This is a genomic window from Metabacillus indicus LMG 22858, from assembly GCF_000708755.2.
Classification (GTDB): domain Bacteria; phylum Bacillota; class Bacilli; order Bacillales; family Bacillaceae; genus Bacillus_P; species Bacillus_P indicus.
In genome coordinates, this window is the sequence record NZ_JGVU02000002.1 from 1538503 (window position 1) to 1596173 (window position 57671).

Consider the following 57671-nt stretch of genomic DNA (forward strand, 5'->3'; position numbering starts at 1 on the left):
TTTTAAATAGGCAAGCTGAAAAGAAATCATGCTGTAGGCAACAGCATGGCTCCGGTTGAACCCGTAATTTGCAAATTTGACGATTAAGTCGTAAATATGGTTTGCAGACGCCCGGTCATAGCCGTTATTCAGACAGCCCGAGACAAAGTGCTCTCTCTCCCGGTCAAGGATTTCTTTTTGTTTCTTTCCGACAGCGCGCCTTAGAAGATCCGCTTCACCTAAAGAAAATCCGGCCATTTTAGACGCAATCTCCATAATCTGCTCCTGATAGACGATGACGCCGTTCGTCGTTTGAAGGATTGGTTTTAAATCCGGATGCGGGTACTTGATTTGCTCTTCATGATGTTTCCGTCTGATATACAGCGGAATGTTTTCCATCGGACCCGGACGGTACAGGGCGTTTACAGCTACGATATCTTCAAGATCTGTCGGCTTGAGCCGTTTCAGAACGCTGCGCATCCCGTCTGATTCAAGCTGAAAAACTCCTGTTGTATCCCCTTTTCCAAGAAGCTCGAACGTTTGATCATCAGCGTAGGAAATGCGGGCAAAATCAATCCGTTTCTTTTCATGGCGTTCGATTAAACCTGTGATCTGCTCAATCAGCGTTAAATTTCTCAGGCCAAGAAAATCCATTTTCAAAAGCCCAAGATCCTCAAGATAATCCATTGAAAACTGAGTTAAATAAATGCCGTTATGCCCCTCCTGGATCGGAACGATATCTGTAAGCGGCTGGCTGCTCAGCACCATGCCCGCTGCATGTGTGGAGGTGTGCCTAGGGAGGCCTTCAAGCTTTACGGCTGTTTCAAAAATTCTCCTGTACAAATCCGAATCATCCAGAAGCTGCTGAAGGTCTTTGGATTCTGAGAGAACCTGCTCCAATGTGGACCCGGGCTTTGAAGGAATGAGCCTTGCAAGAACATCAGCTTCTTTGGCAGATGCCCCCATGACTCTCCCGACATCCCTGAGGGAAGCTTTGGCAGCGAGTGTTCCGAACGTCACGATTTGAGCTGCGTGCATCGCCCCGTACTTTTCTGCCACATACGAGATGATCTCATCCCTTTTAGAATCAGGAAAATCTATATCTATATCAGGCATATTTATGCGCTCAGGATTTAAGAAGCGCTCAAATAAAAGGCGGTGCTCTATTGGATCCACATCTGTGATTCTGAGGACATAGGCAACAAGCGAGCCTGCTGCAGATCCCCTTCCCGGACCGGTGAGAATTCGATGATCATGGGCATATTTCATGAAATCCCAGACAATCAGGAAATAGTCGCTGAATTTCATCTCCCTGATTACATTCAGCTCGTAGTCAAGCCTTTTGTAATAGCTGTCCGGCGGATCGCCGAACCTCTCTTTGAGACCGGACAGGCACAGGCGCTCCAAATATTCGTCAGCCGGCTGGCCGTCAGGTGCAGGATACTTCGGAAGACGGGTTTGTCCAAGTTCCATTGTGACCTGGCACCTATCTGCTATTTTCAGAGTGTTTTCAAGAGCTTCGGGACAGTCCCTGAAAAGCTCTGCCATTTCAGCAGGGGATTTTAAATAATACTGATTGGAAGGAAGGGCGAAGTCACTGTCGTCTTCAAGCTTTGCACCGTTTTTGATGGCAAGAAGGCAATTGTGGGCAAACGCATCCTCTTTTTCGATATAGTGAACGTTGTTGGCAGCGGCAGCAGGCACCCCTGTTTTTTTGCTTACTTCTAAAATCCCTTTCTCCAGCTCTTTATCTGTATGCAGGCTGTGATTTTGGAGCGAAAGATAGAAATCGCCTTCATGAAACAGTGATTTATAAAGCAAGAGCGTTTTTTCCGCTTCCTCTTTATCCCCGCTCAAGAGCGCCTGTTCCACCAAGCCCTTGTCACCGGGTGTTAACCCGATAATTCCGGAGCTGTAGGATTTCATCCACCGGGATTTTATTCCCCCTGGAGATCTTGTTTGAAGAACACTGCTGATTTTGATCAGATTTCTGTATCCTTCATTGTTTTTGGCAAGCAGAACAAGCGGGTATCCCTCGCTTGCGCCCTGTTCTTCGAGCGTAACAGACGCTATTAGCCCGATAATGGGTTTGATGCCGTGTTTCATGCATGTTTTATAAAAAGCTACCGCCCCATACATCGTATGGAAGTCAGTAATCGCTAGTGATTTTGCTCCGTGGGCTGCTGTTTTTTCAACAAGCCGGTCGATTCGCGCTGAACTGTTCAGCAGACTGTAGGCACTTTGAACTTGAAGGTGAACAAATGGCAATCGCATGTCCCGTCCTTTCTCTAAATCTCATCTTTTTATTATATTCTCTATTGAAAAGTGACACAAATTGAAGCTGTCCCATCTCATACTTCCATTGTTTGTCCATATACATAGAAGAAAGGGGTGAATCGCATGGAGGTTAAAGAGGCGTTTATTCCGGCCTTTATCAACAGTTATTTCATAGCACTCGGCGTAATTCTCGGCGGATCAATTGTTGGCGGCATCGGTGCTTACTTAGCAGGTGAGCCTCCGCTGTCGACGATTTACAGTCTCGCAAACAGACTGAAAATATGGGCCCTTGTCGCTGCAATCGGCGGTACCTTTGACGCTTTTTCAAGCTTTGAAAGAGGATTTTTTGAAGGAGAAACACGTGATGTAATTAAACAGGTCCTGCTGATCATTTCAGCCATGGGCGGCGCGCAGACTGGCTGGCTCCTGATCTTATGGCTCACGCAGGAGTCACCGGAATGAGAATCCCTCCATTATACAGGCGTCCATCCTGGCAGCGGCTTTTTGGAGGCATGGTGCTCGGCGCCATCATCAGCTGGTGCATCTTCCTTTATATATATGGCGAGTGGCAGGAGAAGCTGGTGACAAAAATTGAAGAACAGACGTACACAATTGAAGATTTGAAGCAGACAAATAAAAGCTACTATGAGGAGATTCAGAATCTGAATAAAATCACTCAGGAAAAACTCCGGGTGCAGAAGATCAGCGTGACCTTAATGAACGGAGAACGCTATCAGTTTACGTCCCTGATGACATTTATGATTGAGGATCAGGTGAAAGAAGATGTGTCTGATGTTTTGGCAAAGGATCTGGAAAGTGTTTATAAAACGAGAAAGCTGATGAAAAAAGCGGTCGAAAACAAAGTATATAAAATCGATGACAAGCAGTACCGGGTGGAAATTGAGGAAATGTTCATATACACCACCCTCTCAATCGAGCTTAAAGTCTCATTCGCAAAATAAAAAACGGGACCAATGAACCTTGCGGCGGGAACCGAATGGTTTATTTTTAGAAATTTCAATCAATTAAACCGCACTCCTTCCTGCCTTTCGGGTAGAATGGTAATAGCAGCAAACCCAAAATCAGGAGGAATGAGGATGTATGTTTTAAACCACAAACAGATGGCCCGGGAAAAAGCGGCACGCCTGAAAGAAGGCTATTCAGCTTATGCGGAGTCAAACGAGCTTGCTTCACTGATTAAAAAAGAACTTCTTGCACAGGGACTGACCTTTCACGAAGATTCAACTGAATTCGGGTACTGGTTTATCCCTGTGAAATAAGTTCATCTGGCTTTTCTTATTGAAAGCTCCGGCAAATGCTTTCAAGATCTGAAAGAACCTGATCCGCTTCTTCCCAGCTTGTGACAGATGCGCCTGAAGCAAGCGGATGGCCGCCGCCGCGGTATTTTTTTGCCAGTTCATTAATAACCGGACCTTTGGATCTAAGCCTTACTCTGATCTGATCTGCTTCTTCTACAAAAAAGACCCATGCCCGAAGACCTTCAATATTGCCAAGCATGCCTACCAGCTGTGAAGCCTCAGAAGCACTCACTTCAAATTGCTCCAGGATCTCTTTCGTCAGGATCATGGAAGCAGCACCCGATGACGACAGCTTGAAATTCTGCAGAACATAGCCGCTGAGCTTAGCCGCATTATATTTCGTCTTATACATCTCATCATAAATGTCTGTAAATGAAAAATCATACTCAACAAGCTCACTGGCATATCTTAATGTTTTTTTCGTCGTGCTCGGAAAAAGGAATCTGCCCGTATCGCCGACAATTCCCGCGTAAATCAGCTCTGCTGCTTTGTCAGGCAAAACAAGCCCGTCTTCTTTGCCCGCAAGATAAAATTCATAAATCATTTCACTGACTGAACTTGCGGACGTATCCACCCACAGAAGGTCTCCGTATGGATCTTCATTTGGATGGTGGTCAATTTTTATAAGCTTTGCACCTGTATGATAGCGCTGATCACACACACGCTCCTGATTGGCGGTGTCGCAGACAATCACAAGTGCTCCCTCGTAGTCACGGTCTTTCACGTTGTCCATTTTATATAAAAACTCGAGTGAGGGTTCACCAAGTCCCGCTGCAAGGACGTTCTTTTCCGGGAAAGAGGCCTTGATAATCTCGGCCAGTCCGCATTGTGATCCGTATGCATCCGGGTCAGGACGTACGTGCCGGTGAATGATGATCGTTTCATACTGCTTAATCTCTGACAGAATTTCCTGTTTCATGTGTAGTCTCCTTTTCGAACCTGATTATAGACTAATTAAAGCATAAAACCGTCCGGGCAGAAAGCGAATCTTGTCTTTGGTTATAGCAATCCTGCGCAAGAATGATTAAAATAGAGGATGTAAGTTTACTATGGAGGTTATTCTTAATGCCTGTACTTGTCATTCTGATCGTATTTGCCTTCTCTTTTTATCTTTTCTATAAAGTGAAGTTTTACAGAACCAGAAAGCCGATGGAAAAACAGTGGCTCTCTGCAAAATCGAGCATAGCACTGGGTGTATTTGTGTTTTTGTTCGGCCTGAACCAGCTGTTTTTATTTCATTCAACGGTTTCATTGGTCGTTGGGATTATTTTTATGGTTGTCGGACTTGCCAGCAGCTTGGCCGGCTACAAAGCCTATAAGCACTACCTTCCTCACGCTGCAAAAGAAGCAAGGGAAGGCTGAAATCGCTTGGTTTAAAAAAGCAGGCAGGGAAACTCTCGTTTTCCCTGCCTGCTTTTTTACCTATTTTCAGCTTCTCTCAATCAGCTGCACCATCAGCATGGCTTTGCCTACTGCCACTCCGCTGCTGAATACCTCAACATCAATCTTTCCGAACTTGCGCCCGACTTCAAGGATTTTTGGATGCACTTCAAGCATGCTGTCCATCTGAACAGGCTTCATAAAGTAAATCGTGATGTTTTCAACGACAATTTCGCCTTTTTTCTGTGTGCGAAGATACCGGTTTGTCGCTTCTGTCACGACGGTTGTAAATACACCATATGAAATCGTGCCGAGATGATTTGTCATTTGCGGGGATACTTGAAAACGGTAGACATTCGCTTTTTTTGCATCCTCAGCCGTGACAATAAACTGATTGGTCACGATGTCATCAAGCTTCTCGCCGATCTGAGGCTGCCTTTGAATCATTTGCAGCGCCTGAAGAACGTCCTGACGGCTGATCATTCCTTCCAGCCGGTTATTCTGATCTACTACAGGCAAAACCTCAATGCCTTCCCAGACCATCATTTGCGCCGCTGAGGCAACGGATGTTTTCCCAATGACCGTGATTGGATTTTTCGTCATGACTTTCTCAACAATCACACTGCGGTCATACCCCATCACGTCTTTTGAGGTGACCATCCCCTGTACTCTCAGCTGGTTATCAATGACCGGAAAACGGCCGTGGCCTGTATTCACATTATGCTGATACCACTCATCTACTGTATCAGTCGTTTTCAGGCATATCGTTTTATCAAGCGTTGTGAGAATATCTTCAACCAGAACAATTTCCTTTTTGATCAGCTGATCGTAAATCGCTCTGTTAATCATGGTTGCCACAGTAAACGTATCATAGCTTGTTGAAATAATCGGAAGCTCGGCTTCATCAGCAATTCTCTTTACATGCTCGTCAGTGTCAAAACCCCCGGTAATCAGCACAGCTGCACCCGCTTCAATGGCGAGCTGATGAGCATTTGTCCGGTTCCCTACGATAAGCAGATTCCCGGCACCCGTATAGCGCATCATCGCCTCAAGCTTCATGGCGCCGATGACAAACTTGTTAAGCGTTTTATGAAGTCCCGCACGTCCGCCCAGGACTTGTCCATCTACGATATTTACAACTTCAGCGTATGTGAGTTTTTCAATATTTTCTTTCTTTTTCTTTTCAATCCTAATGGTTCCAACACGCTCAATCGTGCTTACATAGCCTTTGTTTTCGGCTTCTTTAATCGCACGGTATGCAGTGCCTTCACTTACGTTCATATCTTTCGCGACCTGCCTGACCGAAATCTTTTCCCCGATCGGGAGGCCGTCAATATGCTGCAGTATTTGCTCATGCTTTGTCGCCAAGCTTCTTCACCCTTTTTTATCAGCCATTCTTTCTTTTTCTATTATAAGGGTGAGACCGCTTTATATCAACGCGCCGCTGCACGCTGTCTTACTTTCATCCTGCGCACTTGCGCCTGTTTTGCTTTGTGTTTTTTCGGTGCATACATCAGACCCGTTAAATTTCCGCCTGCAGCAAAGAGAGCAAACAGAATCCAGATGAGAGAAAACAGGCTCTCAAGAGGGTTTGCACTTGAGATATCCAGTCTTGGCAGTGCATAAAACAGCATGGCTCCCGCCAGCAGCAAATAGAGAATACGCATATTAACCAGCTCCTTTTAAAACAGCTTGGTTCATTTTATGCGCATCCATGAAAAAAATGCAGGCATCCGCCCGCATTTTCGTTTTCACTTATAGTTTAATAGAGTCTCCGGCTTTCATGACTTTTCCCATTTTACCTGGAAGGCTGTCCGCAAAATCCTGCGGATTCTGCTCAATCACTGGAAATGTATTGTAATGCATTGGGACGACGGTTTTTGCCTTGATCCATTTTGCTGCTATGGCCGCATCCTCCGGCCCCATTGTAAAATTATCGCCGATCGGCAGAAACGCAAGATCAATCTCTTCGAGTTCCCCAAGAAGCTTCATATCTGAGAAAAGGCCTGTGTCTCCTGCGTGATAGACTGTTTTTCCGCCATGTTTGAAAAGAATTCCGGCAGGCATCCCGGTATAAACGATTTTTTCTCCTTCTTCCTCATAGCTCGAGCCGTGGAAAGCCTGAGTCAGCTTGACCGTGCCAAAATCAAATGTGTGAGATCCGCCGATGTGCATCTCATGAACGTTGAGTCCCTTCCATCCCAGGTATGTAGCAAGTTCAAACGGCGCCACAACAAGCGCATTATTTTTCTTTGCAAGCTCGATCGTATCGCCGACGTGATCATTGTGCCCGTGTGTAAGCAGTATCACATCCACTTTTAAATCATCCGTCTTCAGGTCTGTCTGACCGTTCCCGTTAATGAATGGGTCAATGATAATCGTGTGCTGATCCGTTTTAATCTGTACAACAGAATGTCCATGGTATGAAACGTTCATTTCTCTCACTCCCATTTAATTGATAGTTTTATCGTACTAAAAATAGAGGGGGCTGTCGAATGTGAGGGTGCGTGAGAATGCAATAGAGAGATTTCTATTTTGGAAGGCGTAGGTTGAGGGATTTGGCGTTTGGTGCTATCAAATCGATTGCAGACTGCTCTTGAGAGTTCTATTCCTGTTGTTCATTCAGTGCCAACAAAACCGATTCCGGCTGCTCTTGAGGGTTCTTATCCTGTTGTTCAGTGCCATCAAGTCGATTCCGGACGCTTCTTGAGGGTTCTTATCCTGACGTTCAGTGCCATCAAACCGATTCCGGACGCTTTTTGAGGGTTCTTATCCTGCTGTTCAGTGCCATCAAACTGATTCCGGACGCTTTTTGAGGGTTCTTATCCTGACGTTCAGTGCCATCAAATCGATTCCGGACGCTTTTTGAGGGTTCTATTCCTGTTGTTCAGTGCCAACAAAACCGATTCCGGCTGCTCTTGAGGGCTCTTATCCTGTTGTTCAGTGCCATCAAAATCGATTCCCGCTGCTCTTGAGGGTTCTATTCCGGCTGTTCAGTGCCAACAAAACCGATTCCGGCTGCTCTTGAGGGTTCTATTCCGACTGTTCAGTGCCATCAAATCGTTTGCACACGACTCTTGAAGGCTCCATTCCCGCCGGCCGGAAAAACCTTACTTCTCCACACAAAAAAAGACACGGGCTTCTTCATGCCCGTATCCCTATTCACCAAGAAGAGCTCTTGCATCTGCATAAGTTAATGAATGCGCTTCTGCGACTGCTTCGTATGTGACAAATCCCTTCAGCGTGTTAACGCCTTTTAAAAGCGGCTCATTTTCAAGGCATGCTTTTTTGTACCCTTTGTTAGCAATCTGCACCGCATATGGGACGGTCACGTTTGTCAGCGCGATTGTCGAGGTCCGCGGCACCGCTCCCGGCATATTTGCCACCGCATAATGGAGGACCCCGTGCTTTTCATACGTAGGATGATCGTGAGTCGTGATTCTGTCGGTTGTTGCAAAGATGCCTCCCTGATCGATGGCGATATCAACAATCACAGAACCGGGCGTCATGCTCTGGACCATCTCTTCTGTCACGAGCTTCGGGGCCCGTGCCCCAGGGATGAGGACCGCACCGATCACTAGATCTGACTGGGCCGCAGCGTACGCGATATTGAAAGGATTCGACATCAGCGTGGAGATTTCTTTTCCGAAAATATCATCAAGCTGGCGGAGCCGTTCCGGATTCACATCAAGCATCGTTACATCTGCCCCGAGTCCGACCGCAATTTTCGCAGCATTTGTGCCTGCTACTCCTCCGCCGATGATGGCAACTTTTCCGCGCTTGACTCCAGGAACTCCTGAAAGCAGGATTCCCTTTCCGCCTTTCGTTTTTTCTAAAAACTGTGCACCGATTTGTGAAGCCATTCTGCCGGCCACTTCACTCATTGGCGTCAGCAGCGGCAGGGACCGGTTTGGGAGCTGGACCGTTTCATACGCAATACCTGTGACCTTCCGATCGATCAAAGCGCGCGTCAGCTCAGGTTCTGCTGCAAGATGCAAATAGGTAAACAGGATGAGGTCTTCGCGGAAATACTGATATTCAGAAGGCAGCGGCTCTTTTACCTTCATCACCATTTCCATAGACCAGGCTTCTTCAGGGGAAGAAACAATTTTCGCCCCTGCTTCTGTATACTGGTGATCGGGAAAACCTGATCCTTCGCCTGCATTTTGTTCAATATAGACTTCATGTCCTGCCTGAACGAGGTGAACAACGCCGGCCGGGGTCATAGCAACACGGTTTTCATTATTTTTAACTTCCTTGGGGATGCCGATTTTCATACATCTTCCTCCTGTGCCATTACATTCCGTTTCTGCTATAAGTATTTCCTTTCTTTAGTATATGGAAACACACGAAATTTGGAAATCCATTCCTGCTAAATGTGCGCATCTGAACGTGCTCTTCTTCAGGCATGTGGAGTCTTCAGTGTCACTCCCGTTCCCTCAGCCCCCCAATAAAAAACACATACAAAAAACCCCGGAATCTCCGGGGTTTCTCTTATTGTCTTCGGCTCAGCACGTTGACTGCCCCTGAAGCTTCAACGATGGCTCCAGTGATCATGTCAGAATCTTCCTCGCACAAAAAGGAGATGAGCCTGCCGATATCTTCTCCGGTGCCGGATCTGCCTACAGGCGTTTCTGAATCAGGTGTTTTTCTCGACTCATGGATGGAAGCTTCCTTCATCTCTCCCACAATATTGCCCGGGCAAATCATGTTCGCAGTAATGCCATTCTCCGCTTCTTCAATGGCAATTGTCTTTGTCAGAGAGGCAAGTCCTGTTTTCGCTGCGCTGAAAGCAGAACGGTGTAGCCAGCCGGATGATGATTCAGCTCCCTGAAATCCGTAGGTGATGATCCGTCCGTACTGCTGCTGTCTCATGACCGGTATCACTTTTTTGAAAAGGTGAAAGACCGCGCTAAGATTGCCTTCAATCATTTCATACCATTCATCATCTTCATAATCTGCAAGCTTCTTGCGCTCAAATATGTATGGCCCTGCATTATTGATTAAGCAGTCAATCCGGCCGAATGTGCTGAGAGTTTCATCCGCAAGCTTTATGAGATCATCTTTTTTTGTGACATCGCCTTTCAAAAAAAGCATGCGTTCGCTTATGTGCGCATATTTTTCTTTTAGCTGCAGCACAGCATCTTCATCGCTGCGGTAATTGACCGTAACGGAGTAGCCTTTCTCAAGGAAGATTTCCGTCACTTTTCGTCCCAGTCCTTTGGAACCGGCTGTAATAATTGCGTGTCTCAATGGCAAAATCCTCCTCGGTGGTCCGGGAAATGTAATGCTGCTTCTTTTCCATTGTATTGAACAGAAAGGAATCTTACAATAATCTTATCTGCGCTGAATGTTTTTCACGGTGCGTTCACTTTTAAAAAAGGCGGAATACATATGTCTCAACCTGCAGTACGGTCAAAAATGGAACGTTTCGGTCTGGAAGCTGTTCCAAAGGAGCTCCGCAGCACATCATGGTTTGATTACTTTTTGATTCAATTATCTTTTTCGGTGAATGCAGGGAATTTCCTTCTTCCTGCTCTGGCCGTCATGGAAGGAGGCCTGTCTGTTATGCAGGCAGCCGTCTCCACAGTCATTGGAGCTGCATTGGCCTTTTTATTTGTGTCTCTGCTTTCGCTGCCCGGCTCAGTTCACGGAATTCCTGCCCAATATGCAATGAGATCGTATATCGGCGTCAGCGGAGCGCGTTTTTTCTCATCGCCGGTCAGAACACTGACCTCTCTTTACTGGTTTTGCGTACAAACGATTGGCGGAACGTTCATGATCATAGAAATCTGCAGGCGCTATTTTTCTTTTTCCCCTCATTTTGCTCTGACTGCCGTGCTTCTTGGGATTTTCATGGCTGCCGTCGCTGCAGCCGGGTTTGATGCCGTCAAACGCATGACAAAGTACTTCCTGCCATTCCTTCTTGCGGGGCAGGCCGTTATGGTTTATTTATATTTTACTGCAGATCCTGCTCTCTTATCATCGCCGAGTGTGCCGGAATATTCTTCCTCATCCCTGCCTGCAATGGCTTTTTATGCGAGCCTCGTGTTTGTCCAGTATATTTCAGGTGTCAGTGCTTCTGCTGATATGGCAAGATACGCAAAGTCTCCAAAGCAGGGATTCTTCGGACTCTATGCCGGCAATCTATTCGGATTTATCCTGACCGCACTTTTCGGCGCTTACAGTGCGGCACATTTCGGGGAGCTGAATCCTTTCATTTCAGCGAGCGCGCTGACAGACTCGGTGACGCTTGTATCTGTCATTCTGATCTGTTCCATATTGTCCATGTTTTCCATCAACTTAAACAATGCGTATACAGGGGCTTTCAGTCTGCTGAATATTTTCCCTTCCCTTGGAAGACTGAAGAGTGCAGTCGTGTTCGGCACAGCCGCTGTCGCATGCAGCACGATGCCCTCTTTAGTGACAGAAGCTTCCTCCTTTATTTCATGGATGGGCTCTGCCATCGTCCCGCTGTCTGCTGTTATTATTGCTGAATTTACACACTTGCAGCTAAAGGGCAGGGAATTGCATGTACGAAAGCTTAACAGGAAAGGTGCAGCGTCCATCCTCTGCGGCATTGCGTTTTATTGGATCATCCCGGAATCTCTGTCCCCCGGGTTTGTTTCTTTCATTTTTACATTGGTGCTTTACACCGCTTTGCTGAAAGGACAAAAAAAGTCATCCTGAGATGACTTTTTTTGTTTACTCTGATTCTTCTCTCGGCTGCAGATTTTCCTGCAGGAAGTTTTGCTCATATTGCTGCTCAACGACTCCGCTTGAATACGCTTCAGTGATTAATTGAGACGTTTCATTTTCACCTTCGTAATCGAAGTAGGCAGAATGGTTTTTAGGATCCTTTTCTTTTCCCATCTTCTTTCAGCCCCCTGTCACCTGATTGTGTTCCCTGTTATCGTTTGTGAAATGGGGAGGAAATACGATGGTAATATCTTCTTTATGACAGAGCGTCTTCAGCTTTCAGCAGCGCTTCCTTTACTTTTGAAAAACCGGTGCCGCCATCACTGATTCTCTTTGCAACGGCGGTGTAAGGATCAATTGCTTCAAACAGATCTTCTGAAAATAAATCAGATGCTTCTTTGTATTCGGCAAGCGGGAGATCTTTTAAGTAGATTCCTTTTTGGATGCACGTATACACAAGCTTTCCGACCACTTCGTGCGCTTCACGGAAAGGCATGCCTTTTTTAGCAAGATAATCGGCAAGCTCGGTCGCATTTGAAAAATCCTCAGTGGTCGCTTTCTTCATTTTTTCCTCTTTGACCTTGAGTGTGCCGATCATTCCTGTGAAGATCTGCAGACTGCCTTCAACCGTGCGGACCGCATCAAACATGCCCTCTTTGTCTTCCTGCATATCTTTGTTGTATGCAAGCGGAAGACCCTTTAACGTTGTGAGCAAAGCAAACAGATTGCCGTAGACCCGTCCCGTTTTTCCGCGGATCAGTTCGGCCATATCCGGATTTTTCTTCTGAGGCATCATGGAGCTGCCGGTTGCATAGGTGTCATCAAGCTCGACAAACTGAAATTCCTGGCTGCACCAGAGAATCAATTCTTCGCAAAGACGGGACAGATGCATCATCATGATTGAGCTGTTGCTTAAAAACTCAACAATGAAATCCCGGTCGCTTACGCCGTCAAGACTGTTTTCATAAATGCCGTCGAACTCCAGAAGCTCAGCAGTCAGCTTGCGGTCGATCGGAAAAGTGGTGCCTGCGAGAGCACCGCATCCAAGCGGGGAAAGGCTGATCCGCTTCAAGGATTCCGAGAAACGCTGTTTGTCCCGCTCAAGCATCCAAAAATAGGCAAGAAGGTGATGAGCAAAGGAAATAGGCTGTGCTCTTTGAAGATGTGTATACCCCGGAAGAATGGTCTCAACATTTTCTTTTGCCTGCTTGAGAAGCGTTTCCTGAAACGCAGAGATCAGTCCGACAATTTCGTTCACATGGTTTTTCAGATACAAGTGCATGTCCGTTGCCACTTGGTCATTTCTGCTTCTCCCTGTGTGAAGCTTGCCTCCGACTGGACCAATCTCATCGATCAGCAGTTTCTCAAGATTCAGATGGATATCTTCATAATCCACTGAAAAAGAAAGCTCTCCTTTTTCAGCTTTTTCTTTCAGAAGAAGCAGACCGGTTTTAATCTGCTCTGCTTCTTCAAGTGAAAGAATCCCGCATTCGCCAAGCATATGAACATGTGCGAGGCTGCCCTGAATGTCTTCAAAGACAAGCTCTTGATCAAATGAAATAGATGCGCCAAACTCATCTACCCATTTCTCGGGTGTTTTTTGAAAACGGCCTCCCCACAGCTTTTTCATACATTCACCTTCTTTTTCCCCTGCACCATGCTGCTTACTTTTGTCGGAAGTCCATACAGCGAGATAAATCCGACTGCAGCCGCGTGGTCAAAGGAATCTTCGGTTGTGTAAGTTGCAAGCTTTTCATCGTAAAGGGAATACTCCGACTTTCTTCCTTCTACAATGCTATGCCCTTTAAACAGTTTGACACGGACTGTTCCTGTCACATATTCCTGCGTTTCTTTCAGGAATCCCATCAGCGCATCTTTAAGCGGCGAGAACCAAAGACCGTTGTAAATCAGTTCTGTCAGCTTCATTTCAATGACCGGTTTAAAGTGTGCCACTTCTTTCACAAGCGTCAGATCCTCAAGCTCTTTATGAGCTTTGATCAGCGTCATGGCTGCAGGGCATTCATACACTTCACGGGATTTGATTCCCACAAGGCGGTTTTCAACATGGTCAATCCGTCCGACTCCATGATTGCCTGCTACTGTGTTTAAATGAAGAATCAATTCTGAAAGCGGATAGGAAACGCCATTCAACGTAACAGGAACCCCTTTTTCAAATCCAATTTCAATGATTTCAGGCGTGTCAGGTGTATGTTCCAGCGCGTTCGTCAGATCATAGGCTCCTTCCGGCGGAGCTGCCCACGGATCCTCTAAAACGCCGCATTCATTGCTTCTTCCCCATAAGTTCTGGTCAATTGAGTACGGGCTGTCAAGATTGACCGGGATCGGAATGTTGTTGTCCATGGCATATTGGATTTCCTCTTCCCGCGACCAGCTCCACTCACGAACCGGCGCAAGCACTTCAAGGTCAGGATTCAGTGCTTTGATGGATACTTCAAACCGCACCTGGTCGTTTCCTTTTCCCGTGCAGCCGTGGGCTACAGCTACAGCCCCTTCCTGTTCAGCAACTTCTACAAGTTTTTTGGCAATGAGCGGACGGGACAGCGCGGATACAAGCGGATACTTCCCTTCGTACAGAGCATGTGCCTGCAAGGCAGCTAGTGCATATTCATCTGCAAATTCTTTTTTTGCATCGATCACATATGATTTTGAAGCGCCGACCTGAAGGGCTTTGCTTTGAACAAACGCCAGGTCTTTTCCTTCTCCAACGTCCAGGCAGCAGGCCACAACTTCATATCCTTGATCCTGAAGCCATTTAACTGCAACTGACGTATCTAATCCGCCTGAATAGGCAAGAACTACTTTTTTATTTTCAACCATCTTTAATTTCCCCTCTCGGATGTATAAATATTAATTTAGATTTATATTAATTCATTTTAATAACTATCACTTTAACAAGTTATCAGCTGTTTTTCAATACATTTCTTAAAAGTTTTTACGATATTTTCGTGAATTGTATACAGCCCTCATGTAAAATGGAAGAAAATCATGCGTACGGGGGAATCAAGATGAAGCACTTTGAATTCAGCAGCCGTCTGGGAATCTATATCCCAAGGATTGAAGTGGAGTGGGAGAAGCTTACGAAGCAGGAACAGGAATCCATTCTTATGCAGTGGGAAAATATCCGCGGCCATATACCCGATCAGATTGCAGCAATTGAAACGGTCATAAACAAGAAGCAGGCAGCACTCGATTCAGAGGATGACTTTACTGTTTCCTGCAGGCTGAATTCTGAAATCTCAGAACACGCATCTGTCATCAATGACCTCTGGCTGTGGTTCAGGCAGAATCAGCACGTGTCTGAGAGGATGCATACTTGAGAAACAGTTTTAAATAAACATACAAAAAAACCATCTGCCTAAAAGGCGATGGTTTTTTATCAAAGATCTTTCTTTAATTCTTTCACAATATGCCCAAGCTCCGGCAAAATGAGCTTCTCCATCGCAAGTTTGACTGCGCCGGTTGAGCCGGGCATGGAGAAAATAATTGTATTGTCGGCGGTTCCTGCGGCCGCCCTGCTCAAGATGGCGGCTGAACCGATGTCTTCCTGATAGCTGAGCATGCGGAAGATCTCGCCGAATCCCGGAAGTTCTTTTTGAATGATGCTTAAAACAGCTTCGATTGTGACATCTCTCTTTGCAATGCCTGTTCCGCCGCTGATTAAGACAGCATCTATGCCGGGAGCTTTACAGCCGCTGACCGCTGCACTCTTTATGAGCATTTCTTCATCAGGCACAATTTCGTACTCCGTTATGTGATGGCCCGCTTCCTGTAAAAGAGAATGCATAAGCTGTCCGCTCTTGTCGGTATCAGTTGTTCTCGTATCGCTGACCGTGATCACTTTACAGGAGATTGGAGCGAAATCCTTCTTTTTATGTTCAATCAAACTCATGATCTGAATCCTTCTTTTCAAGCAGGAGCCTGTATCTGTAATACTGATGGGCAAACTCCGTGATCTGGCGTGTCATCTGGTAGTTCACTCCGGCCCCGATCGCCATTCCGATCAATGGGATGCCGCCAATCATTTTTTTTCTCAGCATTGATATCGCTGATACTTTGACAAGCTGCTTCACAAGATGATCAAGTGTCGCCTGATTGGCAAACACGTCTTCCCCTTCATAAAAGAACGGATGGCTCTCGCTGTCCTGCAATTCTTCCTTAAGGGAAGTCCATTGCTCATACCTCAGGTGCTTCGGCAAAATGGCAGCATGATAAACTTTTAAGGAAGTCATCATTTCATAAGGGGTGTTCACTTCATATCCATAGCTGAGTGCCGTCATTTGAACGGCCCGCAGGTTAAGCAGCATTTGGGCGGGGAGATCAATGCCCATCAGCAAAAGTCCGCCAGTACCAGCGAGGCCTCCCTGAACGAACGAATAAAGCCTGTGCTTTGACAGCTGCAGTTCGGATAAATAATGCAGCTGATCTACAGACAGTTTCTTTAAATCCTCTATCTGATCGATTTCTTCATGAAACGTCTTTGCCGTCATTAGTAGCTGCTGGCGGGCATCCTGCTGCACATGAGAATTTTGGATAAACGCATGCAGATGAAACAAAATATCATCCAGTTTGCCGAAAAATTTCTCTTTCAGCGGCCCCGGCAGCTGATTCAGTTTCCGGTTCAGCCACTTGTCGTATGTCCGTCCAAAATCTGAGCGAAGATCCTCCCGCATGGAATCTTCCCATCTTTTGATTTCTAAAAGCAAGGCGGTTTCACGTTTAGTTAGCGCCATGTTCAGCCTCCTGTAAATCTCCATTGTTTTCCTTATTATATCACAGGGAACGCTCCGTGCATGAGGATCTGTTATTTAAGAAAGAAACCCGCACATGCATACATGACCGCAGCTGCAGCGCATCCGACTGCGGTAAATTTCAATTTATACCTTGCGTAGGATACAACCGGCATTTCCAAAATGGATGCCGTAGTAATCGTGGTATCACCAAGCGGAGATGTCATCGCCCCAAACGCCCCGCTTGCAAAAACCGCCCCGACTGTCAAAGGCAGTGATGCTCCTGAAGCAGCTGCGAGAGTCATTCCAAGAGGCATAAACAACCCCCACGTCCCCCAGGATGATCCGATGAAATATCCTACTGCTGAACCAAGCAAAAAAATGATGGCCGGGACGAATGCAGCCGGCAGGACATCTCCAAGCGTTGAACTGATAAAATCTGAAAACCCGATATCTTCTGCAGAAAGAGACAATGCCCACACAAGGATCAAAAGAATGATTGCCTGCATCAGCTGGTTGCCTCCGTCGTAAAAGTGATAGAGCGTTTCTTTCAGCGGCACGCGTCTTATGCTGTAAAACACAAATGTCAGAACGAGTGTTAAAAACACAGCAAGCAGCATGACAAATGTGGCATCCGCTTTTGCAAATGCCTGAAAAAGGGACTTTGCCCCTTTTTCCGTCCCGTCCTGCCACAGCAGAAACATCGACAGACCCAGCAGGAAGAATAAAGGCACAATCAAGTGCCAAGGCTGAGCCTCTACTTGTTCAAGCTCTTTCTTAAGCCCGACGCCATGATAGGGATGTTCCTCCGCTGCTTCTTTCTTTTCATCCTGCTTCTTTTTCGGCTTTTTAAACGTGCCGACAAGACCAAGGACCAGCATCGCGATGGCAAAAAAGTTAAACGGAATACTCTGGAGATAGATTTGATACGGCGGAAGATCGAGCTGATTCCGCTCAATTCCCCCTTCTACGAGTGACAGCATGAATCCCGTAAAGGCTGTTCCCGCCGGCAGGAGAACAATGGTTGATGCTGTTGAAACGTCCATTGTAAATCCTACTTTTTGTCTTGAAAGCTCGCTTTTTTCCATCAGCGATTTAATGACCGGACCGATCATCATGATCCTGAACATCGGCATCATAAACGTAAAAGGCAAAGACAGCCAGATCATGCTTAAAAGACCTCTTTCTGATTTGACTCTTTTGCCTACCCATTCTGAAAAACCTTTGATGCCTCCGGAGATTTTCATCATGCCGACAAGTCCCCCGAACAAATAGAGAAATCCGATAATCTGAATGTTTGAATCATCTTCAAGTGTTTTCAATACATACTTCAAGACCTGTTCAAGCCCTCCAAGCAGTTCAGGCTTTACAAGATAAGAGCCGACAATAAGACCCGCTACAAGTCCGGGCAGGATTTCCTTCAGCCAAATGGAAAAGGCAATAACGATGAGAAACGGTACAAGTGAAAGCCAGGCATACTCCATGATTGGCGCTCTCCTTTTGCATGACATTTCTGCTTAGTATTGCCTATAATGGCCATTAATTGCGCAAAAAAAGACAGCCGTTTATGCCGGCTGCCTTTTGCGTTTCATTATTTTGCAATGCGCTCTACGTCGCGTGCAATCATCACTTCTTCATTTGTAGGAATGATCATGACTTTAACCGGCGAGTGAGGGTAGCTGATAAACGCCTCTTCACCGCGCACCTGGTTCAGCGAAGGATCCCAGTAAACACCCATGAATTCAAGGCCGCGAAGAACGCGCTCACGAATATCAATGCTGTTTTCCCCGATTCCTGCCGTAAAGATGATCGCATCTACACCGGACATGCGCGCTGCATAAGAACCGATGTATTTATGAATTCTGCTTGCAAACACTTCAAGGGACGTTCTTGCACGGTCGTTTCCTTCTTCAGCAGCCTTTGTAATGTCGCGAAGGTCTGAAGAAAGTCCGGAAATACCTAGCAGTCCGCTCTTTTTGTTCAAGATATCAAGCACTTCGATAGCTGAGTGTCCTGTTTTTTCCATGATGAACGGGATAAGGGCAGGGTCAATGTTCCCTGAACGCGTACCCATCGCAACACCTGCAAGAGGTGTGAAGCCCATAGAAGTATCAATAGACTTTCCGCCCTCAATAGCAGCGATGCTTGCGCCGTTTCCTAAGTGGCATGAAATCAGGCGAAGCTGCTCAATCGGACGGCCAAGAAGCTCAGCCGCTCTTTCTGATACATATTTATGCGACGTGCCATGGAATCCGTATTTGCGGATGCCGAACTTTTCATAGTACTCGTATGGAAGACTGTAAAGGAAAGACTGGTCAGGCATTGTCTGATGAAAAGCAGTGTCAAAAACGGCTACAGCCGGCACATTTGGAAGCACTTCTTTAAATGCTTTGATTCCGACAACGTTTGCCGGATTGTGAAGAGGAGCAAGCTCTGAAAGCTCTTCAATTTGTGCAAGTGTTTCCGGTGTAATCAGGACAGAATCATCAAACTTTTCGCCTCCGTGCACAACACGGTGTCCGATTCCTTCAATTTCATCTAGCGATTGAATGATGCCAAGGTCTGTCAGCTTAGAGAGAAGAATTTTAACAGCCACCGCGTGATCTGGAATCTCCGTTGTTTCTGTTTGCTTTTCTCCATTCACAGAAATGGTGAATACAGCATTATCTAGCCCGATGCGTTCTACAAGACCTGCTGTCAGCACTGTCTCTGCAGGCATTTCAAACAACTGGAACTTCAATGAAGAGCTCCCTGCATTAATTGCAATTACTTTTGCCATAATGATTACCGCTCCTTTTTATATAAAAACACGATTGTGTATTAAAAAAATAAAGAAAATCAACTCTTCTTTATTCTTTACAAATGAACCCGAATATTATCTGCCTTTCTCATTTAAACATTGCATGTCAGACATTTCAAGTGCAATTCACACCTGCAATCGTTTACAGTTCATATTCATTTAATTCTGACTTTTCGTGTTGTCAGACATAAAAAAGAACCGCGCTGGAGCGGTTCCTGAATGTTATTTATTTTCTTTAAACCAGCCGTCAAGCTGCTTCATAATGGACTGCATTCCTGCTTTATCGGAGAAGCTTGGCAGCTCGGCAAGCATGGCGTGCTTCGGTGCAGAAACACCTTCGCCTTTCTTTTGAAGAATAAACAGGCTTTTCTCATGCTGCTTGTCTTTAAAGAGGGTTTGCGGCAGTTTCAAAAGCCCCTGAACAATAGCGTGATCCTTTAAGTATGCTTTCAGTTTCGGCGCTTCTGCAGACTCAAAAAGATGATTCGGCACAATAAAGAAAAGATAGCCGCCCGGTTTTGTATAGTTCAGACTCTGCTCAATAAACAGGTGATGGGAATAGGAATGCCCGCTGTCTGCTTTTAATTTGAATTTGTCTGCGCCGACATCATTTGGATAATACCCTACAGGCAAATCGCAGATGACGTAATTTACCGGATCTACATAGAGCGGCTCAAGTGAATCCTGGTTATAAAACTGAACAGTATGCTCTCCAAGATTGGCATTCAAATAGGCAAGCTTAATCAGGAGATCATCCACTTCCACTCCGTAGCTCAGCACATCCTCCCCGCCAATATGGTTAAGAACGGCTGTGAGAAGGTTGCCTGTCCCTACAGCAGGATCAAGAATCGAAATGTTCTTTTCCCCGGCTGCAAACTTGTTTACCAAATAGCCTGTAAACAGCCCGACTGTATCCGGAGTCATCTGGTGATTGGCATGGGCGCCATCTTTAAGGCCCTTTAAAATAACAAGCTGAAAGGCTTTGCGGATCTCTTCCTTTTGGAAGGAAGAGATGTTTGCCTGTTCATATTTTTTTGCAAGGTTCTTTTTCGTGACCTCGCTCATCTCATCTTGCAGGACTTCATTCTGGAAAAGATTTTCGCCGGTTTCCGCTACGGCTTCAATATATGTAAGGTTGCATTCTTTTGAAATAATCTCGGCTGATTCATTCATCATCGTGAACAGCTTTTCAACATTCGAAACGGCTTGCATGGTCGTTTCCTCCTTCATGGTTCGTATCCCTCATTCTACTCATCAGGAGGTGATAATTCAAGCAGGATTGCCTGGGCTTCATAAAAAAGAACCTCGCTGCCGAAAGGGCAAGAGGTTCTCAAGAACACTAATCAGTTAGCAGCTTTAGCCGCTTCGATTGCAGCATCATAGTCAGGGTGGTTCGTTGCTTCGCTCACGTATTCTACATACGTTACTTTGTCATTGCTGTCGACAACGAATACTGCTCTCGCAAGAAGTCTTAGCTCTTGGATGTGTACGCCGTATGCTTCGCCAAATGAAAGGTCGCGGTGGTCTGATACGGTTTGGACATTTTCAATGCCGTTAGCTGCGCACCAGCGCTTTTGCGCAAATGGAAGGTCGACGCTGACAGTCAGCACTTTCAGGTTGTCAATTTTTGAAGCTTCTTCATTAAAACGGCGTGTCTGTGCATCACAAACACCTGTGTCGATAGAAGGAACGACAGAAAGAATGCGTACTTGTCCTTTTGAATCGGACAGTGAAACTTCTGATAGATCATTGGCAAGCACTGTGAAATTTGGAGCTGTATCTCCGGCTTTTACCTCGTTTCCGATAAGTGTTACCGGATTTTGCTTGAATGTAATAGACGCCATTTACTATTCCTCCTCCGAAAATATGTACAGTGTAAATATAGCCTGAATCAGGCGCTATTTGCAACGGAAAAGGGCATCTTTTCCCAAATTACAGCAAAAAAAACGCCTGTCATCCTATGACGGGCGTCCGGGCTTAAATATCAAAATCATCTTTTTGCTGCTGATGGCCAGTGTGGCTGTGATCATTTTTGTTCTTTTTGAAGATTCCCTGAATTTTTTCCACTGCCTGTGGAGCCGTATCAAGAATGCGTTCGTACAGGTGTGTGCTTTCATCTAAATGAAGCATTTTGATTCCATTGTGGCCGACAATGAGAAAGGCAATCGGCGTGATGGAAACTCCGCCACCGCTTCCGCCGCCAAATGGATGTTTATGGTGGTCGTGCTGACCGCCTGCTGTTCCGCCGGTATTCTTTTCTTCAATACCCGTTCCATTAAACTCACTGCCCCCTGCTGCAAAACCGAAACCAACCTTCGAGACGGTCAAAATGACGCTTCCGTCAGGTGTTTCGACAGGGTCGCCTATGATTGTATTTACATCAATCATCTGCTTAAGATTTTCCATAGCCGTCTTCATCAGGCCCTGAATTGGATGATCACTCATAAAAAGGTTCCTCCTTTAAGCTGGTGTGTTCTTTTTCTTGGACAAAAAAGAAAACTGCTGATCCCGTAAAGTTGGACGTCCGCCTCTCCAGTATTTGAGCAGGCGCAGTCCCGCCAACATAGCATGCCCTGTTCGAAAGTGGAGCATACATGAAAGCATCGTTTTTGAGCTCTTTTGATAAAAATTCGGCTCAATTGAAAGAATGGGCCGATTCTTCAGTTTCATATAGTGGCTGATGATGCCGAGAGCCGCTCCTTTTAACGTCCACCCGGGCCCAATAAGGAAACCTGTTTCAGCGGCGTCACCTGTACCTATCTCAGACCGCCACTCAAACTTCGTGATGGAAATATTGGCGAGAAACCGTTTCACGATCGCATGCAGATGCACAATATGCTCGGTCAGTTCCTTCAGATCCTTTATGCTCGTCAGCATATCATCAGGAGAAACTTTTTCGTCACTGTTCTTAGGCTTCTTGTTTTCGCCAACTGCTTTTTCTTTTTTCAGCAGCAGGTTCGGCCCATCAGGATCTACTTTAATTAAAGGAATTTTATAGGTGTATTTCAGCAGTCCGAAAAAAGCCCTGAATTTCAGGCTTATCTCATCATCATGCCCTACGTGCCTGATATCAGCGATAATCGTTATTTTCATAAATAAGATAAGCGTAAATAAAAGAATAAGTGCAATAGCGCAAATCCAGATCCAGGCCACCCCTGTCACATCCTTTCAATCCTCCAGTATCGTCCTCGGCAAAAAAAAATAAACCTGCGGCGGATGCAGGTTTATCTCGGTCAAAACTTATTCTGTCCCTGCCGGAGCAAGGATTCTTTCGCTTTTTCTCAAATATTCAGTTACAACGGCTGTATCTGCAAACAAATCGTGCACTCCCTGTTTCTTTGGAGTGAATGCTGCGACAGCGTAGCCGATCCACGTAAACTTTGAAATAAATCGCCCGATAAACTCTCTAAACAGAACAGTGCTCCATGTCAGTTCTTCCTGTTTGACGGAAATCACTTTCAGCCCAAGCACCATTTTACCGAGAGTTTGCCCGAGAAATTTCGTCATCAGGACAAAATACGCGTAAAAGACAGCGGCGGAACAAATCGCAATCGGAGAAAAAATGAACGTTTTCGATACTGGTATATCCAGCCATGTAAAAAGCGGATGAAAGACAATCCGGTTGATGCTCCAAATGACAATAATATCGATCAAATAAGCCCAGAATCTAAGCCAGAAGCCGGCATAGTGGACGTCCATTTCTTCTTGGCGGTAAAGAGGCTGCTCCCGGGTTTGGCTGTTTTCTTCAAACGTAGCATCCATCTGCAAACCCTCCTTTTATTCTGAGTACAAATACATCATTCTCGGTGAATTCGACTGCGAGAAGAAACGGTATAAGCCCATCAGCTCAAATTCCTCGCTGAACACTTTTGTTGCGCCAAGTGAAAGCAGTGAATCAAGTCCGGCATTCGTTTCATACTCGACTACGTGTGCACCGTCGATCTTCAAATCTTTTTTCATGCCTTTTAACGCATCATCAGAGTATCCGAGTTCATCAATCAAGTTCAGCTCTTTTGCCTGGCGTCCGTCATAAATGCGGCCGTCTGCAATTTTTCTTACTTCTGCATCTGACATCCCGCGCCCGCCGGCAATAACGTCGACAAATCCGCTGTACGCATTATCAACCATTGTCTGAAGGATTTTGCGGTCTTCTGCTGTCATTTCCCGGGAAGGGGACATGATATCTTTGAACTCCCCGCTCTTGATCGTTTCGAACTTCACGCCATATTTCTCAGCAAGGCCGCTGTAATTCACTCCCTGCATGATGACGCCGAGCGAACCGGTTAAAGTATCCGGGGCTGCGTAGATTTTATCTGCCGGGGCAGAGATATAATAGCCTCCAGAGGCAGCTGTTGTTCCCATTGACACATAGATCTTTTTGTCATGCTTTTCTTTTGCATCCATTAAATGTTTATGTATTTCCGCACTCTCCACAACTCCTCCTCCCGGAGAATTCACTTTGAGCATAATGCCGCGGACATTGTTGTCTTCTGCTGCAGCATCGATCATTTTCAGGAACTGCTGATGATTGTAGCCTGCCGTCTCAAAAAAAGACGTCACATTTTCACCTGTGTCCTGAATCACGCCGTTCACTTCAAGGACGACGATTTTGTCTGATTCATTTCCTGCTTCAAGCACCGTTTCTGCAAATTCTTCGTTTGCTGAAAGTGCATCTGTAAAGGCATTGCTGTTGGCCAAAGCCATACTTGTCAAGCTGATCACAACGGATACCCCGAAAAGAACAGCTGCGGTGACAAGTGCCCCCCATCGTTTCCCATTCATGCTGATTCCTCCTAAAACAGTTTCTGCTGGCCGAAAAACATTAGCCCGGCACGTGCAATTATTTTAATATTCAAGCCGAAAATGGTAAACTAAACACCATAAAGTATTGTAACACCATTTTCTAGGATTGTGTAACTTTTCCAACATTAAGGAGGATCACCATGACAGATAATCGGCGCAATGTTTACTTTTTCTACAAAAAACAGGATGATTTAGTACATAAAGTGGAAGGGCTTACTTCCCTCGCTTCCGAAAATGGATTTACAGTCGTGCAGGATGCAAAACAGGCTAACATCATTGTCAGCATCGGCGGGGACGGCACATTCCTTCAGGCTGTCAGAAAAACCGGATTCAGAGAGGACTGCCTGTATGCAGGAATTTCCGTAAAAGGAACTGTAAGCCTTTACTGTGACTTTAAAATCGAAGAAACAGATAAGATGATTGACGCCATGAGGGAAGCTCAAGTGGAGGTAAGACGTTATCCACTCTTAAATGTAACCGTTGACGGACACACATCCTTCCAGTGCCTAAACGAATGCTCCATCCGCTCCGGCATCATTAAAACGTTTGTTATCGACGTCTTTATTGATGACCTTCACTTTGAAACGTTCAGAGGGGACGGCATGATCATCTCTACGCCTACAGGCAGCACAGCCTATAACAAATCCGTTCAGGGAGCAGTGGTTGACCCGCTTCTGCCATGTCTGCAAGTAAGCGAGCTTGCCTCTTTGAACAACAATAAATACAGAACACTCGGTTCCCCGTTTATCTTGAGCGGAGACAGAAAGCTTACGCTGAAAATCGTCCAGGACGGCAATGACCACCCTGTCATCGGCATGGACAACGATGCCCTGAGCATCCGCCACGTCGAGAACGTCGAGCTTTCCTTAAGCCCATCCATGATTAAAACCGTTAAACTCAAAGACAATTCCTTCTGGGAAAAAGTGAAGCGGACGTTTTTATAAAGAAAAGCGGAATCAGCCGTTTAGCTCCGGGAGTCAGATAAGGAAACGGCGGTAAAGGCGCTTTTTGCCTTTGCCGACGGTTCCGTTCTGACAGAGGAGTTGGCTGATGGAGCTGGACACCACGAAAAGCGGAATCGCCTCATGCTGGCCGAGGAGCACTTACAGCTGATACTCTGTATTTTGCTCCTGAAGATTGACAGATTGACCTTATGTTTTTATTACCCTGTATTTCGTGATTGATGAAATACGGGGTATTATTTTGTTTTTTCGCTGCCCTATATTCTGCTCCTGCTCATTTATGTGACAGCATTTTGGCTCTTTGCTGTCCTATAATCTGCTCTTACTAATTTATAGGGCAGCATTTCCGCTTTTTGCTTCCCTATATTCTGATACTGCTGAATTATAAGGCTGCATTTTCGCTTTTTACTGCCCTATATTTTACTCCTGCTAATTTATAGGACGGCACTTCTGCTTTTTGCATCCCTATATTTTGATCCTGTTAATTTATAGGGCACTATTTTGGCTTCCTGCCATTCCAAATAAACCACTACAGGAAGGTGAACGGAATTTTAAAATTCATTTTGCACGCTGTTTCCAATTTCCTCTTCGGTTACGTCTTTCAATACATGTTTGTTTTATTTGTTATACTTTTCCTGTATATCAGTGAAGCTCTGGGCTATCCATTAGATCCAACATTAGAAAAAGGATTATTGGTTCCTTTTCTATTCATTACCGCTGCGGCAGGTTTGGTTTACTTTCCAACAGTCATATTGACAAACATGTATTGCCGGAAGAAGATTGAATGGAAATGGACCCCTTTTTTACTGCTCACTTTTCTCTTTTTTTCATCAGGTGTCTTTTCAAACGGAGAGAGAATAGCAACCTTTTTCAATTAATAAAGCGATTGAACTGCAAAGCATCAATGAAAAAACGCCCGGGAAGCCAGGCGTTTTTCTTGTTATATGATCTTGCAATCGTTCATTGACTTCTTCTCATACACTACCCTATCATCAACAACCGTCATAACAACTTCGGTCTCAAGCAGGGCATCTTCTTCAAAGATATCCCTGCTCAGGACGGTGAAGTCTGCGGTGTATCCTTTTGCGATGCAGCCGTATTCATGTTCATGATGCACGGCATATGCGCTCCCTTTTGTGTATAACTCTACCGCTTCATATACCGACAACCTCTCTTCCGGAAGATAGACCTGCCCGTCGTAAATGCTCTCTCTTTTTACAGCCGAGTAGATGCCAAGGAGGGGAGCAATCGGTTCAATCGGCGCATCTGATCCGCCTGCACAATTCACGCCTTCATTTATTAGTGTTTTCCAGGCGTAGCAGTACTTTATTTTATCCCGTCCGATGCGGTCCATCACCCATGGAAAGTCACTTGATGAAAATCTCGGCTGAATGTCGAGAATAACCGGGAGTTTTTTTACACGTTCAATCAGTTCCGCGTTCAGAATCTGAGCGTGAATCAGCCGGTCGTGCTGATGCTTTTGAAGGGGCGGATTCGCCTCAATGGCATCCAGTGCTTTTTCAAATGCAAGGTCGCCAATCGTGTGAATGGCAACCTCCATGCCATATCCTCTGGCTTTTTGAATCAGGCTGTTAAGCCCTTCTTCTGAATGGATGCTGACGCCATTTGTTCCGGGATCATCTTCATAAGGTTCGCTTAAGAGAGCCGTTCTTCCCCCAAGTGCACCATCGGCGAACAGCTTCATTGCGCCAAATTCGATAAACGGCCCCAAATCCCGCTCTTTTTGCTGAAATTCATCTGTTATATGATGATGAACAAGAAGATGCGCTCTAAACGTTTTCTTTTCTCCATTAATCACGGAGTCAAATGCGCCAAGAACATTTTCTAGGCTGCCGTAATATGACAGATCTTCGGTATGTCCTCCAACAAGACCTTTTTTATGGCAGTCTTCAATCGATTTCAGCAATGCTTTATGTAAATACTCCTTTGAAACCTGCGGTTGTGCCTGAAAAACAAGCTCCTGGGCCCCATCATGCATATAGCCTGTCGGATCGCTATTTTCATCCCGGACAATCAAGCCGCCTTCCGGGTCAGGAGTTTCTGAAGAAATACCTGCCAGCTCCATAGCTTTTGTATTCACAATAACAGCATGATGGCAAATACGTTTAATTAAGATGGGATGAACATTCGAAATGTCATCAAGCTCTCTCCTGTGGAGAATTTTGCGGTCAGGAAATTGGTTTTCATTAAACCCTTCTCCGATAATCCACTCACCGTGCTGGATCGTCTTTGCACGCTCACGCAAGCTTTCGAGCACTTCCTCTGAAGAAGCCATTTCTGAAAAATCAAGGTGCATCAGCTTTTCGCCATGGCCAATCACATGCATATGACTGTCTGTAAATCCCGGCAGCATCGTATGTCCGCCTAAATTCATTTCTTTGGCCCCGGGATACAAAGACCGGAGTTTTTCCAGATCCCCCGTATCTTTAATGTAGCCTTTTTCGGTATAGACCGCTTCAACTGTATCTCTTTCTTCTATTAAAGTATAAATTTTTCCGCCGAACCAAAGCGTGCCCACGTTCTCATTCCTCCAGCTCTTTCATTTGAATCTATGGTATCATTCAGAGCATGGAAAAACCAGACAGAGAGCTCCTGTCTGGTTTTCATAAATTTTAAGCTTCTGCAAGCTCTCGCTGTCTGAGCTCAATCCGTCTGATTTTGCCTGACGTCGTTTTTGGCAGTTCCTCGACAAATTCAATCTTCCTCGGATATTTATAAGGTGCAGTCAGTTCTTTTACGTGATCCTGAAGAGCAGGAATCAGATCCGGTGAGGAAGCATCCACTTCCTCCTGAAGCACGACAAATGCTTTTACGATGCTTCCGCGAAGCTCATCCGGACTTGCGACAACCGCGCATTCCTTGACGAAAGGATGCTTGACGAGCGCATCTTCGACTTCAAACGGTCCGATTGTATAGCCGGAGCTGATGATGATATCGTCTCTTCTGCCTTCAAACCAGAAGTAGCCGTCTTCATCTTTTCTGGCGCGGTCACCTGTAATATAGTAGTCCCCTCTAAACTGCATGGCAGTCCGCTCGGCATCTTTGTAGTATTCTTTGAAAAGAGCGGGAGTATCGACATGCACGGCGATGTCGCCGACTTCTCCGGCCGCACAGATGTCTCCGTCCTCATTGATGATTTCCACTTTGTTGCCTGGCGTCGGCATGCCCATAGAGCCGGGTTTCAGCTGCATTCCCTTCATGACGCCGACAAGAAGTGTGTTTTCTGTCTGGCCATATCCGTCTCTGACTTCTATGCCGAAGTAGTTTCTGAACGTATCAATCACTTCCCGGTTGAGCGGTTCTCCTGCTGAAACGGCGCTGTGGAGCTCAGGAAGTGAATAATCCTTCAGATTGTCCACTTTGGCCATCAGGCGGTACTCTGTAGGTGTACAGCAAAGTACGTTTACTTTATAATCCTGAAGCAGCTGAAGGTACTTCTTAGGTTCAAAGCGTCCGTTGTACACAAGTCCCGTTGCCCCCGATCCAAGAACCGATAAGAACGGGCTCCAGATCCATTTTTGCCAGCCAGGCCCCGCCGTTGCCCAGACAACATCATTCTCTTCAATACTCAGCCAGTTGCTTGCAGCGGTTTTAAGATGGGCAAATGCCCAGCCGTGCGTATGAACGACGCCTTTTGGATTGCCCGTTGTTCCCGATGTGTAGGACAAGAAAGCGTGGCTGTCCCTCTTTGTTTCTGCCACCTTGAGATCGCCTGATTGCCCGGCAGCCTCTTCTTCAAGGCTGTACCAGCCTTCTGCTTTTCCGCCGGCTGCAAACTTGTGCAGGCCGTCATATTCCTTAATCCCGCTGCATTCTGCAGTAAAATCTATGTAGGAAATGATGGCTTTCACATCTCCGTGGGTCACTCGGTATTGAAGATCCTTGGTACGCAGCATTTCTGAGCTTGGTATGACAACAAAGCCTGCTTTAAGGGCTCCCAAGTAAACCGCATATGCTTCCGGAAACCTCGGAATAATGACAAGGATTTTATCTCCCTGTGTAAGACCCTTACTAAGTAAAGCGCTTCCAATTCTGTTCGCTCTATCAAGAAGCTGTCCATATGTAAGTTCCTGTTTTTCTCCCTGCTCATTTTCCCATTTAAGGGCTACCCGGTTTGCATCTTTTGCGTGTTTTTCAACTTCTTCTACCAAATTGTAGATTTCTGGCGCAATTAGTTCATCTCTCAGCATAAGTGACCCCTCCTTGTACTTTCTATTCGATTATACATAATAATTTAACATTTTTGAATATTATTACAAAATAACTTTGTCTTCTTAATAAAATGAAAAAAGACACGGATGGAATCCGTGTCCTGTCTTAGCTCTGTTCATTCGATTCTACTGCATTTTTTGGTTCGTTTCTTCGTTTTCTGCCTTGCTTTCTTGACTTTTGAAGCTTTTGATCCTGTTCCGGTCCCTCAGAAAACTCAGTGCGGTTGTTTTTTGTCATGATTAGCAGCCTCCTCTATATGAATTGCTCATTGAGCAAAAAAGGGCAAAGAAAAGAGCGGGGTATGATCCCCACCCTTCGTAGCCATATCTATTTAGTTCAGGTTATTTTGAAAATCCACCCATGTTTTGTTGAGCGTAAGATACTAGACGTTTAGTGATCTCACCGCCAACAGAACCGTTAGCACGAGCAGTTGTTTCAGGTCCTAAGTTCACTCCGAACTCAGAAGCGATTTCGTATTTCATTTGGTCGATCGCTTGTTGTGCGCCTGGTACTACTAGTTGGTTTGAGCTGTTGTTTGCCATGTGTTTTCACCTCCTTGTGAGTATAGATTGTGTAAAAACACATGGCTTCATACAAACTTAATTTGGTAATTGTTCACAGTTTTTAAAAGAGATCATCGAATTCCTCTTCAGAAGCAGCAGACAATTCCACTAACTCAGTTCGTTCAACAGCTTTTAAAATCATCGGCTCAAAATCAAGAAAGCTTTCAAAACGCTGCGCTTTCTCAAGCTTTGGCTGCGTTGCCGGTGATGGAGGCGTAAAAATGGTGCAGCAGTCCTCATACGGCAAAATGGATGTATCATGCGTGCCGATCTGCTTTGCAAGAGAGATGATATCTTTTTTGTCAGAGGCAATCAGCGGTCTGATGATAGGCGTGCTCGTCACGTCGTTAATGGCAAACATGCTTTCAAGCGTCTGGCTTGCGACCTGCCCGAGACTCTCTCCTGTCACAATCGCAAGCGCGTCATGCTTCTCACGTATCTTATCGGCTATTTGAAGCATCATCCTGCGCGTGGATGTCATGACATAGCTTTCAGGAACCTGCTTTTGAATCGCTTCCTGTATCTCGGTAAATGGAACGATATGCAGTCTGATCCTGCCCCCGAAAACAGTCAGTCTGCGGGCAAGTTCAATCACCTTTTGCTTTGCCCGCTCACTTGTGTACGGCGGGCTGAAAAAGTGGACAGCTTCAAGCTCTATTCCTCTTTTCATCGCAAAATAGCCGGCTACAGGACTGTCAATTCCTCCTGAAAGCATCAAAACGGCTTTACCGCTCGCACCTGCCGGCAATCCCCCGACGCCTTCGTAATCTCTTGAAGACAGATATGCCGCTTCTTCGCGAACCTCAACCCTTACATCAATATCCGGACTGTGCACATCTACAGTCAGTCCGTCAGTATTCTTCAAAATATGGCTGCCCACTTCATAATTTATTTCATTTGTCAGCAAAGGGAATGTTTTATCCGCTCTTTTTGCGGAGACTTTAAAGCTGTCTCCTGACTTATATTGACCTTCTATTAAAGCGAGAGCACCATTTTTGATTTCTTCCAGTTCTCTTTTCGTCTTCAATACAAGACTGAAGGAGTGAATGCCGAATACGAGCGGGAGCTTCTCGAGAATCTCCTCGTGATTCTCCCCGTTCAAGTTGATATAAAGCCGGTCGCGGTTGCCCCAGTACCCCAATGCAGGATAATCAGACAGCACCGATTTGAGGTTTTGCTTCAGACAGTTTACGAACCATCTTCTGTTTTTTCCTTTAGTGGTAATTTCCCCGTACCTTACCATAATGTGCTCATACTTCATAAAACTACCTCGCAAGTTTCACTAGTTTTTTTACAGATGCTTCTAAAACGGCTAAAAACCGCTCCAGGTCCTTATCTTCTGTGTCGTACGAAAGGCTGACCCTGATGGAGCTTGAAGCAACTGACCCGCTTTTTCCCATCGCAAGCAGCACTGTGCTGCTGCGCTTTCGTTTTGAAGAGCAGGCAGAGGTGGTAGAGACATAAATCTCTTCCTGTTCAAGCATCCGCAATAGAACTTCCGCCTCTGTACCCGGCACGGAAAAGTTGATGATATGGCCGGCCGACTGCCCTGCAGGCGTGTTGATCTGAACTGTATCCATATTTGCCAGCCCGTTTAATAAGAAGTGTTTTTGCCTGTTCATCTTTTCCCGGTTCGATTTGTACCGTTCAGTCGACATTCTTAGTGCTTTTGCCATCGAAGCCGCAAGAGCAGCACTTTCCGTTCCGGAGCGTGCCTGCATTTCCTGTTCGCCTCCAGAGAGCATCGGCAGCAGTTTAACCCCTTTTTTCATATAAAGGGCACCGCATCCTTTCAAACCATGGAATTTATGGCCTGAAATCGTGCACAAATCAATATGCTTAAGCGGCAATGGAACTTTTCCTGCTCCCTGGACAGCATCCACATGAAATGCGATTTTTGGATATGACGCAAGCATTTCCCCTATTTGTTCTATAGGCTGGATGGTCCCAACCTCATTGTTTATATGCATGATTGACACCAGGATCGTGTCAGGTCTAATGGCTTCTTCTACTTTTTCTATTGTGATCATCCCGTATTCATCCGGCTGCAGGTATGTAACGTCAAAGTCAAAGTGTTCCTTAAGCTGCTTGATGCTTTCAAGGACCGAGGGATGCTCGATCTTGCTTGTGATGATATGTTTTCCGTGATGTCTTCGCGCAAGAGCTGACCCTTTAACTGCCAGATTGTTCCCTTCCGTGCCGCCGGAAGTAAAAATGACTTCGCTTTCTTCGGCACCTAAAAGCGCGGCTGTCTGCCTTCTTGCCTGAGTGAGGACCTTTTCCGCTTCAGCTCCGAGGCTGTGCAGGGAGGAAGGATTGGCAAAAAACCGGGTTGCAACTTGTGAGAAAGCGTGCAATACTTCATCGTATGGTTTTGTTGTAGCGCTATTGTCCAGGTAAATCATTTCCTGCTCCTCCTGTGTACAAACGAGGATGATTTCCTCAATCTTTATAGTTTGCACGAAACAAACAATCATAATAACACAGTTTGATGAAATAAGAAATCTTTGAAAGAACATTTGACAGATTTAATTTTTAGAATATAATAAAAATTGATTTAGTCACATTTTTCGACAAATTTTTTGGCGGATGTGATAGGATGTAAACGGATACATTGTTAGTACGTATATCTCAGGGGGATTTTTTGATGTCGAATAAATCGTTAACCATAAAAGAAACATTTGTTATAGGACTGATGCTGTTTGCATTGTTTTTTGGCGCAGGGAACCTTATTTTCCCTCCGGCACTGGGGCAGCTCTCAGGAGATCACATGTGGACGGCGATTATCGGCTTCCTTATTACAGGCGTTGGACTTCCGCTTCTTGGAGTCATTGCCATCGGGCTGTCCGGAAGTGATATTCAGTCCCTTGCAGGCAGAGTCCATCCTCTGTTTGGATTCTTCTTTCCTTTTGTACTCTATCTTGCGATCGGCCCGATTTTTGCGATTCCGAGAACGGCAACGGTCACATTTGAAATTGGGGTGATTCCATATTTGCCGGAGTCATCAAGCGGCGATGGCTGGATCCTGTTCCTTTTCACGCTGGTCTTTTTCGCTGTGACGTACTGGCTGTCTTTGAACCCTACAAAGCTTGTTGATACAATCGGCAAGCTGCTTACGCCGGTCCTGCTTATAGTACTTGCCCTGATCACAGTGAAAATGCTGGTTACTCCGCTTGGAACGTTTGAGAGTCCAACGAAAGAGTACGAGAACGGCGCGTTTTTCAAAGGGTTTCTTGAAGGCTACTTGACGATGGACACACTTGCGGCACTGGTCTTTGGAATTGTCGTCATCAATGCGGTTAAAGATAAAGGAGTTACAGACAGATCTCAAATAGCAAAAATCTGCTTAAATTCAGGCCTGATTGCTGCCGGCGGACTCGTGCTTGTATATGTATCATTGGCCTATCTCGGCGCTACAAGCGTCTCGAAGATTGGTTATCTTGATAACGGCGGAGCTATTTTATCTGAATCTGTCCATTACTTATTCGGCACGTTTGGAAATGCAGTGCTTGGAACCGCCATCCTGTTTGCATGCCTGACAACAAGTATCGGACTCGTATCTTCCTGCGGCAATTATTTTTCGAAAATTTTCCCAAGTCTGTCTTATAAAACGATTACCTTCATCATTTGTCTGTTCAGTATGACAGTGGCAAACGCCGGATTAACAAAGCTGATTTCGTTTTCTGTACCTGTTCTTGTGGCGTTATATCCTCTTGCCATTGTGCTGATTGCTTTATCTTTCTTCCACTCCTATTTCAAAGGAGCAAACGAAGTTTATCTTGGAAGCCTGCTGTTTACATTTGTGATAAGCGTTGCTGACGGCCTGAAAGCGGGAGGGCTTCTTCCTGCAGGACTGGACGCCTGGATGAAAGGAAATGTTCCACTGTTTGAATATGGAATTGGCTTTATCGTCCCTGCTGCTGTCGGCGGCCTTCTGGGATACATCTATTCCTCATTCAGAACGGCATCTGCTTCACCAGACAGCCAGAGAAAATAGTTGAACAGACATCAAAAATCCCGCACCGTTGAAGGTGCGGGATTTTTTATTTGGACGTCTGCTCTTCCAGCATGCTTTGAAGCTTTGAGAGCGAGCCCGGCTCAACCTGTTCCAAGGCTGCAGCTGCTTTATCAAGCGATTTTGTATATTCATAATTGCGGAAGTGATCTTCCGCTTCTTTCAGCTGTTCAGCGAGCGTACCATTTCTTCTCCGGTACTTGTTGCCGTACTGAATGACTTTCTCTGTCAGGTAGACTTGTTCGATCATCTCGTCTGACTGTCTTGAAAAAATTTCAATATGGGCAGTCGCTTCTTCAAGAATTCGATTCACTTCAATCATGTTAAGCGGGATTTCTTCAAGCTTTCGGCCAGCGTCTCCGAGCGAACGCTTCGCCTCTTTCAAAAGTTCTGCAAGATTCGGCGGCAGTCCCGGTACGTTGCTTTTTTGAATCTTCCGGCTTGCTTCATAAAGCTGTTTTCTTCCTTCAGCAAGAGCTGCCCTTGCTTCTCTTTCTTCTTTCCTTAATGCAAGGAGCATTTCACTGAATTCCTGGTGCTCTGCACGCACTTCTTCAATTTGACTTTGGAGCTGCTCGAGCTCCTCCTTCAAAATGGAATGGGCCAGCTGTTCGGACTGAAGCTTGTTCTGGATAAGAGAAAACTGTTTGCACAGCGCTGAAATCTGTTTTTCAATTTTTCGGCGGCGGTCAAGGTCAACTTCTGAAATCTGGTAGCTTTCTTTGACAAGTTCCGCTTCTTCTTCTGTTTCCTGGCGCTTTTTAAGAAGATCTGCCAGCTGCTCATCTATTTTTACAGCAGCCGTCTGGACGAAATGATGGGCGAGTACTTCTTTTTCAAGCAAGTCGTAAAAAGTATCAATCGCTTCCTGCATCTCTTCTATATTTTCTTTTACTTCCAGTGTCTCGCCTTGAGCAAGAAGGGCCATATACGCCTCTAGCTGTTTGTTCATTTTTTCAAGCTCTGTCTCAAGCTGGATATGTTTCAGGTGGAATCCGTTCTCAAGCATTTCCTGATAGCCGTCTGACAGCTCTGAAAGCTGATTCGGAATGACAGTCTGACATTCTGCGAGCAGCTTTGGAATTTCATCAATTTTCTCAAGCAGAATATGGATCTCGTCCTTTTGCCCCAGAAGGATTTCACGGGCTGCAAGGTAATTCCCTTCTTCTGTTTCCGCTTCAAACTGCTTAAGCGCCTCAGTGATCTCTGCAAGCTTGATCTCAAGCGCTGCATGCGACTTTCCGAAGGTATGGCTGTGAGCCAGAAGCGTCTTCTTCGCTTTTTTGACTTGTGTTCTTACCTCTTCGATTTCTGTGCTGTTTTTCTCTTCACTCGTAATCAGTTCATTGATCTCAGAGATGATGATTTCAATTGATTCATCCACAAGCTTAAGCGTTTTCTCGATATGTTCAAGCACTTTTTTCGATTTAGTAAAGCGGTACTTGTCCGCGTAATCCTCTGCATCAAACAGGAGCTCCTCTACTTCCGGAAGCTGGGCTGTCAGGATTTCGTCCCACTCTTTTCTCCACCGCTCAAATAATTCTTCCGCCTGTCCTGTCATCTTTAGATCTTTGACCTTCGAAAGCTCATCTGCAATCGACCGGTTCATGATCTCGATTTTCAAGGCTTCCAGCCGGTCTACTTCTTTGTAGATATTTCTTCTGATTGCGTAGCCGACTCCAAATAAAACCAGCAAAATGACAATAAGTCCAATAACGACTTCCATAGTGAGCCCCCTCGTTGTGTTCCAGCAAATCGTCATAACAAGGTATAATATATTTATATGAATGTAAGTAACGATTGTCGAATTTTCATATGTAATCTGATCATTGTACGGTTAAATGTTTTTTCATTGTATTTATGATACCATGTAAACGACAATTTTTGACCGGTATTTTAAATTTTTTTGCACAATTTATCGCCATATTTCGCGGTACTTGAGAGGGGATTTTCTGCATGAGAAAAAAAGACGGACATGTACATACGCCATTTTGCCCGCACGGCTCTGATGACAGCCTTGAAATGTATGTTGAAAGGGCTTTGAGTGAAGGGTTTGAGGAACTGACTTTTACAGAGCATGCCCCTCTTCCGGAAGGGTTTGCAGATCCTGTTCCGGGGAGCGACAGTGCTATGAGCCATTCTGAATTGGAGGATTACATTACCCGGGTCACTTCTGTAAAAAAGACCTATTCCGGACATATAAAAATCAACCTCGGCTTTGAAGTGGATTACATCCGCGGGTATGAAAAGGGGACAGAAAGTTTTCTAAACGACTATGGCCCGTTCATGGATGACGGGATTTTGTCTGTTCATTTTCTGAAGCCCGGCAGCGAATATCAATGCCTTGATTTTGACAGTGATACCTTTTTAAAAATGGCCGAATCGGCCGGCGGCGTAAAGAAGCTGCATGAACTTTACTACGAGACCCTGATTGCTGCAGTTAAATCAGAGCTTGGTCCTTATAAGCCGGGCAGGCTGGGACATCTGACGCTTATAAAAAAATTCCATAAAGCATTTCCTGCTGAGTTTGACCTAAAAGACATGCAGCTGTCCCTTCTTTCTGCTGTTAAAAAGAACGAGATGGAGCTCGATTTTAATACAGCAGGACTCAGAAAAGAACTTTGCGGCGGGATCTATCTTGACGGATGGATGATCAAGGAGGCAAAAAAACAAAACATCCCTCTCATATACGGGTCTGATGCCCATAGTGCAAAGGATGTTGGAGCACACTATTTTCATTATGAGGAGGCCCTGGTCTGATTGGCCGGAATCCTTACACGATTGCTTCCTTCTTTGAAGGATCGCATAAAAGATGGTCAATCCAGATTTCAATTTCGTGAAAATACTGTTTCACAAAATAGGATTCATGGGTTTGAATATAGAGCACTTCGCTCATATATTGCGGCTGAAGGTACGGCATGTTCAGAAGGCTCTTCAGCTGCACAAGAATGTGGGCCATCGGTGCTTTCCGGAACTGTCCGGAGCGGATGCCCTCTTCAAGAATGGCTTTAAAAAAGTACTTTTCTTTTGTGAGATACGTTGTCATCACTTCTCTGATCAACATTGAATCGAGGGTTACTTCTCTCAGAACAAATCGTGCAAGTTGACGGTTTTCATGCTGATAGTTTAGAATATCCCCAATCAAGAGAAGCAGGCAGTTTTTTGGTGTTTCTCGGCTCAGGCGGAGATAGCCTGTTTCAATGACTGAAAGGTATCCTTCATAATACTTTGAAACCAAGTATTCCAGAAGGCCGCCCTTTCCATTAAAGTAATAGGAGATGTGAGCAACATTGACATTCGCTTTTTTGGCAATTTCCCTTACGGATGTGCCGTTAAAGCCCTGTGTGTTGAACAGTGCTACAGCTGCATCTATGATCTTTTCTTTCGTTTGATTGGAGGCGTTCGGCTGCACTGGCATAAATCTCACCCCTTTCATCATTACTTTGTACATTCAAGAAAATAGGAAGATATCCTCTATTCTTTTATCGACAAAGTTTGTCCGCGCGCTCTAATACGCGTGAAAAATACACAAAGGTGGGGAAATATCGTGTTTCATGTCGAAAAATACAGCGGGAAACAAGAAGAAAATTACGAAATGCTCATTAAGCAGCTGAAGGCTTTGCTCGATGGAGAAAAAGATGCGATCGCCAATCTGGCCAATGCGTCGGCTCTTTTAAACCAGTTTCTTACGGAAATCAATTGGGTCGGTTTTTACCTTTACAAAGACAGCGAGCTTGTTCTCGGCCCGTTTCAGGGACTGCCGGCATGTGTAAGAATACCTGTCGGAAGAGGCGTGTGCGGTACCGCTGCACAAAACCGCAAAACAGAGAGAGTGGCGGATGTCCACGCTTTTCCGGGACACATTGCCTGTGATGCCGCATCTCAGTCTGAAATCGTCGTCCCGATGGTGAAGGACGGGGAGTTAATCGGCGTCCTTGATATTGACAGTCCGATTAAAGACAGATTCAGCGAGCTTGACCAAAAGTATCTGGAGAAGTTCACGGAAACGCTTGTTGATTTTCTGTAAGTTTTCAACTTAAATGACGACAAAATGCCCGAGAGCTTCATAGCCTCTCGGGCATTTCAACTTTATAAAGCATCCAAAGCCTGGTTCAGATCATTCCAGATGTCTTCCACACTTTCAAGGCCGACAGACAGTCTCACAAGATTGTCGCTGATGCCCATCTCATGCCTTTCTGTTTCCGGTATAACCGAATGGGTCATAGTGGCAGGGTGCTGAATCAGACTCTCCGCATCACCCAGACTAACAGCAATTTTAATAAGATTCAGCGCGTTCATAAATCGCTGGGCCTCCAATTTGCTCTCTTCTTTTAACGTGAACGAAATCAATCCGCCGCCTTTTTTCATTTGCTTCCTGGCAATGCGCGTTTCCTCAGCGTCACCGATAAATGGATACACAACCTGCCCGACTGCAGGATGAATCAGCAGTCTACCGGCAATTTCAGCAGCGCTCTCACAGTGCCGGTCCATTCTGACTGGGAGAGTTTTCAGCCCTCTAAGCAAAAGCCATGCATCAAACGGAGACATGATGGCCCCGATGTCTTTCCTTTCTGTCATGGCAAGCTTTTCAATATATTCTCTATCCCCTGCAGCAAAACCGCCGATAACATCTCCATGCCCGCTGATGTATTTCGTGGCGCTGTGAAGAACGATATCACAGCCGTGAGAAAGCGGCTGCTGAAGGTACGGCGAGCAGAACGTATTGTCCACCACGACGCGAAGCCCATGAGCTTTAGCAGCTTCTGAAACGGTTTGAAGACTGATGATCTGCATCGTCGGATTAATTGGCGTTTCAATATAAATAAAGGCAGTTTCCGGTCTGATCTCTTTTTCAATCTCTTCTTTAGAAGAAAGCTCGGAAAACGAATAAGTCACACCAAATTTTTCTTTTAGCATGTTCAAAAGGCCAAACGTACAGCCGTAGATCCCTTTTGAGCAAAGAATGTGAGAACCTGTTCTCACCATTGACATCATGACGGCAGAGACCGCCCCCATGCCTGATCCAAAAGCAAGTGCTGCTTCTGCCCCTTCAAGCGATGCAATCTTTTGTTCAGCCAGCTGAACCGTCGGATTGCCGAGTCTTGAATAGATGTGTCCTTCTTCCTCTCCCAAAAACCTCCGCTCCCCGCTTTCCGCCTTGTCAAAGACAAAAGTGGCCGTTTGATAAAGTGGCGGAGCCAGACTGTTATATGGATCTTTCATCTTTTCATGACTGTGAATCACCTTTGTTTCAAATTGATATTCCTTCCCCATGTCTTTTCCCCCTTAAGCTGCTGCCTTCCATATCATATGACAAATCAACTAAATTTGAAAGCGCTTTCTTAGTTTCGTAAAAAAAGAAGAGTCAGGAGGTCTCGTGCATGACCTCTGATTCTTCATAAAAGACTGCGCAGTTTTTTCCGTTTTCTTTTGCTTTGTAAAGCGCCTGATCTGCTCTTCTTATCATTCTTTTCAGAGATTCAGGCTCCTCTGCCGTCCAGTGGGCAACGCCGCACGAAATCGTAACAGATGGAAAAGTCTCATTCTGTACAGAATCAACTATGCGGTTCGCAAGTTCGATACCATAACGCGGGTCAGCCTGCGGCAAGTAAACGGCAAGCTCCTCACCGCCCCATCTGGCTCCAACGTCACTTTCTGTGATGCTGTTCATAATGATGCCTGCCACCTGAATCAAAATGTCATCCCCTGTCTGATGCCCGTGCGTATCATTAACGGTTTTAAAATCATCAATATCCATCAAGATAAATACTCCCTGGCTGTCCGTTTTAAGAGAGTGCTGCACCGAATCATCCAGATAATTGCGGGAATACAGTTTTGTAAGATGGTCTGTAATGACCAGCAGTTCAAGTTCTTCTCTCAGCATGGAATTCATTAAAGCAAGCGTTGAATGGTGAATAAGGGACTGCATCAATTTAAACATTTCAAACGTGAAAGCATACGGATTCCTATGCAGAATAACAGCGAAACCCTTCAATTCATCCCTTTGAACCATCGGAATGGCAATCAAGGAAGAAAAAGCGGCATCTTTCACCTTTAAGTCACCGATGAATACTCCTTCAAGCTCCTGCCTTACTCTGCGCTCTGCAATTTCCAGATAAAAAGAAGCTTCTGCCGTATGAAAAAACGACGTACTGCCTGGAAGCATCCTCGTCCCTTCGCTGCTTGTATAGAAAAAGCCCGTCTCATCAGCAGAAAAAGAACGGATCATCCGGTCAGACATAAAGGTCATCGTATCAATGAGCCTTAAATTTTTGTTGAGTTTATGCGATGTCTCATTGATGAGCTGCAAATCGGAAACAAGTTTTTTCGACTGTTCGTAAAGCTTGGCATTTTCAAGAGCATGACCGGCAGCTTCAGCAAGTGAAGCGGTCATCACCGTTTCATCCTCGTCAATTTCAGACCGGTTCTGCTGAGTAACCTCGACTACACCGTAAATGCCCTGGTTCCCTTTAAGCGGCGCATACAAAATAACCTGGTTTGAAGACTCAGAGGCATCCCATTTAATCTCTCCCGTTAAATAGGCTTCCATCGCGCTCTCGCTGCCTGTCCCTTCGTAATCAAACTCTTTCACGGGCAGCTGATGGCTGCTGTCACTGTCGTGTGATAAAAATAAATAAAACAGATAGTCAGGAAACATTTTCTGAAGAGATAAAATCAATTGATTTAACACTTCATCCTTATTCATAGTCGCATGAAGCCTTTTAGTAAGCGCATAGAGCTCCTGATAGTTTTTTTCCATATCCGTTTTCTTCTGAAGGCGCTGAAAGTGTGCAAGAAAAAGACTGCACTCTTTAGTTAGAAGTCTATAAAAATCTTCATCAAAGACATGTTCCTTCTCCGTTACGGAAAGCAGAAATCCCTCAGAAAGCATGAGGTCGACCCTTGACTCTGTCCGCTCGATCAACGAGCGCTTCTGTCTGAAGGGCACCGTGTGGTAGGAATGCGAACTTGCAGCAATCAACAGGTACTGATCCTCTTTGCGCTTAAAAAAAGAAACATACTCTGCACTTAAATATGATTGGAGGCAGCTGACAGCATATTCCGCTGCATGTCTGCTGTACGGACGTGCCTGACTGCTGATATAATCAAAAAAAGAACTTTTAATGGATAGTAGTATGTATTCAGAATGACTTGTCACAAAAATCCCCCGTATGTCCGAATCAGCTTTCGTTCCTTCATTGTAACATATATTTTTTTCCAATTTATTAACCGAATGTGTTTTTTCCTCTATTTGTATTATCGTCTTTCCTGATAGATTGTTGACTTTCCAATATCAAAATTATATAATGGTCGTTGTGTAAAATAAATATTCGCAGCCTATTGATACCACTGCTGTGATTTCATTTTGTTCCTCTGTGACGAGGTGTATCGTGTAACTCTCTGCTGCTGGAGCGAGGATATATGAAAACAAAATGTGCACTCAGTCAGGGTCAGTCTGTTTTTATTTTATGCCAAATAAAAACATGTAAGGAGGAGACATCTATGTCTCGTTATACAGGTCCAAGTTGGAAACTTTCCCGCCGTCTGGGAATTTCATTAAGCGGAACAGGTAAAGAATTAGAAAAGCGTCCATTCGCACCAGGTCAGCACGGCCCGACTCAGCGTAAAAAACTTTCTGAGTACGGCTTACAGCTTCAAGAAAAACAAAAGCTTCGCCACATGTTCGGTGTGAACGAGCGTCAATTCCGCAACACATTTGACAAAGCTGCTAAAATGACTGGTAAACACGGTGAAAACTTCATGATTCTTCTTGAATCACGTCTTGACAACGTTGTTTATCGTTTAGGCCTAGCTCGCACTCGCCGCCAGGCACGCCAAGTTGTTAACCATGGCCACATCATGGTTGATGGAAGCCGCGTAGACATTCCATCATTCCAAGTGAAGCCAGGTCAAACAATCACACTTCGCGAAAAATCTCGCAACCTTGACATCGTTAAAGAATCAATCGAAGTAAACAACTTCGTTCCTGATTTCCTAACTTTCGATGCTGACAAATTAGAAGGTACTTTCACTCGTCTTCCAGAGCGTTCTGAAATGCCTGCTGAAATTAACGAAGCTCTTATCGTTGAGTTCTACTCTCGTTAAGTAAAGTGGTTCTTAAATAGCCTTTATAAAACCCTAGAAACGTTGATAAAACGGCTTTTCTAGGGTTTTTTTATTTGTTTTGGTTCTTAGAATAACACATTATAACGTATTGATTTGGGGGAGATTGGGGGAGGTTTTGGGGTAATAAAACAAGTGGACAGATCACCTCTCACCTCTTACACCAAATTAATAAAAATTGATTATCAGATTTTCGCCCTCAATTCTGGTTAATGCTCAGCAAAATGGACCTTTAATACACAAAGAAAATGGCAACCTAATATAGGTTGCCATTTTCCGTTAAAGCCCCCGATTGCTGAATAAAAGTATACACACCGGCTACCCTTTTCTTAATACTTTCCAAAACAAAGATGGACTAACATTTTTAAATGCTTGTAGCAGGTCTGGGCCAAAGATAGTTATAGATTTTTCCCAGGGATGACCTAGAATTCCCCAATCTAAATTTTCTTGCAGAAAGAAGTAGTAATCCCCATCAGGAAATACAGGCACTAACCACTCATTACATTCAGTCTTCGGAAAATCTAAATGTGGATTTACCCAATAACTAGCGTGGTTCCAATCAAATCCATAAATGAATTCATCTTTTTTTGTTACTTCTTTGAGATTATGAAGTGTTTTATTTTTAAGATCACTATTCAAAGATTCAAATTGGCTCATATCTACAAGACAATGCGATATATCATAGCTGATGAATGGGCTCGGAACCACAAAAGAAGGAAACTCAACCGTACTGGGTTTGAATTTAAGTTTTTTGTATATCTTTTTATATAATTCTTTGTCTTCCTTACTTGATAACTCGATCCAGTTACTCATATTAGTTCTCCTTGCTCTGTATTTCCTCTAAGTTCCAACTTAAAAATAGAAAGCAATTTTCTGCAATCGCCCCCGATTGCTGAAGAGCGTTAATAGTAAATCATCACCTAAAATCAAAATGGGGACTTCGATTAAAGCTCTTTTTAGCTTAATAAGTTTTTTTAATCTTTTAAGATAACTACGTCATTAGTTAAATGATTAACTTATTTATTTAATTCTTTTGTCAAAATGTCAATCGCACCCATTACTTCTTGAATATTTTGTTTGCTATTCATTTCATTTCGAGCGTGAAGTAGAACAGGTCTAACAGACTCAACAGAGCGACCGAGTTCATACATCCATTCATATCTTGGAACCATCCAAGTATGAAAATGATGAGTTGTATCTTCATTGTAAAAATAATAAACGTATTCAATTCCTAATACATCTCTTTGAGCCTTCCTTATTTTTGACAAAACCTTAATATAATCTATCTTTTCTTCTTCTGTTAATTCATCAAAACATTTGATATGGCGTTTAGAAGCTAATATTATTAGTCCCCTTATTGGATAAGCAACATCTTGATGAGCGTGAAAATACTCCGTTTCAAGTACCACACCGCCATCAGGTTCAATCATTCCACTTGTTAATGCACAACTTAAACACTCTACTTCTACTGTATTTCCGTTTGATAAAGTTATCTTTCTCACTGACTTGCCCCCCATATGTCTATGTTCCAAATGGAAACTCATATTCCACAATCCTGCCCAATTCTTAGCTAAAGGGGTGGATTACTATATGCAGCAATCGCCCCGATTGTTTAATAAGAGTTGTCTCTATTAATTTCTGTTAGTTAAAAACCTCACTGCACTCGTATCTTGTCAGTCTCTTTTTATGTAACACACATTTATGATCCAAACACAATGGATTATTTAGTATGTGGGGTAAGAAGTGTGGAATCATCTCACCCACCCCAAAATTATGATCATCCAATAACCAGGATATCTTTTTCCAATCTAAGATGCCTTCAGCTACTCTCCTAGGTGTTTGAAAGACAAAAGTATTAGGGATTTCAACAAGAAATACATACATTCCTCCAATATATTTATCATCTACTTCCCAAGAAACAGTACCTTTGTAGTTGATAGAAGTTGAAGAAATATCAATACTTGTTTCTTCCTTGACTTCTCTTATAACACATTCCAAAGGAGTTTCATTCTCTTCCATCTTTCCACCTACACCATTCCAAAGGCCCTGGGTGGGTGCAAAGTCTCTATTTAGCATTAGGATCTTATCATCGTTTCTAATAAAACATATCGTTTGTTTGTACACCATAGATACCTCCTTCGCATAAAGCTTGTTCCATTTATCTAGAAGAATCACTTAATACCAATTATTTCAAATTAAGTCGAGATTAACAATATATATTCCCATAAAAAGAAGACTTATCTTTTCCAGATAAGCCCCCGATTGCTTAATAAAATTCTATTTAAAAATGTTCTTTGAAGATCAGTTTGAAATATGGCTTAAAGTCAATTTCTATCATTTGTTGGGAATCCTCATTTAGAACTGTTAACAAGACACTTGAGTGTTCTTTTTGGTCTGCTGTAATTTCAAACTTAGATACACGTTTGAGTTCCAATAACGATAAGAATCTTCTTGATTCTCGGTAAGTCACCTGAATTTTTACTTCTCCATACGATGGAGAAATAGTAACAATAAAGTCTTCTTCACCGTTCGAAAACTGGTATTTCGCTGTATTGTAATAAAATTGCATATCATTTGAGTTATTATCAAATAACGTAGGTTCACATTCAAATAAAGAAAGTAACTCGCTTTCATCTGGAAATATAGCCATTTTCTTAAGCACCTTTCAAATTTCTTATTCATCAACCCTACCCAAGTCTTCAATATAAAAATGATCACACTTTGCTGCAATCGCACCCGAAAGATCAATAGAAGTAACAAGAAGATGTTCGTTTATTGTGGAAAGTTAACTTGATAAAAGAGTTTTCACCTTTTCATTATTAAAGTTTTCTTCTAGCAACTTGTAAATTTCGTCCTCAATTTCTTCTCTACGTTCAGCTTCATTTTCATCTTCAGTTAAAATATATTCATCATCAATTCGTGCTCTGGCTTGTGCGACTTTTATAATTTTTTCAGAGAATTCTTTCACCTGCATTTTCTGTTTTTCATCGTTACTATCAATTCTTTCAAGAACAGCTGTATTCACATCATCCAGTAAAGTTATGCCTTTAAAAAGAAGATACATTGCGACAAAAAGTTTTCGCTCTTCTAATTCGTTAAATTTAATTGCCAGATTACTCACCTCATAGTTTTTTTGTGAAAAATGGGGTTTATATAAGGACTATTTAAAAGTAATACCTTTATCTTTATACTGCACTATGTAGTTGCCGTCAGAGCTCCGTTTATAATACCCTAGATTAAATTCTTCCTTGTTAATTAAGCCTTTTAAATAAACAGGAATAGGAGGGTCTAATATTAAGTCTGCGATTTCCAGTGGAAAGTTATCTTCATTGGGATTTGGAGTGTGAATATAGACTGCATCTAAAGAAGCGTCGTTTTGATTAAACTCAATCCAAGATTGGTATGGTTTTTCAAAAGTGTCCATTTCTTTTACTAAATCCTTATATAAAGCTAAATGTGCATTTGCGTGCTGTTTTCTGTACTTTGGTCTATTTCCTATTCCAATAAAATCAAGGTGAGTATGCCACAAGTCAAACCACCCATCGTTACTAAAATCTAAGTTGTATTGATCTCCGGACGATCTAATGTCTAATTCGCGAAAATAACGTTTTTTTCCTCGAAACTTCACAATTCTCACTCCAATTTTAACTGAACCCTTATTCCACAATCCTGCCCTTTAATGGAATAACCATTATTTGTAATGATACCATGTAATTCCCTTACAATCATTGAAAAATCATCAAATTATTTTGCTCGCCCATTTAATATTACAGAAGAACGAAGCCTCTCTAATATGTAGAAAGGCCTCCAAATTATTTTACAATCTCGTAGTGCCATCCTAAGTTTTTTAACCATTTTTCATATTCAGATCTCATTGAAGGACTAAGACCACCTGATAACATTCTTGGATTACCTGGCTGCTCAAACTGGAGACGTCCCCACCAGTTTTTTTCAATGAAGTATTCAGATACAATTTTGCACGATTCTGCACTTAACCCTCCCGTAAGGATTTGCACTGATTTGTTTTCTGTTTTTGCGGCATCCGGCTTTATATGCCAATTATCATAATAGTTCTTAACGTCTTTAATAAACTGTGCCCAAGTAACCCCATTAGGTTTCAGCCAGCTTTCAGGATCTGACCGGCGACGAGGATCAAGCTTGCTGTGGGGAACAATCTTTTTCAGTGGATCCAAACCGTATGTGCGGCAAAGGTATGCATGATACCAAACATAACGGTCATAGGCTTCTTTGAAGTTTCCAGTACGGCATAACTCAACACCGGCAGCTGTATCATTGGCATCTTCACCAAATAACTCATTGTCTTCAGGGTTTCCGAAAAGGTTATGCCAGGCTTTTTCATTCAGAGGGATGATTTCTAAAATCTTTTGGCTGTCAATGAACGTGTGGGCAGAGGCGTTTGGCTGCTGATTGTTGAAGTAATTAAAATGATCATCTGCATCAGCTGAATTATTGGCCGTTTCGTGAGACACAATAAATTCAGGTTTACCTTTGACAAGTTTCTGGCCAGAACGGGCCTTGCCTTTGTTAATATATTTGCGTTCAATAGTATACTTTTTTGAAATGGACATGTGTATTCCCTCCAAATAAAACAGCCGCCATTATGGCAGCTGTTATTTTTTTAATAAGTTTTGAGCTTGAAGTGCTTTCTTCTGAATTTGACCTTGCTTGCTAATAAACGTGTTTTTCCAGATGGCGTAGAGATTGATAACCAATGCGGCAAAGGCGGCAGCTGCGAATACAAACGCATTAATGCTTTCTTCTGTGAACCAGTCAAATGTGATGCCAATTGTGCCAAAAAAGAAAAGAAGGGCCGTTAGAAACCCTCCAAGTAAAGTGAATGTATCTTTCATCATGTTAAATTCCTCCTCTTATTGCTGTAAATACAATGGCGATTACGCCAGTTATGGATGCTACAATAATGGCATTTGTGATGGATCGTCTAAGCCATTTTGTATCTTCTTTAATTTCTTTCAAGGTGTCTTTGATGTCTTTAATGTCACGTTCATGGAAGGCTGTCACCTTTTTCAATTCGTCGATTTCCTCTTTGTGTTTGCCTTGTTGAGATTTTAAATCATCAATTTCTTTCTGGATGGCTTGTTGCCAAAGATCCACGGTAATCCCCTCCAATTTGGGCGCCCCCCCTAAAAGCCAAAACTCCAAGCGCTTGGAGTTTTGGCAATAAAAAAAGCCTGTTAGGCTTCGTTTTCTTTGTTTATTTGTTTTCTTAGCAAGGCGACTTCAGAAACTAGTTCATTCTCTCGTTTTGCTGATTCTTCTGCCTGCTTGATCAGAAAATCATTTTCTTCTTGCAGCTGGGTGTTTTTTTCTTCTTGTTCTTTACCGAGCGCGAAAAATAGCGCTCGTTCGTCAGTCAACCGAACAATTTGATTTTTTAAGTCTTCAATTATAAATCCCCGTTTATCCATTGAAAGGTTCTCCAGTCAGGTGGCCAAGCCCCTCATCGACTAAAATTTCTTTTACCTGGGGTTTCAATAGGTCTGGCACTTCTGAGTACGACCATTTCCCCTTCATGATATAGGTGGCAAACAACATCGCTAACACATCACTCAACTCCCATTCCTCCGAAAATCATGTTTGTTAATTCTAATATGGCCATAGAGTTCATTTCTTCAGGTCCCGGATCTCTCTGAGAAGCGAGGTTCTCGTTTCTTTTTCTCTCGACTTCATCAGATACCAATCCTTCAATCCAATCACCCCTTTCAAAGTCCCATTTTGGCTCAAAAAAACCCCGGTCTCCCCAGGGTTTCACGTGATTTTCTGGAACTGGTTCATAGTCTTGCAAAAGCACAGAATCAATGATTTTTCCGTCTGAATCAACAATAATGTATTCCAGCATGTCTCACCTCTAATTTTCGGCTTTAAAGACGACGCCGGACAGTGAAACCCAGCCAGTCCCACCTGACATGAATTGAAGGTACCCATTTGGTTTGACGTCCAATCTTCCCACGCCGCCACTCGTTAAGACTGCAATTGGTTCATCATTTAATGGCCTGCAGCCGGCAGGCAATGTCGCGAACACATTTCCGACAGCTCCACCTTTTATCATTCCGCGAAGATGGACAAAACCGTCAGCTGATTTTGTATATCCTGCGCCGATGTGACTTGTTGTATTGTAATTTGACCATCCATTTAATAAAGACAAGAATGCATGGACAAGTGGGGTTATATCTTTATTCACCTTAATTTGTGAGCTTGCTCTTAAATCGATGTTTCCTGTTGCATCAAGTGTAATGGGGCCATTAAATGCAATTAAATTTAAGAAGTTTGCTGACTCAAGGGCCTTATTGTAATTTGATAACGACAGCCAGGATTGATCTCTCGAATCGTAAAGATTTAACCCGATTGTAGAGAGGGAGGTTCGATCAAAAGCACCGCCGCCCATATCCGTTTTTGCTGTGACGCCGTCACCCCTCAAATCAAGCGATTCAATAAGCCCGGTATTCAAATCATGTGATAAAAAAATTGATCCTTTTTCCATTAAAACATCGTAAGTTTGGCCGTTCTGTACCGTAGACGATCTGTATGTGACACCATCGATTTCGCCAGCCGTTACTTTTCCTAAATTAGCTGAAATGGCTGAAAGGCTTGCAGCTACAATTTGAGTCGCAGTGACTGTCTTTGCTCGGATTTTATTGCCGTCAATATCATTGGTTCCTTCATACGACCAATCCTGAAGAAGCAAGTCGGCCTCATATGCATCAATTTCAGCTTTTGAAGCTGGCCTTACTTTGGCAGAATCTATTTGCATCGTTTTGGCTGTTACGGGTGAAAAACCGGACCATCCAGCCATGGCGTAAAATGTGTATCCAGTGAACCCGGACGGCGTTGCTACTAAAGGCATTTTTAAAACAGTTGCAACGGTGTAATATTTTCCTGGAACAGGAGAAGGCACGAAATCTTTAAAGTCAACTTTATTATCAAAGTCACTTGTCGCTTCCATCCTTGCTAAAATACCAGCGCCGTCAATCGTGCCACTTTCAAGCATGAATGTAGCTTCAATAAACAGATATTGAAAATACGGTTTGTTCGTAATGCTTTGTGATAAGTGGCCAGTGCCGCCTGCAGGTATGACAAAACGAGCTGAATTGCCGGTTCCATTTCCTGAGGCTACCTTCGTAGGGGAGGTTCCAGAGAGTGCCCACCTGGCAGGTAGCGTGCTGCTCCAATCATAAAAATTTGGATTGGTGTTCATTAAAGGAGCCTCATCTGACTCCGGACCTCGGGGGCCTGTTGGGCCAGTACCACCTGTATTTCCCGTGTCACCCTTTGGCCCTGTTGGACCTTGGGGCCCCGTTGATCCGGTATCCCCTTTATCGCCTTTGATTAACACCCAGGTGTAATCGGCCGGATTTGTTGAATCAGCTGCTGTATAGTCGGTATAAGTCCCAATGTACGTCTTTCCTGTGGCCACGGTCGTGGAAAAACCGGACGTCCCTGTTGCGTTTGTGGCATAGGCAGTGTGGAAATAAGGCGTCCTTCCATCCGCCCCTGCAGGCCCAGGGAGCCCTTGTGCGCCGTCTGCGCCTTTAATCAGCGTCCACTTGTATTTAGATGCATCTGTTGAATCTGCGGCAATACGATCAACGTAAACACCTATGTATGACTTTCCGGAGGGGTCACTGACTGAAAATCCGATTGTTCCCGTCGAATTATTTGCATAGGCAATATGAGTGTAGGATGAAAGTCCATCAGCTCCTTTAGGTCCCTGAATCCCTTGATCTCCTTGTGGCCCTTGGAGCCCTTGAAGTCCTCGTTCGCCAGGATCACCTTTATCGCCCTTGATTAACACCCAGGTGTAATCGGCCGGGTTTGTTGAATCGGCGGCCGTATAGTCGGTGTATGTCCCGATGTACGTCTTTCCTGTGGCCACGGTCGTGGAAAAGCCGGACGTCCCCATTGCGTTTGTGGCGTATGCAGTGTGGAAGTAAGGCGTCCTTCCATCTGACCCTGTAGGTCCAGGGAGCCCTCGTGCGCCGTCTGCGCCTTTTATAAGTGTCCATCTATAGACAGATGGGTCTAAGCTGTCTGTCGCCGTAGAGTCCGTATAAACTCCTATATAAAGCTTGTTTGTGGAATCACTGACTGAGAAGCCTAATGTGCCCGTTGCATTGTTTGCATAGGAAATGTGTGTGTAAGAAGGGAGTCCGTTTGGACCAACCGGCCCCCTTATTCCCTGATCCCCTTTATCGCCTTGAATTCCTTGCAAGCCCTGCGGCCCCTGCTCGCCGGTGTCGCCTTTTTCTCCCTGCGGCCCTTGAACCAAGGACCATTCATAATCAGTCGGTTTTAAAGAGGGAGTCTCGACTAGTTGATTGCTTGCTACCCCAATGTATTTCTTCCCTGCCGAATTTGAAGTGATATTCGCCCCGTTTTGGTCGTCTCCGTACATAATCCATACATAGTTCCGGCTATTCCATCGGGCTTCGTTCCGGAAGAGTTTTTTCTGCAGTTCACGTATGCTTTGGATGGGAGTAACTTGAACTTCAAGATAGTTTCCTAAAACAACCCCATTTTTGGAGGCGGCCGTTTGGGATCTTTGTTTTTCCAATACCCTGGCTTCCAGATAAAGAGGTGGACTGAACTCTACATCTTTTATACGGATGGTATCGCCTTTTCTCATCATTTCGTGGGAAAGGCCAAACACATCTTCAAGCGCAGCTGCAGAGACTTCATATTTCACTTGGCTTTCAATGACTTGTTTTAACGCATTGATCGTACTTGTTTTTAAGACGCTCTTTGATACCGGTTGATCCCCTTCGTGCTCATGCTGATAGACACCAAAATGAAGGCCCCACCGTGCTCTTGCTTGTTCGTCGACCACATACTTCTTTCCTTGGTTGATGTCCTCAAACGTGATAAATTCCCCGTCTGCAGTTGCTTTTCCGACACCCCATAGGGCCGTATACAAATCATTTGAATCAGACAGACGCCTGATGCCGATAAGGTCTTTGCCAAGTTCGACCTCTTTTCCGTTGTAATGGCCTATGCGCTTTAGGAGATCAACATACCTTTTGACGATCCGGCTGCCTTTGACCTCCACTCTGAATCGAAGTTCAAGGCCGAACGTGCTGGCCAATAAGTGGAGCGCCTGAAGGGCAGAAATGAAGTCTTTCACTTCAAATTTCTTGCTTCCGGAATATTCAACAATACCGAGTTCGAATCTTGTTCCTGCCAGCACATGGCTCCCTGCGGTTTTGGGGGTTGCGCCCTCCATCACGACAGGCTCCACAATTTTGGAGGTTTTTAGCTCCACTTGCTCGCCCTGGCCAAGGATATACTTCGTCCGTGAACCATTCATGTTTTCTTGTGCAATGTGATTGATGATATAGGCATAATAAAAGCCGTCCGCATCACGGACGACGAATTTTCTTTTGTTGGCCAGGAAGTCGGATGTTTTAGTGCCGTCTACTGTTTTGAATTCAAAGGTATTATAGGAATCCTCAATCTTCTCTGTATGCAGATCATCCCAAAACAGCTTTTTTTCACTGCTGTTTTCTAAAAAATCGACAATGCGTTCATCTTTATCCAGAATATGAATCATACCCATTTATCCCTCCATATAGCTTCCACAGTTGCCGCGCTTGGTGGATTTACAGCCAGCTGCGTTTCACCTACACCGAAGGGGAAGAAGCTGCCACCAAATTCTTTTATGTCGTTTCGGGATTCACCATTCACCCGAATTTCTTTTTCCTTGTGATCAATTTCAATAACGTCCCCCGCGTCTGCAATATAAGGAATTTGGACATCGGTAGGTTGATTGATACGAAAGGCTTTTATGTCATAAATTGAAGCAGCTGCGGCCTTTCGAGTTCCAAGCTGCCCAACATGAACGGCAATTTGAGACACTTGCTTGTTGAAAATGGAATCTTCGTCTAAAAACGTCACGGTTCTTCTTGTATGATGTTTGCCGGTTTTTGAATCAATTTTCGCGATATAGGCTGTCCATTTCTTGCCTATCCGGGATATGCGAAGCATGCCGTAAAAGTTATTCCAACTTTCTCGGGCATCCCCATATTCACTTAGAAGAAAGTGATTGATGGTATTGTCACCTATCCTCATCTCTCCTGCGACTGCCGAAATTGAACTTGATGTATCTTTTAGAGCCATTTTTGCTATGGCCTTATTGGCATCATCCAAGAGATAGACCTCAACTCTCCCCACAAGGTCACCCTTGCCATTTTGCAGGCCGACCAATGCATCTACCTTGAAATCGACAAGAGGGCCGTTCGGGACACTTGTCTTGATGGCCGGACCATGCCAGGCGCTTCCAGTGCCATATCCGGAAGCCTGAAACTTGGTTGAATCCGAAACCATGGTCCCGGCGACTACTCCTCCGTCCACAAAGCTAGCCGTGCTCCATCCGGTTAAATTGTTGCATTGATGCCATAGAAGGCGCTCTTCTTTCACAAAGGGGACTTCCTTTTCTAAATCTACTGGCTCCCCAAGGCGGATGTAAGCATCTGGTGAGATGATGTCTAATAGAGTGATAGGTTCCAAGATGGTCGCACGAAAAAGAGGATAGCTGTCTGCAGTACCATGATTGACGATAATATCGTTCACAATAGAACCAATGGGATCGTTAATAATTTGCGTATTTTCCTGTCCATGACTATGAGAATCAGGAATTAAGATGGCGAAAGAGCCCTTTCCGAAACGAAAGAGCCTTTCGAGGTCTGCAGCACCGTCTGGCACTCCATAATACATATGAACAGGATCCTCATCAAAAATGAGGGGAACAGCTTCTTTTCTCGGCCTTAGCCAATACGCAATCTGTCTCTTTAAGTCGTGTAGGTGAATAGGAGAATCTGCTTTAATCCCGATTTCAATGGCAAATGCCAGTACATCAAGATTCGCCCCTTCCAGGTATGCACCGTCTCTGTTCGGAATGGTGATAAAACGATTAATGACAGGGGCCCTGAGTGGTTTAACTGATTTAACCATGACATGGAAAGTTGAACTATGAATCCCGTCAAAAATTAATCCTCCGCTCATGTTATCAGCCCCTTGAAGTCTAATCCGAATTTGTCTTGAAGGTTCATTTCGTCCCTTATAGGCTTGGCAAGAACCTTGGCAATTGGCGTCTTTTCAATATCAATGTGCACAAGAACGTACTCAGGGTGCCCTCCGGCTGCGGCAACATCTGCCGTGCCTCTTGATCTGGAAGGGCTGTACGTTTCGTCCGAATCTCCAATATTTGCTCTCATTGGCACCTGGACAGCTGTCATTCCTGCCATGGAATTTGAAACTCTGGAGGCCAGGGAAGACATGGCCCTTTCAAGAGGGTGTCTCGCGTTCTCGATGGAGTCTCCAATCGGTCCAGCAAAGTCCATTCTATGAATGTCACTCAATGGTCCTCTTTTCGCCGGAGAAAACGGCCAGAAATCCCGGACAGCTCCGACGATGTCTTCCACTTTTCGAAGAATTTTCCCTTTCATTGCAGAAAGCCCGTCGATCGCACTTTGAATAATGGCCTTCCCACTGGCGTATAGGTCAATGTTAAAGGCACTCTTGATATTGCTCATGGCGCTTCTCACGGTGTCCCATGCCTGGTTCATTTTAGAGCGAATGGTATTGACAGTCTCAGAGAATTTGCCTGAAACAGAGGACACGATGCCTGATGCCGCATTCGTGATCGTTGAGCGAATGGAGCTCCAGATGGATGTAACCGAAGACTTTACATTGTTCATTGCTTGCTGAATGCTGTTTCTCACCGCATCAAACTTCTGATAGGCTCCTGTTTTAATAGAGTCCCAAACGGAGAATATAGAGGTTCGTATTCCGTTCCATATTTCTTGGGTTTTTGTTCGTGCATTTGTCCAGGTATTCGTGAAAAAGGTTAACACACTGTTCAAAAAGGATTTTGTCGAAGTAATCATGTTTGTCCACGTCTGGGAAAACCATTTTGCGATATTGATGAGAAAGGTTGTGGTACTGGTCAGCATGTTCGTCCATGTCTGAGAAAGCCAAGTGGCTAAACTGGTGAGAAAGGCTGTTGTACTGGTTATTACACTAGTCCACGCCTGTGAGAACCACGTGATCATACTGGTGAGAAAGGTTGTGATACCGGTGAGCATGCTAGTCCACATCTGTGAGAACCATGATGAAAAGGCTGTCCAGGCAGCAATCGCCGTGGTCACTATGTTTTCCCACGTCATTGAGAAGTACGTTTTTACAGCTTCCCATATGAGAATGGCTTTTTCCTTGACTGTATCCCAGTTTTGATAGAGCCATACTCCTGCGGCCACTAACGCCCCAATCGCCACCACAACGCCGGCAACAATGCCCACAAGAGCGCCGACACTAATCCCAAGCAGACCGGCTGCTGTTGTGATACCAGCAAAAATTGGCGCAAGAGCCAATAAACCTGCGGCTAAAACTCCGACTGCGGTGGTCACGGCGACGATGGCAGCTGCGAGCTCTGGATTCTTCGAGATCCACTCAGCCACTTTCGAAATCATACTGGCCACAACAGCCAAAACCGGGGCCAGGGCGAGCATCAGATCAGAGACAGCTGTTTTCATTTGTACCATTGGATCCGCATCTAACGTATCCATTTGTTCTTGAAGACCACGGGTATTTTGAGCTGTTTTGTCAGCTGCAGTCGCGACTCCCTGAAAAACAGAAATCATATTCGCTCCCTGATCTTCCCACTTCGTACCGAAAACCTTTGTTGCCAGTTCATTCTTTAATTCTTTATTGTCAATGCCCTCTAACCATGTTGAAACCTCACTCATGGCTTTGGAACCTTCTTTTCCGCCTGCCGCGACTGCTTTGCCCCAATCTTGAAATTTCTTTGCGGAGATTCCGGCATCTTCAATTAATGGCTTTAAAGCCTTCGGCACTTCAAGGCCGAAACCTGACATCGTCAGCCGGGCTTCTTTTACACCATCGTTCAAGTTATCGATGTTCCACGTTTTCGTATCGATTCCGGCTTCAAAAATGGCTTGTATTTCTTTCGCGTCGAAGCCAGCAAGCTGCATTTGAGTTCCATATTCGGAAATCGTATCAAGCTGCTCGGGTGGGAATCCTGCTTTCAAAAGGGAATTTGTCAGCGCAATCGCATCTTCATTGGTGATTTTCAGAGAGGCCGCAATCTCATTGGTTTCCTGGATCAGCTCGTTAAAGTCCACCCCGGCATAGGAGGCCGCAACGGTTCCGGCCATTTTTACAAGGGAAGCATTCTGTTCGTCGGTTGCATTCTTATTGAGTGCCCACTGCCGTCTGATTCCTTCAAGGGCTGCCTCCCCGTCTATTCCATACGCTTCAATCTGCTTAATGGCTTCTTTCACTGAGCCAATCGATTCAGGGGGTATTTCCATGGAGAGCTTTATTTTGGTATCAAGCGAAGAGGTATCAAGCGCTTGTTCAACGGCGCCGGCCAGACCGCCACCGACCACTAATGCCCCGGCCACATTTTCCAGGCCAATGCCGACACCTTCTACGGCCTCCTCTGTATCCTGCAGGTCCATCTGCAGACGCTGAATATCCCATCGAATGTTATTGATGGAATTTCCGGAATCAATAGAGGCCAACGTGGTTCGAAGCTGTTCAATATCACCGTTCGCTCCAATAGCCTGACGTCCTATCCGTTGAAAAGCATATTCCAGATCCCGGGACGTAGCCGAGCCATTTTGGATGGCTGTCACTAACCGGTTGCCAATCACGTTTGCGTAGTCCTGAACAGAGGTTCCCGTTGCTTCAAAAAAGGCACCCAATTGACGGGTGCCTTGTCCAACTTTCTCTTGTTCTCTTGCCATATCCGTCATTGCTTGCTGATAGGTTTGCAGCTGCTGCTCGGTTTGCTGTAATTCACGGCGGAAGCCGCGGTATTGTTCCTCACCAATCGTTCCGGCTTCAAATTGTGCCTGCACCTGGGCTTCAGCTGCTCGTAATTGTTCGAGCTTTTGCGTTGTAGAGCCTATACTTTGAGTTAAAAGTTCCTGCCTTTGAGCCAGTAATTCAGTATTGTTCGGGTCGAATTTAAGAAGTCGCTCCACGTCTTTCAGTTCCTTTGCCAAGTCTTTGCTTCGCTGATTGACGTCTCTCAAAGCGCCCTCCAAGCCAACCGTATCATGACCAATTTCAATCGTAATCCCTTTAATTCTGCTCACTGTCTCACCTCCTGTTAAAACGCGTCAAAGTCATTCTGATTGGCCTTGCGTATTTGCTTCTTCGGCTTTTGCATGTTTAGGTATTCGTCAATATAATCCAGGCACATGCCCACCGTCATGTCTTCGAGATCGTCTTTGGCAAGACCGACTTTTTTACATAAAAGAAGGAACATGTCTGTGGAAACGCCTTCCCCATCCGATGTTCCTTCGTTGTCTTTTATTTTTTTTTTCCTTGAATGCTATGAGTGAGCAGGTCCTGGGTCTCAGAGATTACATCGACCAGAGGGAACTGTTCAAACTGATCCAGCCATGTGATCGGATCCGGAATGGATTTATCTGCCGTCTTGGCCAGCACCCATGTAAAGTTATAGAAAAGATCAAAATCAATGGACTCAATAGACGCGATGTCCACTGATTTCCTCTCCAAGTGCATCAATTGCGAATTGTTCCGGGATATTCGCAATGTTGAGAGTTCCGTCATACCCTTGATTGCTGTTCGTCACATAGTACAGAAGGTTGTCCGCATAAAATTCACTTAGTTCTCCACGCGGATCCAGTGTAATTTCAACCCCACCGCGAATCCGGATTGGCGTTTCATACGTGATGGTACCTGCAGTCTCTGTATATGGCGCATAATGGACGTTCTCTAAACCAAAGGTCACTTTGTTTTCGTTCATTGTTAAATCAACCTCACATCATAAATTTTTTGAAAGAGCTGTTCAGAAGGGATGAACACTTCATCCGGAATATAAGGAATGGAATGCTGATCGAGAACCTCTTCAAGCATGGCTTCAATAGCCAAGTCCTTTTTGTTCGTATAAAGTTCAATGGAAACGTCATCTATCTTCTTGAAGACCTTGTTATCTGCCATGAAATGAGGAGATGCATTCACCATGTAACAAATATAAGGAGGTTCAGGGACGGGGCTGTTTTCAGATGCCGTAAAATGCGAATAAGCCACCGGCAAACCGGTCGCTTCCAGGATGGCTTTCAACTCAATGATCGTCATTCACGGATCGCCCTTTCCACATCGTCAATAAATTCCCTGAATACCTTTTCCTCCACTGGCTGAATATGAACTTTCGCCGGGGTCCTGCCGCCGTTTCTGTTGGCATGTCCTTTTTCAAGCAAATGGGTCAGCTGATAATCGGTTTTATTATGAACGATTCTCTTCTTGCCGACCTTTTTCACACGCCACCCTTTTCGGTAACTCCCCGTAAGCTTTGGACTTGTGGTCTTCAGTTCTGAAACAGCATCCTTTGATACTCTTTCTTTTATCACTTCAATTTCTTGCTCAACTTCGTTCGTATAGTCACGCAAAACCTGCGTAATCTGATTGGCAATTTGGTCAATACTAACCACCTGCCCTCACCTCGCAATACACCTCTGTATATCCATCTGTTCGCTGAAAATGCCGGTATGCAGTATACGTTGCGTCCTCAAATTTGAGTTTCTTTTCATAATCGTACTCATCAGAATCAATCAACAAAACGATTTGAGGTTTATGGTTCAGCTGGCCAGCTACTGAAAACTCTGCCCGGCTGATGCTAATCTTGGAACAAAAGACTTGTCGTTCAATCGGTGTAGAAACGTTCTGGTTTAATTCATCCTTGACC

Annotated in this window: 61 protein-coding genes and 2 pseudogenes (2 of these 63 only partly in view); 12 read left to right on the forward strand and 51 right to left on the reverse strand. The window is 44.6% G+C overall.

Going from position 1 to position 57671, the window contains the following annotated elements:
* Positions 1-2247: the 5' portion of a DNA polymerase III subunit alpha gene (gene dnaE / locus AZ46_RS11160; protein WP_029279135.1), read on the reverse strand. The gene continues 1116 nt to the left of window position 1, outside the view; 2247 of the gene's 3363 nt are visible here — the first part of the coding sequence; the start codon lies at positions 2245-2247; its stop codon lies beyond the left edge, outside the window.
* A 132-nt stretch (positions 2248-2379) separates the two neighbouring features.
* Between dnaE and ytrH the strand changes: the two genes are divergently transcribed.
* From ytrH to AZ46_RS11175, 3 genes are all read left to right on the forward strand, one after another.
* Positions 2380-2718, forward strand: coding sequence for a sporulation membrane protein YtrH (gene ytrH, locus AZ46_RS11165; protein WP_029279133.1), 339 nt, complete (start codon positions 2380-2382; stop codon positions 2716-2718).
* Positions 2715-3218 (forward strand): sporulation membrane protein YtrI, encoded by a 504-nt coding sequence (gene ytrI, locus AZ46_RS11170; RefSeq protein ID WP_029279132.1) that lies wholly within the window; start codon positions 2715-2717, stop codon positions 3216-3218. The genes ytrH and ytrI overlap by 4 nt, the downstream gene beginning before the upstream one ends.
* Before the next feature lie 135 nt (positions 3219-3353).
* Positions 3354-3536 carry a hypothetical protein gene (locus AZ46_RS11175; RefSeq protein WP_029279131.1) on the forward strand — a complete coding sequence of 61 codons (183 nt, stop codon included), beginning with the start codon at positions 3354-3356 and terminating at the stop codon, positions 3534-3536.
* A 16-nt stretch (positions 3537-3552) separates the two neighbouring features.
* Here AZ46_RS11175 and AZ46_RS11180 read toward each other — a convergent pair whose 3' ends face one another.
* Positions 3553-4494 carry a DHH family phosphoesterase gene (locus AZ46_RS11180; protein WP_029279129.1) on the reverse strand — a complete coding sequence of 314 codons (942 nt, stop codon included), beginning with the start codon at positions 4492-4494 and terminating at the stop codon, positions 3553-3555.
* A 146-nt stretch (positions 4495-4640) separates the two neighbouring features.
* Here AZ46_RS11180 and AZ46_RS11185 point away from each other — a divergent pair, with 146 nt between their 5' ends.
* Entirely contained in the window at positions 4641-4937 is a 297-nt protein-coding gene (locus AZ46_RS11185; RefSeq protein ID WP_029279127.1) for a YtpI family protein, read from the forward strand.
* A 66-nt stretch (positions 4938-5003) separates the two neighbouring features.
* Here the strand turns inward: AZ46_RS11185 and AZ46_RS11190 are convergent, their stop codons facing one another.
* From AZ46_RS11190 to AZ46_RS11200, 3 genes are all read right to left on the reverse strand, one after another.
* Entirely contained in the window at positions 5004-6323 is a 1320-nt protein-coding gene (locus tag AZ46_RS11190) for a DRTGG domain-containing protein (RefSeq protein ID WP_029279125.1), read from the reverse strand.
* A 65-nt stretch (positions 6324-6388) separates the two neighbouring features.
* Entirely contained in the window at positions 6389-6622 is a 234-nt protein-coding gene (locus AZ46_RS11195; RefSeq protein WP_029279123.1) for a hypothetical protein, read from the reverse strand.
* A gap of 88 nt (positions 6623-6710) precedes the next feature.
* Complete coding sequence (locus AZ46_RS11200; RefSeq protein ID WP_029279121.1) at positions 6711-7391, reverse strand: metal-dependent hydrolase; 681 nt, start codon at positions 7389-7391, stop codon at positions 6711-6713.
* A gap of 132 nt (positions 7392-7523) precedes the next feature.
* On the opposite strand from AZ46_RS11200, the gene AZ46_RS11205 reads away from it, so the two are divergent.
* Positions 7524-7718, forward strand: a complete 195-nt coding sequence (locus AZ46_RS11205; RefSeq protein ID WP_152554738.1) for a hypothetical protein — start codon at positions 7524-7526, stop codon at positions 7716-7718.
* Between the two features lie 395 nt (positions 7719-8113).
* Here AZ46_RS11205 and ald read toward each other — a convergent pair whose 3' ends face one another.
* Both ald and AZ46_RS11215 read right to left on the reverse strand, forming a co-directional pair.
* The gene (gene ald / locus AZ46_RS11210; protein ID WP_029279117.1) at positions 8114-9232 is read right to left on the reverse strand and encodes an alanine dehydrogenase; all 1119 of its coding nucleotides are present in this window, start codon (positions 9230-9232) and stop codon (positions 8114-8116) included.
* Between the two features lie 217 nt (positions 9233-9449).
* Positions 9450-10208 carry an SDR family oxidoreductase gene (locus AZ46_RS11215; RefSeq protein ID WP_029279115.1) on the reverse strand — a complete coding sequence of 253 codons (759 nt, stop codon included), beginning with the start codon at positions 10206-10208 and terminating at the stop codon, positions 9450-9452.
* A gap of 141 nt (positions 10209-10349) precedes the next feature.
* Between AZ46_RS11215 and AZ46_RS11220 the strand changes: the two genes are divergently transcribed.
* The gene (locus tag AZ46_RS11220; protein ID WP_029279113.1) at positions 10350-11645 is read left to right on the forward strand and encodes a cytosine permease; all 1296 of its coding nucleotides are present in this window, start codon (positions 10350-10352) and stop codon (positions 11643-11645) included.
* A gap of 15 nt (positions 11646-11660) precedes the next feature.
* Here AZ46_RS11220 and AZ46_RS21960 read toward each other — a convergent pair whose 3' ends face one another.
* The 3 genes from AZ46_RS21960 to AZ46_RS11230 form a co-directional block, all read right to left on the reverse strand.
* Positions 11661-11828, reverse strand: a complete 168-nt coding sequence (locus AZ46_RS21960) for a hypothetical protein (RefSeq protein WP_158001618.1) — start codon at positions 11826-11828, stop codon at positions 11661-11663.
* A gap of 82 nt (positions 11829-11910) precedes the next feature.
* The gene (gene argH / locus AZ46_RS11225) at positions 11911-13284 is read right to left on the reverse strand and encodes an argininosuccinate lyase (protein WP_029279111.1); all 1374 of its coding nucleotides are present in this window, start codon (positions 13282-13284) and stop codon (positions 11911-11913) included.
* Complete coding sequence (locus tag AZ46_RS11230) at positions 13281-14492, reverse strand: argininosuccinate synthase (RefSeq protein WP_029279109.1); 1212 nt, start codon at positions 14490-14492, stop codon at positions 13281-13283. Before AZ46_RS11230 ends, argH begins: the two co-directional genes overlap by 4 nt.
* Positions 14493-14680: 188 nt before the next feature.
* Here AZ46_RS11230 and AZ46_RS11235 point away from each other — a divergent pair, with 188 nt between their 5' ends.
* Positions 14681-14992 (forward strand): hypothetical protein, encoded by a 312-nt coding sequence (locus tag AZ46_RS11235; RefSeq protein ID WP_029279108.1) that lies wholly within the window; start codon positions 14681-14683, stop codon positions 14990-14992.
* A gap of 59 nt (positions 14993-15051) precedes the next feature.
* Here the strand turns inward: AZ46_RS11235 and AZ46_RS11240 are convergent, their stop codons facing one another.
* The 10 genes from AZ46_RS11240 to sppA all read right to left on the reverse strand — a co-directional run bounded on the left by AZ46_RS11240 (position 15052) and on the right by sppA (position 23984).
* Positions 15052-15564, reverse strand: a complete 513-nt coding sequence (locus AZ46_RS11240) for a MogA/MoaB family molybdenum cofactor biosynthesis protein (protein WP_029279106.1) — start codon at positions 15562-15564, stop codon at positions 15052-15054.
* Entirely contained in the window at positions 15551-16405 is an 855-nt protein-coding gene (locus AZ46_RS11245; RefSeq protein WP_029279104.1) for an EcsC family protein, read from the reverse strand. Before AZ46_RS11245 ends, AZ46_RS11240 begins: the two co-directional genes overlap by 14 nt.
* Before the next feature lie 71 nt (positions 16406-16476).
* Positions 16477-17886: a Na+/H+ antiporter NhaC family protein gene (locus AZ46_RS11250; protein WP_029279103.1), complete on the reverse strand. Its 1410-nt coding sequence runs from the start codon at positions 17884-17886 to the stop codon at positions 16477-16479.
* A 107-nt stretch (positions 17887-17993) separates the two neighbouring features.
* On the reverse strand, positions 17994-19181 hold the full coding sequence (locus tag AZ46_RS11255; RefSeq protein WP_029279102.1) for an acetate kinase: 1188 nt from the start codon (positions 19179-19181) through the stop codon (positions 17994-17996).
* Positions 19182-19424: 243 nt separating this feature from the next.
* On the reverse strand, positions 19425-20414 hold the full coding sequence (locus AZ46_RS11260; RefSeq protein WP_029279100.1) for a class I SAM-dependent methyltransferase: 990 nt from the start codon (positions 20412-20414) through the stop codon (positions 19425-19427).
* 131 nt (positions 20415-20545) lie between these two features.
* Positions 20546-21046, reverse strand: a complete 501-nt coding sequence (gene tpx, locus AZ46_RS11265; RefSeq protein WP_029279098.1) for a thiol peroxidase — start codon at positions 21044-21046, stop codon at positions 20546-20548.
* A gap of 133 nt (positions 21047-21179) precedes the next feature.
* The gene (ytfJ, locus tag AZ46_RS11270) at positions 21180-21647 is read right to left on the reverse strand and encodes a GerW family sporulation protein (protein ID WP_029279096.1); all 468 of its coding nucleotides are present in this window, start codon (positions 21645-21647) and stop codon (positions 21180-21182) included.
* Positions 21648-21662: 15 nt separating this feature from the next.
* Complete coding sequence (locus AZ46_RS11275) at positions 21663-22355, reverse strand: DUF2953 domain-containing protein (RefSeq protein ID WP_029279094.1); 693 nt, start codon at positions 22353-22355, stop codon at positions 21663-21665.
* Between the two features lie 87 nt (positions 22356-22442).
* A complete protein-coding gene (locus AZ46_RS11280) occupies positions 22443-22964 on the reverse strand; it encodes an RDD family protein (protein ID WP_051827225.1) in 522 nt (173 codons plus the stop codon).
* A 15-nt stretch (positions 22965-22979) separates the two neighbouring features.
* On the reverse strand, positions 22980-23984 hold the full coding sequence (gene sppA / locus AZ46_RS11285) for a signal peptide peptidase SppA (RefSeq protein ID WP_029279091.1): 1005 nt from the start codon (positions 23982-23984) through the stop codon (positions 22980-22982).
* A gap of 161 nt (positions 23985-24145) precedes the next feature.
* On the opposite strand from sppA, the gene AZ46_RS11290 reads away from it, so the two are divergent.
* Positions 24146-24949, forward strand: coding sequence for an NAD kinase (locus AZ46_RS11290; RefSeq protein ID WP_029279090.1), 804 nt, complete (start codon positions 24146-24148; stop codon positions 24947-24949).
* 958 nt (positions 24950-25907) lie between these two features.
* Here the strand turns inward: AZ46_RS11290 and AZ46_RS11300 are convergent.
* From AZ46_RS11300 to AZ46_RS11320, 6 genes are all read right to left on the reverse strand, one after another.
* Positions 25908-27506 carry an amidohydrolase gene (locus AZ46_RS11300; RefSeq protein WP_029279086.1) on the reverse strand — a complete coding sequence of 533 codons (1599 nt, stop codon included), beginning with the start codon at positions 27504-27506 and terminating at the stop codon, positions 25908-25910.
* A 94-nt stretch (positions 27507-27600) separates the two neighbouring features.
* Complete coding sequence (mbcS, locus tag AZ46_RS11305) at positions 27601-29178, reverse strand: acyl-CoA synthetase MbcS (RefSeq protein ID WP_029279084.1); 1578 nt, start codon at positions 29176-29178, stop codon at positions 27601-27603.
* 127 nt (positions 29179-29305) lie between these two features.
* Positions 29306-29437 (reverse strand): hypothetical protein, encoded by a 132-nt coding sequence (locus AZ46_RS22455; RefSeq protein ID WP_267881643.1) that lies wholly within the window; start codon positions 29435-29437, stop codon positions 29306-29308.
* A 104-nt stretch (positions 29438-29541) separates the two neighbouring features.
* Positions 29542-29742 carry an alpha/beta-type small acid-soluble spore protein gene (locus tag AZ46_RS11310; RefSeq protein ID WP_029279082.1) on the reverse strand — a complete coding sequence of 67 codons (201 nt, stop codon included), beginning with the start codon at positions 29740-29742 and terminating at the stop codon, positions 29542-29544.
* An 82-nt stretch (positions 29743-29824) separates the two neighbouring features.
* Positions 29825-31024, reverse strand: coding sequence for a tRNA uracil 4-sulfurtransferase ThiI (gene thiI, locus AZ46_RS11315; protein WP_029279081.1), 1200 nt, complete (start codon positions 31022-31024; stop codon positions 29825-29827).
* A 4-nt stretch (positions 31025-31028) separates the two neighbouring features.
* Entirely contained in the window at positions 31029-32168 is a 1140-nt protein-coding gene (locus AZ46_RS11320; protein ID WP_029279078.1) for a cysteine desulfurase family protein, read from the reverse strand.
* Positions 32169-32410: 242 nt separating this feature from the next.
* Between AZ46_RS11320 and brnQ the strand changes: the two genes are divergently transcribed.
* The gene (gene brnQ, locus AZ46_RS11325) at positions 32411-33760 is read left to right on the forward strand and encodes a branched-chain amino acid transport system II carrier protein (RefSeq protein ID WP_029279077.1); all 1350 of its coding nucleotides are present in this window, start codon (positions 32411-32413) and stop codon (positions 33758-33760) included.
* Between the two features lie 46 nt (positions 33761-33806).
* Here the strand turns inward: brnQ and ezrA are convergent, their stop codons facing one another.
* Complete coding sequence (gene ezrA, locus AZ46_RS11330) at positions 33807-35504, reverse strand: septation ring formation regulator EzrA (protein ID WP_029279075.1); 1698 nt, start codon at positions 35502-35504, stop codon at positions 33807-33809.
* A gap of 230 nt (positions 35505-35734) precedes the next feature.
* Between ezrA and hisJ the strand changes: the two genes are divergently transcribed.
* Positions 35735-36538, forward strand: a complete 804-nt coding sequence (hisJ, locus tag AZ46_RS11335) for a histidinol-phosphatase HisJ (RefSeq protein WP_029279073.1) — start codon at positions 35735-35737, stop codon at positions 36536-36538.
* Positions 36539-36551: 13 nt separating this feature from the next.
* On the opposite strand, the gene refZ is transcribed toward hisJ, so the two are convergent.
* The gene (gene refZ, locus AZ46_RS11340) at positions 36552-37196 is read right to left on the reverse strand and encodes a forespore capture DNA-binding protein RefZ (protein ID WP_029279072.1); all 645 of its coding nucleotides are present in this window, start codon (positions 37194-37196) and stop codon (positions 36552-36554) included.
* A gap of 129 nt (positions 37197-37325) precedes the next feature.
* Between refZ and AZ46_RS11345 the strand changes: the two genes are divergently transcribed.
* The gene (locus AZ46_RS11345; RefSeq protein WP_029279070.1) at positions 37326-37805 is read left to right on the forward strand and encodes a GAF domain-containing protein; all 480 of its coding nucleotides are present in this window, start codon (positions 37326-37328) and stop codon (positions 37803-37805) included.
* Between the two features lie 62 nt (positions 37806-37867).
* Here AZ46_RS11345 and megL read toward each other — a convergent pair whose 3' ends face one another.
* The gene (gene megL, locus AZ46_RS11350; RefSeq protein WP_029279068.1) at positions 37868-39052 is read right to left on the reverse strand and encodes a methionine gamma-lyase; all 1185 of its coding nucleotides are present in this window, start codon (positions 39050-39052) and stop codon (positions 37868-37870) included.
* Between the two features lie 91 nt (positions 39053-39143).
* Positions 39144-40937: a sensor domain-containing diguanylate cyclase gene (locus tag AZ46_RS11355; protein WP_235728215.1), complete on the reverse strand. Its 1794-nt coding sequence runs from the start codon at positions 40935-40937 to the stop codon at positions 39144-39146.
* Between the two features lie 344 nt (positions 40938-41281).
* On the opposite strand from AZ46_RS11355, the gene rpsD reads away from it, so the two are divergent.
* A complete protein-coding gene (gene rpsD / locus AZ46_RS11360; protein ID WP_029279064.1) occupies positions 41282-41884 on the forward strand; it encodes a 30S ribosomal protein S4 in 603 nt (200 codons plus the stop codon).
* Positions 41885-42220: 336 nt separating this feature from the next.
* On the opposite strand, the gene AZ46_RS11365 is transcribed toward rpsD, so the two are convergent.
* The 21 genes and pseudogenes from AZ46_RS11365 to AZ46_RS11455 form a co-directional block, all read right to left on the reverse strand.
* Positions 42221-42715: a DUF2716 domain-containing protein gene (locus tag AZ46_RS11365; protein ID WP_029279062.1), complete on the reverse strand. Its 495-nt coding sequence runs from the start codon at positions 42713-42715 to the stop codon at positions 42221-42223.
* Positions 42716-42918: 203 nt separating this feature from the next.
* On the reverse strand, positions 42919-43404 hold the full coding sequence (locus AZ46_RS11370) for an HIT family protein (RefSeq protein ID WP_081870177.1): 486 nt from the start codon (positions 43402-43404) through the stop codon (positions 42919-42921).
* Positions 43405-43543: 139 nt separating this feature from the next.
* Positions 43544-44026: an NUDIX hydrolase gene (locus AZ46_RS11375; protein ID WP_035319318.1), complete on the reverse strand. Its 483-nt coding sequence runs from the start codon at positions 44024-44026 to the stop codon at positions 43544-43546.
* A 157-nt stretch (positions 44027-44183) separates the two neighbouring features.
* Entirely contained in the window at positions 44184-44552 is a 369-nt protein-coding gene (locus tag AZ46_RS11380; protein WP_029279056.1) for a hypothetical protein, read from the reverse strand.
* 135 nt (positions 44553-44687) lie between these two features.
* Positions 44688-45023, reverse strand: coding sequence for a hypothetical protein (locus AZ46_RS11385; protein WP_152554739.1), 336 nt, complete (start codon positions 45021-45023; stop codon positions 44688-44690).
* 39 nt (positions 45024-45062) lie between these two features.
* A complete protein-coding gene (locus AZ46_RS11390; RefSeq protein WP_235728216.1) occupies positions 45063-45530 on the reverse strand; it encodes a hypothetical protein in 468 nt (155 codons plus the stop codon).
* Positions 45531-45966: 436 nt separating this feature from the next.
* Positions 45967-46491, reverse strand: a pseudogene (locus AZ46_RS11395) (peptidoglycan recognition protein family protein); the annotation flags it as partial.
* 42 nt (positions 46492-46533) lie between these two features.
* Positions 46534-46776 (reverse strand): phage holin, encoded by a 243-nt coding sequence (locus tag AZ46_RS11400; protein WP_051865430.1) that lies wholly within the window; start codon positions 46774-46776, stop codon positions 46534-46536.
* Position 46777: 1 nt separating this feature from the next.
* Positions 46778-47050, reverse strand: a complete 273-nt coding sequence (locus AZ46_RS11405) for a hemolysin XhlA family protein (protein ID WP_235728217.1) — start codon at positions 47048-47050, stop codon at positions 46778-46780.
* Positions 47051-47115: 65 nt separating this feature from the next.
* Complete coding sequence (locus AZ46_RS11410) at positions 47116-47349, reverse strand: hypothetical protein (RefSeq protein ID WP_029279046.1); 234 nt, start codon at positions 47347-47349, stop codon at positions 47116-47118.
* Complete coding sequence (locus tag AZ46_RS22070; protein WP_459560744.1) at positions 47342-47485, reverse strand: CD1375 family protein; 144 nt, start codon at positions 47483-47485, stop codon at positions 47342-47344. The genes AZ46_RS11410 and AZ46_RS22070 overlap by 8 nt, the downstream gene beginning before the upstream one ends.
* Position 47486: 1 nt before the next feature.
* Positions 47487-47780, reverse strand: coding sequence for a hypothetical protein (locus AZ46_RS11415; protein ID WP_029279044.1), 294 nt, complete (start codon positions 47778-47780; stop codon positions 47487-47489).
* A gap of 9 nt (positions 47781-47789) precedes the next feature.
* Positions 47790-51491, reverse strand: coding sequence for a phage tail spike protein (locus AZ46_RS22460; RefSeq protein ID WP_029279042.1), 3702 nt, complete (start codon positions 51489-51491; stop codon positions 47790-47792).
* Positions 51482-52936: a distal tail protein Dit gene (locus AZ46_RS11425; protein ID WP_029279040.1), complete on the reverse strand. Its 1455-nt coding sequence runs from the start codon at positions 52934-52936 to the stop codon at positions 51482-51484. The genes AZ46_RS22460 and AZ46_RS11425 overlap by 10 nt, the downstream gene beginning before the upstream one ends.
* Complete coding sequence (locus AZ46_RS11430; protein WP_051865437.1) at positions 52933-56055, reverse strand: hypothetical protein; 3123 nt, start codon at positions 56053-56055, stop codon at positions 52933-52935. The genes AZ46_RS11425 and AZ46_RS11430 overlap by 4 nt, the downstream gene beginning before the upstream one ends.
* Positions 56056-56069: 14 nt before the next feature.
* A complete protein-coding gene (locus tag AZ46_RS22205) occupies positions 56070-56228 on the reverse strand; it encodes a hypothetical protein (protein ID WP_168713772.1) in 159 nt (52 codons plus the stop codon).
* Positions 56229-56272: 44 nt separating this feature from the next.
* The gene (locus AZ46_RS11435) at positions 56273-56467 is read right to left on the reverse strand and encodes a hypothetical protein (protein ID WP_051865439.1); all 195 of its coding nucleotides are present in this window, start codon (positions 56465-56467) and stop codon (positions 56273-56275) included.
* Position 56468: 1 nt separating this feature from the next.
* A pseudogene (locus tag AZ46_RS11440) lies at positions 56469-56732 on the reverse strand (major tail protein); the annotation flags it as partial.
* Between the two features lie 2 nt (positions 56733-56734).
* Positions 56735-57064 carry a hypothetical protein gene (locus AZ46_RS11445; protein ID WP_029279032.1) on the reverse strand — a complete coding sequence of 110 codons (330 nt, stop codon included), beginning with the start codon at positions 57062-57064 and terminating at the stop codon, positions 56735-56737.
* On the reverse strand, positions 57061-57417 hold the full coding sequence (locus AZ46_RS11450; protein WP_029279030.1) for a hypothetical protein: 357 nt from the start codon (positions 57415-57417) through the stop codon (positions 57061-57063). The genes AZ46_RS11445 and AZ46_RS11450 overlap by 4 nt, the downstream gene beginning before the upstream one ends.
* Positions 57410-57671, reverse strand: partial view of a hypothetical protein gene (locus AZ46_RS11455; RefSeq protein ID WP_051865445.1) — the 3' portion only. 80 nt of this gene lie beyond the right edge of the window; the window shows 262 of its 342 coding nt (coding positions 81-342); its start codon lies beyond the right edge, outside the window — the gene reads right to left on this strand; the stop codon is at positions 57410-57412. Before AZ46_RS11455 ends, AZ46_RS11450 begins: the two co-directional genes overlap by 8 nt.

Coding starts and splice junctions, on each gene's coding strand:
- ytrH (WP_029279133.1), top strand. CDS start 2,380: ATGGAGGTTAAAGAGGCGTTTATTCCGGCCTTTATCAACAGTTATTTC.
- ytrI (WP_029279132.1), top strand. CDS start 2,715: ATGAGAATCCCTCCATTATACAGGCGTCCATCCTGGCAGCGGCTTTTT.
- AZ46_RS11175 (WP_029279131.1), top strand. CDS start 3,354: ATGTATGTTTTAAACCACAAACAGATGGCCCGGGAAAAAGCGGCACGC.
- AZ46_RS11180 (WP_029279129.1), bottom strand. CDS start 4,494: ATGAAACAGGAAATTCTGTCAGAGATTAAGCAGTATGAAACGATCATC.
- AZ46_RS11185 (WP_029279127.1), top strand. CDS start 4,641: ATGCCTGTACTTGTCATTCTGATCGTATTTGCCTTCTCTTTTTATCTT.
- AZ46_RS11195 (WP_029279123.1), bottom strand. CDS start 6,622: ATGCGTATTCTCTATTTGCTGCTGGCGGGAGCCATGCTGTTTTATGCA.
- AZ46_RS11200 (WP_029279121.1), bottom strand. CDS start 7,391: ATGAACGTTTCATACCATGGACATTCTGTTGTACAGATTAAAACGGAT.
- ald (WP_029279117.1), bottom strand. CDS start 9,232: ATGAAAATCGGCATCCCCAAGGAAGTTAAAAATAATGAAAACCGTGTT.
- AZ46_RS11220 (WP_029279113.1), top strand. CDS start 10,350: ATGTCTCAACCTGCAGTACGGTCAAAAATGGAACGTTTCGGTCTGGAA.
- AZ46_RS21960 (WP_158001618.1), bottom strand. CDS start 11,828: ATGGGAAAAGAAAAGGATCCTAAAAACCATTCTGCCTACTTCGATTAC.
- argH (WP_029279111.1), bottom strand. CDS start 13,284: ATGAAAAAGCTGTGGGGAGGCCGTTTTCAAAAAACACCCGAGAAATGG.
- AZ46_RS11230 (WP_029279109.1), bottom strand. CDS start 14,492: ATGGTTGAAAATAAAAAAGTAGTTCTTGCCTATTCAGGCGGATTAGAT.
- AZ46_RS11235 (WP_029279108.1), top strand. CDS start 14,681: ATGAAGCACTTTGAATTCAGCAGCCGTCTGGGAATCTATATCCCAAGG.
- AZ46_RS11240 (WP_029279106.1), bottom strand. CDS start 15,564: ATGAGTTTGATTGAACATAAAAAGAAGGATTTCGCTCCAATCTCCTGT.
- AZ46_RS11245 (WP_029279104.1), bottom strand. CDS start 16,405: ATGGCGCTAACTAAACGTGAAACCGCCTTGCTTTTAGAAATCAAAAGA.
- AZ46_RS11250 (WP_029279103.1), bottom strand. CDS start 17,886: ATGGAGTATGCCTGGCTTTCACTTGTACCGTTTCTCATCGTTATTGCC.
- AZ46_RS11255 (WP_029279102.1), bottom strand. CDS start 19,181: ATGGCAAAAGTAATTGCAATTAATGCAGGGAGCTCTTCATTGAAGTTC.
- AZ46_RS11260 (WP_029279100.1), bottom strand. CDS start 20,414: ATGCAAGCCGTTTCGAATGTTGAAAAGCTGTTCACGATGATGAATGAA.
- tpx (WP_029279098.1), bottom strand. CDS start 21,046: ATGGCGTCTATTACATTCAAGCAAAATCCGGTAACACTTATCGGAAAC.
- ytfJ (WP_029279096.1), bottom strand. CDS start 21,647: ATGAGTGATCATCCAATTCAGGGCCTGATGAAGACGGCTATGGAAAAT.
- AZ46_RS11280 (WP_051827225.1), bottom strand. CDS start 22,964: ATGGATGCTACGTTTGAAGAAAACAGCCAAACCCGGGAGCAGCCTCTT.
- sppA (WP_029279091.1), bottom strand. CDS start 23,984: ATGAATGGGAAACGATGGGGGGCACTTGTCACCGCAGCTGTTCTTTTC.
- AZ46_RS11290 (WP_029279090.1), top strand. CDS start 24,146: ATGACAGATAATCGGCGCAATGTTTACTTTTTCTACAAAAAACAGGAT.
- mbcS (WP_029279084.1), bottom strand. CDS start 29,178: ATGCTGAGAGATGAACTAATTGCGCCAGAAATCTACAATTTGGTAGAA.
- AZ46_RS22455 (WP_267881643.1), bottom strand. CDS start 29,437: ATGACAAAAAACAACCGCACTGAGTTTTCTGAGGGACCGGAACAGGAT.
- AZ46_RS11310 (WP_029279082.1), bottom strand. CDS start 29,742: ATGGCAAACAACAGCTCAAACCAACTAGTAGTACCAGGCGCACAACAA.
- thiI (WP_029279081.1), bottom strand. CDS start 31,024: ATGAAGTATGAGCACATTATGGTAAGGTACGGGGAAATTACCACTAAA.
- AZ46_RS11320 (WP_029279078.1), bottom strand. CDS start 32,168: ATGATTTACCTGGACAATAGCGCTACAACAAAACCATACGATGAAGTA.
- brnQ (WP_029279077.1), top strand. CDS start 32,411: ATGTCGAATAAATCGTTAACCATAAAAGAAACATTTGTTATAGGACTG.
- ezrA (WP_029279075.1), bottom strand. CDS start 35,504: ATGGAAGTCGTTATTGGACTTATTGTCATTTTGCTGGTTTTATTTGGA.
- hisJ (WP_029279073.1), top strand. CDS start 35,735: ATGAGAAAAAAAGACGGACATGTACATACGCCATTTTGCCCGCACGGC.
- refZ (WP_029279072.1), bottom strand. CDS start 37,196: ATGCCAGTGCAGCCGAACGCCTCCAATCAAACGAAAGAAAAGATCATA.
- megL (WP_029279068.1), bottom strand. CDS start 39,052: ATGGGGAAGGAATATCAATTTGAAACAAAGGTGATTCACAGTCATGAA.
- rpsD (WP_029279064.1), top strand. CDS start 41,282: ATGTCTCGTTATACAGGTCCAAGTTGGAAACTTTCCCGCCGTCTGGGA.
- AZ46_RS11365 (WP_029279062.1), bottom strand. CDS start 42,715: ATGAGTAACTGGATCGAGTTATCAAGTAAGGAAGACAAAGAATTATAT.
- AZ46_RS11380 (WP_029279056.1), bottom strand. CDS start 44,552: ATGGCTATATTTCCAGATGAAAGCGAGTTACTTTCTTTATTTGAATGT.
- AZ46_RS11400 (WP_051865430.1), bottom strand. CDS start 46,776: ATGATGAAAGATACATTCACTTTACTTGGAGGGTTTCTAACGGCCCTT.
- AZ46_RS11410 (WP_029279046.1), bottom strand. CDS start 47,349: ATGGATAAACGGGGATTTATAATTGAAGACTTAAAAAATCAAATTGTT.
- AZ46_RS11415 (WP_029279044.1), bottom strand. CDS start 47,780: ATGCTGGAATACATTATTGTTGATTCAGACGGAAAAATCATTGATTCT.
- AZ46_RS22460 (WP_029279042.1), bottom strand. CDS start 51,491: ATGGGTATGATTCATATTCTGGATAAAGATGAACGCATTGTCGATTTT.
- AZ46_RS11425 (WP_029279040.1), bottom strand. CDS start 52,936: ATGAGCGGAGGATTAATTTTTGACGGGATTCATAGTTCAACTTTCCAT.
- AZ46_RS22205 (WP_168713772.1), bottom strand. CDS start 56,228: ATGTTCCTTCTTTTATGTAAAAAAGTCGGTCTTGCCAAAGACGATCTC.
- AZ46_RS11445 (WP_029279032.1), bottom strand. CDS start 57,064: ATGACGATCATTGAGTTGAAAGCCATCCTGGAAGCGACCGGTTTGCCG.